Source organism: Vibrio sp. 1159 (genome assembly GCF_033340395.1).
Lineage (GTDB): Bacteria > Pseudomonadota > Gammaproteobacteria > Enterobacterales > Vibrionaceae > Vibrio > Vibrio alginolyticus.
The window spans coordinates 1-50,800 of the sequence record NZ_JAWOWL010000040.1; the positions used below are offsets into that span (position 1 = coordinate 1).

Annotated in this window: 47 protein-coding genes and 6 tRNA genes; 22 read left to right on the forward strand and 31 right to left on the reverse strand. The window is 44.9% G+C overall.

Annotated elements, in window-relative coordinates; all coding sequences use genetic code 11:
- Positions 1-507: 507 nt before the first annotated feature.
- From R7127_RS22295 to R7127_RS22360, 14 genes are all read right to left on the reverse strand, one after another.
- A complete protein-coding gene (locus R7127_RS22295) occupies positions 508-1,662 on the reverse strand; it encodes a flagellin (protein ID WP_005382038.1) in 1,155 nt (384 codons plus the stop codon).
- Between the two features lie 427 nt (positions 1,663-2,089).
- A complete protein-coding gene (gene flgL, locus R7127_RS22300) occupies positions 2,090-3,283 on the reverse strand; it encodes a flagellar hook-associated protein FlgL (protein WP_318142091.1) in 1,194 nt (397 codons plus the stop codon).
- A 13-nt stretch (positions 3,284-3,296) separates the two neighbouring features.
- Positions 3,297-5,237 (reverse strand): flagellar hook-associated protein FlgK, encoded by a 1,941-nt coding sequence (flgK, locus tag R7127_RS22305; RefSeq protein WP_033906929.1) that lies wholly within the window; start codon positions 5,235-5,237, stop codon positions 3,297-3,299.
- A gap of 160 nt (positions 5,238-5,397) precedes the next feature.
- The gene (flgJ, locus tag R7127_RS22310; RefSeq protein WP_031779079.1) at positions 5,398-6,324 is read right to left on the reverse strand and encodes a flagellar assembly peptidoglycan hydrolase FlgJ; all 927 of its coding nucleotides are present in this window, start codon (positions 6,322-6,324) and stop codon (positions 5,398-5,400) included.
- Positions 6,325-6,340: 16 nt separating this feature from the next.
- Positions 6,341-7,432 (reverse strand): flagellar basal body P-ring protein FlgI, encoded by a 1,092-nt coding sequence (locus R7127_RS22315; RefSeq protein WP_318148534.1) that lies wholly within the window; start codon positions 7,430-7,432, stop codon positions 6,341-6,343.
- A gap of 43 nt (positions 7,433-7,475) precedes the next feature.
- The gene (flgH, locus tag R7127_RS22320; RefSeq protein ID WP_017634834.1) at positions 7,476-8,255 is read right to left on the reverse strand and encodes a flagellar basal body L-ring protein FlgH; all 780 of its coding nucleotides are present in this window, start codon (positions 8,253-8,255) and stop codon (positions 7,476-7,478) included.
- Between the two features lie 30 nt (positions 8,256-8,285).
- Entirely contained in the window at positions 8,286-9,074 is a 789-nt protein-coding gene (flgG, locus tag R7127_RS22325; protein ID WP_005382032.1) for a flagellar basal-body rod protein FlgG, read from the reverse strand.
- A gap of 18 nt (positions 9,075-9,092) precedes the next feature.
- Positions 9,093-9,842: a flagellar basal-body rod protein FlgF gene (gene flgF / locus R7127_RS22330; RefSeq protein ID WP_318142090.1), complete on the reverse strand. Its 750-nt coding sequence runs from the start codon at positions 9,840-9,842 to the stop codon at positions 9,093-9,095.
- A gap of 330 nt (positions 9,843-10,172) precedes the next feature.
- On the reverse strand, positions 10,173-11,486 hold the full coding sequence (flgE, locus tag R7127_RS22335; protein WP_005382030.1) for a flagellar hook protein FlgE: 1,314 nt from the start codon (positions 11,484-11,486) through the stop codon (positions 10,173-10,175).
- Positions 11,487-11,516: 30 nt separating this feature from the next.
- Positions 11,517-12,227 (reverse strand): flagellar hook assembly protein FlgD, encoded by a 711-nt coding sequence (gene flgD / locus R7127_RS22340; protein ID WP_005382029.1) that lies wholly within the window; start codon positions 12,225-12,227, stop codon positions 11,517-11,519.
- Between the two features lie 17 nt (positions 12,228-12,244).
- Positions 12,245-12,658, reverse strand: a complete 414-nt coding sequence (gene flgC, locus R7127_RS22345) for a flagellar basal body rod protein FlgC (RefSeq protein ID WP_005393132.1) — start codon at positions 12,656-12,658, stop codon at positions 12,245-12,247.
- 5 nt (positions 12,659-12,663) lie between these two features.
- Positions 12,664-13,059, reverse strand: coding sequence for a flagellar basal body rod protein FlgB (flgB, locus tag R7127_RS22350; protein WP_064377061.1), 396 nt, complete (start codon positions 13,057-13,059; stop codon positions 12,664-12,666).
- A 307-nt stretch (positions 13,060-13,366) separates the two neighbouring features.
- Complete coding sequence (locus R7127_RS22355) at positions 13,367-14,194, reverse strand: CheR family methyltransferase (RefSeq protein WP_005382024.1); 828 nt, start codon at positions 14,192-14,194, stop codon at positions 13,367-13,369.
- An 11-nt stretch (positions 14,195-14,205) separates the two neighbouring features.
- Positions 14,206-15,132: a chemotaxis protein CheV gene (locus R7127_RS22360; protein WP_005382022.1), complete on the reverse strand. Its 927-nt coding sequence runs from the start codon at positions 15,130-15,132 to the stop codon at positions 14,206-14,208.
- Positions 15,133-15,208: 76 nt separating this feature from the next.
- On the opposite strand from R7127_RS22360, the gene flgA reads away from it, so the two are divergent.
- The 3 genes from flgA to R7127_RS22375 all read left to right on the forward strand — a co-directional run bounded on the left by flgA (position 15,209) and on the right by R7127_RS22375 (position 16,839).
- Positions 15,209-15,955, forward strand: a complete 747-nt coding sequence (flgA, locus tag R7127_RS22365; RefSeq protein WP_064377060.1) for a flagellar basal body P-ring formation chaperone FlgA — start codon at positions 15,209-15,211, stop codon at positions 15,953-15,955.
- A gap of 116 nt (positions 15,956-16,071) precedes the next feature.
- Positions 16,072-16,386: a flagellar biosynthesis anti-sigma factor FlgM gene (gene flgM / locus R7127_RS22370; protein WP_017819976.1), complete on the forward strand. Its 315-nt coding sequence runs from the start codon at positions 16,072-16,074 to the stop codon at positions 16,384-16,386.
- 27 nt (positions 16,387-16,413) lie between these two features.
- Positions 16,414-16,839: a flagella synthesis protein FlgN gene (locus R7127_RS22375; RefSeq protein ID WP_005382015.1), complete on the forward strand. Its 426-nt coding sequence runs from the start codon at positions 16,414-16,416 to the stop codon at positions 16,837-16,839.
- Positions 16,840-16,941: 102 nt separating this feature from the next.
- Here R7127_RS22375 and flgP read toward each other — a convergent pair whose 3' ends face one another.
- Positions 16,942-17,373 carry a flagellar assembly lipoprotein FlgP gene (gene flgP, locus R7127_RS22380; protein ID WP_005382014.1) on the reverse strand — a complete coding sequence of 144 codons (432 nt, stop codon included), beginning with the start codon at positions 17,371-17,373 and terminating at the stop codon, positions 16,942-16,944.
- A 9-nt stretch (positions 17,374-17,382) separates the two neighbouring features.
- On the reverse strand, positions 17,383-18,021 hold the full coding sequence (locus R7127_RS22385) for a FlgO family outer membrane protein (RefSeq protein WP_005382013.1): 639 nt from the start codon (positions 18,019-18,021) through the stop codon (positions 17,383-17,385).
- Positions 18,022-18,190: 169 nt separating this feature from the next.
- Here R7127_RS22385 and R7127_RS22390 point away from each other — a divergent pair, with 169 nt between their 5' ends.
- From R7127_RS22390 to R7127_RS22400, 3 genes are all read left to right on the forward strand, one after another.
- Complete coding sequence (locus R7127_RS22390; protein ID WP_064377057.1) at positions 18,191-19,324, forward strand: flagellar assembly protein FlgT; 1,134 nt, start codon at positions 18,191-18,193, stop codon at positions 19,322-19,324.
- 175 nt (positions 19,325-19,499) lie between these two features.
- Positions 19,500-19,576: transfer RNA gene (locus R7127_RS22395), tRNA-Arg, on the forward strand.
- Between the two features lie 279 nt (positions 19,577-19,855).
- Positions 19,856-20,362 carry a hypothetical protein gene (locus tag R7127_RS22400; protein ID WP_005382011.1) on the forward strand — a complete coding sequence of 169 codons (507 nt, stop codon included), beginning with the start codon at positions 19,856-19,858 and terminating at the stop codon, positions 20,360-20,362.
- A 114-nt stretch (positions 20,363-20,476) separates the two neighbouring features.
- On the opposite strand, the gene R7127_RS22405 is transcribed toward R7127_RS22400, so the two are convergent.
- The 4 genes from R7127_RS22405 to chiP all read right to left on the reverse strand — a co-directional run bounded on the left by R7127_RS22405 (position 20,477) and on the right by chiP (position 25,526).
- Entirely contained in the window at positions 20,477-21,439 is a 963-nt protein-coding gene (locus R7127_RS22405; protein ID WP_172563350.1) for an OmpA family protein, read from the reverse strand.
- 640 nt (positions 21,440-22,079) lie between these two features.
- The gene (gltX, locus tag R7127_RS22410; protein ID WP_005384075.1) at positions 22,080-23,507 is read right to left on the reverse strand and encodes a glutamate--tRNA ligase; all 1,428 of its coding nucleotides are present in this window, start codon (positions 23,505-23,507) and stop codon (positions 22,080-22,082) included.
- A gap of 177 nt (positions 23,508-23,684) precedes the next feature.
- The gene (locus tag R7127_RS22415; RefSeq protein WP_005382008.1) at positions 23,685-24,281 is read right to left on the reverse strand and encodes a DUF2057 domain-containing protein; all 597 of its coding nucleotides are present in this window, start codon (positions 24,279-24,281) and stop codon (positions 23,685-23,687) included.
- 123 nt (positions 24,282-24,404) lie between these two features.
- Positions 24,405-25,526 carry a chitoporin gene (gene chiP / locus R7127_RS22420; protein WP_033906930.1) on the reverse strand — a complete coding sequence of 374 codons (1,122 nt, stop codon included), beginning with the start codon at positions 25,524-25,526 and terminating at the stop codon, positions 24,405-24,407.
- Positions 25,527-26,004: 478 nt separating this feature from the next.
- Between chiP and R7127_RS22425 the strand changes: the two genes are divergently transcribed.
- On the forward strand, positions 26,005-28,701 hold the full coding sequence (locus tag R7127_RS22425; protein ID WP_033906931.1) for a heavy metal translocating P-type ATPase: 2,697 nt from the start codon (positions 26,005-26,007) through the stop codon (positions 28,699-28,701).
- A gap of 21 nt (positions 28,702-28,722) precedes the next feature.
- The gene (locus R7127_RS22430) at positions 28,723-29,172 is read left to right on the forward strand and encodes a DUF411 domain-containing protein (RefSeq protein WP_005382005.1); all 450 of its coding nucleotides are present in this window, start codon (positions 28,723-28,725) and stop codon (positions 29,170-29,172) included.
- Positions 29,173-29,237: 65 nt separating this feature from the next.
- Here the strand turns inward: R7127_RS22430 and R7127_RS22435 are convergent, their stop codons facing one another.
- Together R7127_RS22435 and R7127_RS22440 are read right to left on the reverse strand one after the other, a co-directional pair.
- Entirely contained in the window at positions 29,238-29,930 is a 693-nt protein-coding gene (locus tag R7127_RS22435; protein WP_005382004.1) for an oligogalacturonate-specific porin KdgM family protein, read from the reverse strand.
- Positions 29,931-30,368: 438 nt separating this feature from the next.
- The gene (locus R7127_RS22440; RefSeq protein ID WP_033906932.1) at positions 30,369-33,020 is read right to left on the reverse strand and encodes a beta-N-acetylhexosaminidase; all 2,652 of its coding nucleotides are present in this window, start codon (positions 33,018-33,020) and stop codon (positions 30,369-30,371) included.
- 494 nt (positions 33,021-33,514) lie between these two features.
- Between R7127_RS22440 and R7127_RS22445 the strand changes: the two genes are divergently transcribed.
- Positions 33,515-34,387 carry a TraB/GumN family protein gene (locus tag R7127_RS22445; protein WP_005382001.1) on the forward strand — a complete coding sequence of 291 codons (873 nt, stop codon included), beginning with the start codon at positions 33,515-33,517 and terminating at the stop codon, positions 34,385-34,387.
- Positions 34,388-34,538: 151 nt separating this feature from the next.
- Positions 34,539-34,922, forward strand: a complete 384-nt coding sequence (locus tag R7127_RS22450; RefSeq protein ID WP_411913365.1) for a hypothetical protein — start codon at positions 34,539-34,541, stop codon at positions 34,920-34,922.
- A 186-nt stretch (positions 34,923-35,108) separates the two neighbouring features.
- Here R7127_RS22450 and R7127_RS22455 read toward each other — a convergent pair.
- Positions 35,109-35,185: transfer RNA gene (locus R7127_RS22455), tRNA-Pro, on the reverse strand.
- Positions 35,186-35,444: 259 nt separating this feature from the next.
- Here R7127_RS22455 and R7127_RS22460 point away from each other — a divergent pair.
- From R7127_RS22460 to rluF, 3 genes are all read left to right on the forward strand, one after another.
- The gene (locus tag R7127_RS22460; protein ID WP_005382236.1) at positions 35,445-35,585 is read left to right on the forward strand and encodes a DUF3149 domain-containing protein; all 141 of its coding nucleotides are present in this window, start codon (positions 35,445-35,447) and stop codon (positions 35,583-35,585) included.
- Between the two features lie 132 nt (positions 35,586-35,717).
- Positions 35,718-36,299 (forward strand): DNA endonuclease SmrA, encoded by a 582-nt coding sequence (gene smrA, locus R7127_RS22465; protein ID WP_064377053.1) that lies wholly within the window; start codon positions 35,718-35,720, stop codon positions 36,297-36,299.
- Positions 36,300-36,393: 94 nt separating this feature from the next.
- Positions 36,394-37,551: a 23S rRNA pseudouridine(2604) synthase RluF gene (rluF, locus tag R7127_RS22470; protein ID WP_064377052.1), complete on the forward strand. Its 1,158-nt coding sequence runs from the start codon at positions 36,394-36,396 to the stop codon at positions 37,549-37,551.
- Between the two features lie 64 nt (positions 37,552-37,615).
- Here the strand turns inward: rluF and ybaK are convergent, their stop codons facing one another.
- The 8 genes from ybaK to hemA form a co-directional block, all read right to left on the reverse strand.
- The gene (gene ybaK, locus R7127_RS22475) at positions 37,616-38,089 is read right to left on the reverse strand and encodes a Cys-tRNA(Pro) deacylase (protein WP_064377051.1); all 474 of its coding nucleotides are present in this window, start codon (positions 38,087-38,089) and stop codon (positions 37,616-37,618) included.
- A gap of 102 nt (positions 38,090-38,191) precedes the next feature.
- Positions 38,192-39,874 (reverse strand): bifunctional UDP-sugar hydrolase/5'-nucleotidase UshA, encoded by a 1,683-nt coding sequence (ushA, locus tag R7127_RS22480; RefSeq protein ID WP_064377050.1) that lies wholly within the window; start codon positions 39,872-39,874, stop codon positions 38,192-38,194.
- A gap of 219 nt (positions 39,875-40,093) precedes the next feature.
- Positions 40,094-40,945: a 3-deoxy-8-phosphooctulonate synthase gene (kdsA, locus tag R7127_RS22485; protein WP_005384095.1), complete on the reverse strand. Its 852-nt coding sequence runs from the start codon at positions 40,943-40,945 to the stop codon at positions 40,094-40,096.
- Positions 40,946-40,998: 53 nt separating this feature from the next.
- Positions 40,999-41,808, reverse strand: coding sequence for a SirB1 family protein (locus tag R7127_RS22490; RefSeq protein ID WP_005384098.1), 810 nt, complete (start codon positions 41,806-41,808; stop codon positions 40,999-41,001).
- 5 nt (positions 41,809-41,813) lie between these two features.
- Positions 41,814-42,197, reverse strand: a complete 384-nt coding sequence (locus R7127_RS22495; RefSeq protein ID WP_005382225.1) for a SirB2 family protein — start codon at positions 42,195-42,197, stop codon at positions 41,814-41,816.
- A gap of 40 nt (positions 42,198-42,237) precedes the next feature.
- Positions 42,238-43,092: a peptide chain release factor N(5)-glutamine methyltransferase gene (prmC, locus tag R7127_RS22500; protein WP_017634841.1), complete on the reverse strand. Its 855-nt coding sequence runs from the start codon at positions 43,090-43,092 to the stop codon at positions 42,238-42,240.
- Positions 43,093-43,095: 3 nt separating this feature from the next.
- Positions 43,096-44,184 carry a peptide chain release factor 1 gene (gene prfA / locus R7127_RS22505; RefSeq protein WP_005382222.1) on the reverse strand — a complete coding sequence of 363 codons (1,089 nt, stop codon included), beginning with the start codon at positions 44,182-44,184 and terminating at the stop codon, positions 43,096-43,098.
- A gap of 29 nt (positions 44,185-44,213) precedes the next feature.
- A complete protein-coding gene (gene hemA / locus R7127_RS22510) occupies positions 44,214-45,470 on the reverse strand; it encodes a glutamyl-tRNA reductase (RefSeq protein WP_005384104.1) in 1,257 nt (418 codons plus the stop codon).
- A 134-nt stretch (positions 45,471-45,604) separates the two neighbouring features.
- Here hemA and lolB point away from each other — a divergent pair, with 134 nt between their 5' ends.
- The 9 genes from lolB (at position 45,605) to R7127_RS22555 (ending at position 50,675) form a co-directional block, all read left to right on the forward strand.
- The gene (lolB, locus tag R7127_RS22515) at positions 45,605-46,243 is read left to right on the forward strand and encodes a lipoprotein insertase outer membrane protein LolB (protein WP_017634843.1); all 639 of its coding nucleotides are present in this window, start codon (positions 45,605-45,607) and stop codon (positions 46,241-46,243) included.
- Positions 46,240-47,112, forward strand: coding sequence for a 4-(cytidine 5'-diphospho)-2-C-methyl-D-erythritol kinase (gene ispE, locus R7127_RS22520; RefSeq protein WP_005384108.1), 873 nt, complete (start codon positions 46,240-46,242; stop codon positions 47,110-47,112). The genes lolB and ispE overlap by 4 nt, the downstream gene beginning before the upstream one ends.
- 27 nt (positions 47,113-47,139) lie before the next feature.
- Positions 47,140-48,084 (forward strand): ribose-phosphate pyrophosphokinase, encoded by a 945-nt coding sequence (locus tag R7127_RS22525; RefSeq protein WP_005393176.1) that lies wholly within the window; start codon positions 47,140-47,142, stop codon positions 48,082-48,084.
- A 151-nt stretch (positions 48,085-48,235) separates the two neighbouring features.
- Positions 48,236-48,826 carry an aminoacyl-tRNA hydrolase gene (gene pth, locus R7127_RS22530; RefSeq protein WP_005384112.1) on the forward strand — a complete coding sequence of 197 codons (591 nt, stop codon included), beginning with the start codon at positions 48,236-48,238 and terminating at the stop codon, positions 48,824-48,826.
- 10 nt (positions 48,827-48,836) lie between these two features.
- Complete coding sequence (ychF, locus tag R7127_RS22535; protein ID WP_005393178.1) at positions 48,837-49,928, forward strand: redox-regulated ATPase YchF; 1,092 nt, start codon at positions 48,837-48,839, stop codon at positions 49,926-49,928.
- 284 nt (positions 49,929-50,212) lie between these two features.
- A tRNA-Met gene (locus R7127_RS22540) sits at positions 50,213-50,289 on the forward strand.
- Between the two features lie 40 nt (positions 50,290-50,329).
- Positions 50,330-50,414: transfer RNA gene (locus R7127_RS22545), tRNA-Leu, on the forward strand.
- Positions 50,415-50,446: 32 nt separating this feature from the next.
- Positions 50,447-50,521, forward strand: a tRNA-Gln gene (locus tag R7127_RS22550).
- 77 nt (positions 50,522-50,598) lie between these two features.
- Positions 50,599-50,675, forward strand: a tRNA-Met gene (locus tag R7127_RS22555).
- The last annotated feature ends 125 nt before the right edge of the window (positions 50,676-50,800 follow it).

Here is a 50,800-nt window from a genome sequence, read left to right on the forward strand (position 1 = left end):
TGGTGATTTCTCCAATTGATTTTCCGGTGTAGCGGTTTCCGACGTCTCGGAAAACCAAGTAGTTCTCTCAAAGTTACCTCTATTAACGACACCAAATTCAGAAGCTTTAGAAAAAAGTTTAAAAAAATAACATTGCGAGATTTAGCTAATAAAATTGAAGAAAAGTAAGAAAAAGTGCTCAAGTTTCCACAAATCGAGCCGAGAGGGCCAGATTGTATAGAAAACCAGCAAAAGGAAACAATTGAAGATAAGTTCGCAGACGATAGACGTAAGAATTAGAAAAGAAAAAGCCCCTTTTCCTTTGAGAGAACTGGGGCTAGGTTGGTCGCCAGAGCCTATGTGGAGATCAAGAGAAATGAACACATTTCCGGCATACCGAGTGCAACTTTACATTGAAAATGATTGGCAGGTGAGAGATGAGAGAGCCGCTCATTCTATTGTAAAGTTGCTTGCCAAAAGCCTGCATTCCCATCCACGTCTGAATGTATTGAGTACAGGCTAAGTAAACTACTGCAATAGTGACATTGCAGAGTTTGGCAACTGTTTCGCTTGAGCAAGAATCGATGTACCTGCTTGTTGCAAAATTTGTGCTTTGGTCATTTGCGTGGTTTCTTTCGCAAAATCTGTATCTTTAATTCGGCTGTTCGATGCGTCAACGTTTTCTTGGATATTCGCCAAGTTGTTGATGCTGTGACTCAAACGGTTTTGCTTCGCACCTAAGTCTGCACGTTGCGAGTCTACGTATTTCAGTGCCGAATCCAGCACAGAAATCGCGTTTTGAGAACCTTGTACCGTGGTCATATCAATATCTTGTACTGACGTTCTGATAGGTTCGTCACTCAGGCCAAGCTCAGATGCTAATCCACCAGAAATAGAAATCTCACCCTGAACGTTTGGATGCGCGACAAAAACTTGCAACTTGCCATCTTCACTTACAGACGCATTAATCATATCAGACTGACCATTAATGTAAGTGGCAAGCTCTTCGATGTCGTCGCCCGCTTTGGCATTAATGTTGATTTCTAGATCATCAACATTGCCGTCTTCGTCTTCACCCATACCTGGTAGCGTAATCTTCAAGTCAGATTTAGCTGGGTCAACGCTCCAGTTTTTATCTTTACCGTTCTCAGATAAGAAGGTCACACCGCCCATGCGCGTATCGTCCGCACGAATGCTGGTAAGTCCCATGATCATGGCTTCACCTGAGCTCGCACCAATCTGGAATGCTGCTTCACCGAATGAGCCGTTCAATAGACGACGACCACCAAATGAAGTGGTTTCTGCAATACGGTTTAGCTCGTCAATCAATGCCATTGACTCTTCGTTGATCGCCTGACGCTCAGCCGGAGAGTTAGTACCGTTCGATGATTGAATCGCAAGGTCACGCATTCGTTGCATGACAGAGGTTGCCTCATTCATCGCACCTTCAGCGGTTTGTGCAATCGAGATACCATCGTTCGCGTTACGCATTGCGACATCTAGGCCACGAGACTGTGCAGTTAAGCGGTTAGAGATCTGTAGACCTGCCGCATCATCTTTTGCACTGTTAATCTTATGTCCTGAAGATAAGCGCTCCATCGACGTGTTTAATTCATCAGTCGCTTTGTTTAGGTAACGCTGCGCGGTCATCGCGGAGACGTTAGTACTAACTGTTACAGCCATTTTGCTCTCCTGTTGAGTTCGCAAGCTTTTGCGAAGCGGCCAGCTTTACTCTCATTTGGATAAGCACTGACCGTAAAAGTTACTTGCTAAATCTGCCTTAAACGCAGGGTTTAGAATCTCTAAATCTGTTCTGATATTTTCAATACAATTTGTGTGCCAACTTGCGTAAATTATTTAACTAATTTTAAAAGAATCAGATAAACAATAAGTTAGCTTTATCATTAAGCTATTTCAGGTTTGTCAGACTCATCTTAGCCCAAGGGTATTGAACGCTGCCCTGTTGCCGCCCGACTTGCCTCCCGCATCATTGCCGCTTTGGGTAAAATCGTGCCGCATGACATCTCAGACTCTCAGGTTACGCCGACTTATCGCGCTTAAGGCTTTGCACATAAGGCATCAAAATCAGACAATGTGTATGAGTGTCATACTAGATGTAGTTAAACAACGTTAGATCTTTGGTCTTACCGAATGCTTGTTGCGATGCCTGTAACGCTCGCGAGTTTTCACTGAACTCGATCACGGCTTTAGAGTAATCCAAGTCCTCAAAGTTGCTCTTCGCTTTTGCCAGAGACAAATTAAAGTCTTCATGATTTTGCTCTTGGATATCCAGCGTACTCAATCGAGCACCGGCATCTGTACGCGCTTTATTCAAGTGGATAAAAGCAGCGTGGAATTCTTCTGTCATTTGGTGCAATTTAGCAGTCGCCGACGTATCCGAAACCGATTTGTCTGACCATGCCATTGCATCCTTGAAGGTATCGAAAATGCTGAACTCTGCCCGCTTTTCGATCTCAATGCTGTCACCAGGCGTAATTTGGCCTTTTACGTGCACTTTCAGGCCTTTGTATTCAATCCCTTTCTCTGGAGAAAACTCATCGGCATCCACTACTTTGCCGTTACGCTCTAATTGGTAACCAAATTTGCCGTTATTCATATCGACAAATGTCACGCGATACGCCGCATCATCCTTAGCGTCAACGTTAGTAGCTTTGTTTAGCAACAGCTCAGAGCCGTTTTGTAGATCGTAATTCGGCTGATAATCGCCAAATGGGTTTGGTATCTCCATAAACAGCTTGCTGCCAGGATCGTTCATTGGCATCTCAAGCATGCTGGAGACTTTCATTTTGCGCTGATAATCGTCCCCAGCGTATTGAACACTACCGTCTTTATCGCGATAGAATGGTTGGCTTTTTGGCTTAGTACCCGCAAACACGTAGTTACCAGATTCATCTTGCGAGTTCACTAAGTTAAGGAAATTGTTCGCAATCTCTTCTAACTCACGCTTCTTTGCTTGTCGGTCTTCAGCAGAAAAGGCACCGTTAATCATCTCCATCGTTAAGCGCTTCGACTCGTCGGCAAAATTCCCCGCATTGGCGATATTAACTTCGTGGTTTTCTAGACGATTACGCACCAACACTATAGAGCTAAGATATTGTTGTAGCTGCTCTTGTTGCTGACTAATGTTTTGGATGTAATGCGCAGCGAGGGGGTCGTCACTAGGTTTCAGTAACTTTTTCCCTGAAGCAAGTTGCTCTTGGTCGTGGTGAACCTTATTCTCTTGACGACGCAGATCATTTTGTACGGACTGATAGTTATGGAAACTAGAAATTCGGGTTAGCACTTATCTCTTCTCCTTACCTCAGTTGTAAAATGGTATTGAAGGTATCATTCGCCGCTTGCATCACACGTGATGAAGCCATGTACGCTTGTTGAAACTTCATCATGTTGGCCGCTTCTTCATCGAGGTTAACACCAGAAATAGAAGCAACGCGCTCTTGCGCCGCTTCATGCTCTAAACGAGCGACGGAGGCTAAACGGTTTGCTGTAGAAGACTTCAGTCCAACTTCGGTATTGAGGTTATGATAAACATCGATCAAGGTACTGGATTTTCCATCCATCATCTTGTCTGTTTGGATCTTCTGCATTTTTCTCAAGTTGCCGTTACCACCTTCAGAAGGCACCAAGTTTGCGGTGAATTTATCATTCATCAGTGCGCCTTCGCTCAACTCAAACACGGTTGCATCGCCGTTTTTATGCAGCGGATGACTTTTCGGCACTGATATTTCAATCTTCGGGTTATCTTTATCTAACGGGTATGAGTATTTGTCCGATAGTAAATTACCCTTGTTATCCGTGATCTTTAACCACGGCTTATCATGCTTCTCGTCGGCTGGTTGTACGGTAACCTCAAACTCTTTAACATCCCCCGCCTCACGAATTTTAAACTTGGCGTTACCTTGGGCAAAAGTGGTTGAGGCTTCATAACTTTGTGCGGCAATAGCTTTTGCGTCATTGGTTTCCATCTTTATGATGGCTGCACCACTTCTCGTTGGGCGTAGCAATACGCGCTCACCGGCGGCAAGGCCTTCACCAATTTGCACTTTCATACCATCCAGAACAAACGACGAATCCGAACGGTCGATGTTCAACGACATTTGCTCACCTTTCGGTGTTGTCACGCTGTATTGGTCGCCATCATAACGCAGCGAATATTCACCACCTTTGATCGCGGAAATATCCTCGATGTAAACCGCAACATCAGCTTGTGAGTCAGGTGCAGCAAAAACTCGAGATTTTGCCACCAGCTCAGAGTTCACGTCGGTAAATACGTCTTTACCTATCTTGCCGTTGAGATCCAGACCTTGAGATTGCAGCTGATTAATTTTGTAGGAGAAACCCGTCGCTAAACGGCCCATTTCATCTTGCAGTTGTGGGATGTGTTTGTCGCGCATTTCAAGTAAAGCGCCGATTTTGCCATCCATATCATCAGACTTGATCGCTTTAATGCCATTCCCTTCCACCATTGCTAATCGTCTTTGATGAACATCCGGATAGCCATCGATCATTTTGAGCTGGCTTGCTTCCGTGCCAGAAACAAGAGTGTGTCCATTGCCGATATGAACATTAAACCCTTCCGCATTTTTGCGTGGGGTTACGGTAACTTTGGTGTATTCTGACAGCTCAGTAACCAGCTTTTCATGCTGATCCATCAGGTCATTATGTGGACCGGGAGTACGCATCATCAGTCGATGAATATCGCGAATTTCCAACGCAAGTTGATTAACGCGCTCAATGCCCATATCCAATTTTTTATTGGTGACATCAGATTGCAGTCGCACGGTTTCGTGGAAATCATTTAATGTATCAGAGAAGATTTTTGCCTTTTCCAATACCACTTTTCGTGCCCCTAAATCGTTCGGGGTATCTGCCATGGTTTTTACCGCATCGAACCACTCATTCAGGTTCTCGGGAATTTTCTTCGATGCCACAGAGCTCAACATGCTAGAAAGCATATCAAGATTATCTTGGGTATCCGTTTTGTTGGCATTGTTGGTCGACGACAGGTTCAGTTCATTCACGGCAAACTGATCCCACGAGCGGCGAACATTTTCCACATGCACACCCATGCCGTAGGTAGAACCACCGAACATGCGCGGATCATTCGTGCCTTGGATAACAGACTGACGGCTATAACCCTCTGTATTAACATTAGAAATGTTATGACCAGTGGTGTTTAATTGTCTCTGAGCAGTAAGCACACTTTGAGTACCTACATTCAGAAGATCTGACGCCATACATGCCCCCAAAAACGAAATATAAATCGGCAAAACCGATCACCTAGACACATTAAAAGCAAAAGATGTGCCAAGTGATAGAAAGGCGTAGATATTCAGATAAAGTGAAGGCTTGCACTATGGCAAGCCTTCGAGAACGTCATAAATTGGCGCAGAGACATTACATACTTTCGATTTTATCCTTCACCTGCAGGACTTTATCTGCGTAGTTCGGATCGGTCGCGTAACCCGCACTGTGGATACCGCGAATAAACGACTCTGAGTTCCCGCGTTGCTGCAATGCTGTCTCGTAACGTGGGTTGTCATTCAAAAATCGTACAAAGTCATTAAAGCTGTCTTCGTAACTTGAGTAGGAGCGAAACGCTGCCGTCTCTTTCACTGGCGTGTTATCGTGGAACTCTAGAGTTTGAGTCGTCACTTTGTCACCCTGCCAGCTTCGATCTGCTTTGATGTTAAATAAGTTGTTGCTGCTGCCACGCGCGTTCTTCACGACCTTTTGTCCCCACCCCGTTTCCAAAGCGGCTTGCGCAAGTAGCAAAGATGGCTCGACACCTAGGGCTTTCGCAGCTTTCTCCGCGTATGGCTTCATCGAGTTAACAAAGGATTCTGGTGAATCGAATCGAGTGGGTTCATTGCTTGGTCGAGATAGCTGACCAGACTCAATCAAGCGCTGTTCAATCTCGCGCGCTTTTTTCGGGTCAACACGACGATATTCCGCAGCATTGTTTGCCGCATCACGCATAGCCGTTTCTTTTTTGTCGTTCCCTTGCCCAGCCGTTAATTGCTTAACAATCATATCGGCCAGTCCCATTGAACCAGACGAACTCAATTCACTCGCCATCTGTTCATCCAACATTTGTCGGTAGAACTTCTCGTTTTGGCTGTTCATCATGTTGGACTCAAAGCCCTCATTGGCTTCACGCATGGATTTCAACATCATCGAGGTGAAGATCGATTCGAACTGACGAGCAGCCGCATGCAATGCTTCTTGCTCGCCATCTTTTCCCTCTTTCACTGCTTTTTGACGCAGAGTATCCAGAGAACTGATGTCATGGATAAAACCAATGTCGTTAGGATTGTTCATTATACCTACCTCCTAACCATTAAATGATGATCAACTGGCCTTCAATGGCACCAGCTTGTTTCAATGCTTGTAGAATTGCCATCAAGTCCGAAGGCGCAGCTCCGACTTGGTTCACGGCACGGACCAAATCATCCAACGTTAAGCCTGGTTCGAACTTAAACATTTTGCCTTGTTCTTCGCTGACTTCGATATCCGAGTCTGGTACGACAACGGTTTGCCCACCAGAAAAGCCGTTAGGTTGGCTAACATTCAGGTTTTCTTTGATCGCAACCGTCATGCCGCCATGCGTTACTGCTGCAGGTTTAAGACGCACATGCTTACCAACTACGATGGTGCCCGTTCGTGAGTTAACGATGATTTTGGCTGCACCATCTGCTGGGTCGAACTCTAGGTTTTCGATTGCCGATAAGAACGCAACACGCTGGCTGACGTCACGAGGAGCACGCACGCGCACTGATGTCGCGTCAACAGCGCTCGCCATTTGTGGGCCAAGGAAGTTGTTTACAGCATCCGCCATACGTTGAGCCGTTGTGAAGTCTGACTCAAGCAAGTTGAACGTGATGTAATCACCACGACCAAATGGGTTTGGAATTTCTCGCTCTACTGTCGCACCACTAGAGATAAGACCAACGATTGGATTGTTACCTACGATTTTAGAACCGTCAGCGCCTTCAGCACTGAAGCCGCTCACTACTAAGTTACCTTGAGCAACCGCGTAAACTTGACCGTCGAGACCTTTGAGGAACGTTTGCAGCAAGGTGCCACCACGCAAACTTTTAGCACTTCCGATGGAAGAGACAGTCACGTCCACTTGCTGACCCGGTTTAGAGAAAGGCGGCAATTCTGCCGTAACCATGACTGCGGCAACGTTTTTAATTTTTGGCTTTGTACCCGGCGGCATCTGAATGCCGAAGTTTTGCAGCATGGCGGCGAAACTTTGCTCTGTAAACGGGTTCGCTTCACCCGTACCAGGTAAGCCTGAAACCAAACCATAACCCACGAGTTGGTTGCTTCGTACACCTGCCACTTGCGCGACGTCTTTGATACGTGCGGCTTGGGCTACGGTAGAAAACAGAGCAACGCTCATCAGTACTAAAAGGAGTTTTTTCATGCTTACTTATCTCTTGCAGTCAAATTGCCGTCAGCACGGCGTGTTATAGCGCTACATTAAAGAATCGTGCCAAGAAGCCTGGCTCTTGCATATCTTGTTGCAAACCAGTGCCAGAGTACTGAATTCTTGCGTTAGAAACGCGATTTGATGCAATGGTGTTGTCGAAATTAATATCATCCGGACGAATAGTGCCACTTAAACGTATGTACTCATCACCCGTATTTAGCGTCATCCACTTCTCACCGCGGATCACGAGGTTGCCGTTTGCCAGTACTTCGATCACCTCAACAGTGATGTAACCACTGATGCTGTTGCTCTGCTTTGCAGAAGAGTCACCTGCAAATGAGTTGGAGTTGTTTAAGTCATAAGAGAAATTATATTTTCCGCCAATTTTCAGCTCTTCTCCGCCCACTTGAAGCGGGTCCATTTGCGCTTCATTGGTTTTCGATAAATCGGCATTTGCGCTTTTCGTCGCACTGGTTGTCTCATCCAGTGTTACGGTAATAATGTCGCCAATACCACGTGGTTTAGAATCGTCGTAGAGATCGGTAATGTGCTCGGCGCTAAACAACGAACCTGTTGCAGCAGCGTAATGCTCAGGTTTGTTTTTCGGATGAATTGGAGCCCAAGCAGGGTCGCCAGCAACCGGATCGCTTCTACCACGTAAAGTATCTACAATACCGCTGCTCTCTTCTTTCGATTTATCACCTTCTACTGCGTCGACCACAGTGGTTGCTTGTGTCACTTCATCCGTTTCAATCGGTTCCAACATGGCACAGCCCGACATCGTAGCAATCAAAGCGAGTAGGCAAATACGTTTCATCGTGAGCTCCTCAAATCTTGCTCTTAATCGTTACAATTGCTGGTTAACGAAGCTCATCATCTTATCGACTGACGAGATCACTTTTGAGTTCATTTCGTAAACGCGCTGGGCTTCGATCATATTGACCAACTCTTCTGTTACATTCACGTTGGACGCTTCCAGCATGGATTGACGAATTTCCCCCAAACCGTCCAAACCAGGAACACCCTCTTGTGGATCGCCACTGGCCCCCGTTGGTAAGTAAAGGTTCTGACCAATTGGCTCTAGGCCACCCGGGTTAACAAAATCTGTAATGGTTAACTGACCAACGACTTGGTTATCTTGCTGCCCTCGGACGCGAACCGACACTTCACCATCCGTACCGACAGTAATAGAAATCGCATCTTCTGGAATCACAATTTCAGGCTCTACAGGGTAGCCAGAACCCGACGTGACTAACGTGCCTTCACCATTTAGCGTGAACTGACCGTTACGGGTATAACCGATGTTGCCGTCCGGCAATGTCACTTGAAAAAAGCCGTCGCCTTCCACCATCATGTCCAGTGCGTTGGTCGTTGTCTGTGCATTGCCGTGCGTGTGCACTTTTTGCGTCGCAACCACTTTAGAACCCGCACCTAGCATCAAGCCACTTGGCAGTTCCGTGTTCTGAGATGACTGGCCGCCAGGCTGGTTGATGTTCTGATAGAACAAATCTTCGAATACTGCACGGCTCTTTTTGTAGCCGACAGTAGAGGCGTTCGCCAAGTTGTTCGAAATCGTGGCAATGTTGGTTTGTTGGGCGTCTAGACCTGTTTTACTTACCCATAGTGCTGGATGCATAGTGAACCTCTAACTCTGTTAACTCATACGAAGCAGTGAATCTGAAGATTTATCCATTTCTTCAGCTGTGCTCATCATCTTGACTTGCATTTCAAACTGACGTTGTAAGTCAATCAATGCGGTCATTTCACCTACGGCATTCACGTTACTGCCTTCTATCGCTCCCGTCTGGAGACTAACAGTCGCGTCTGCTTCGTAAGGTTGGTTTGGAGTTTTATGGCGAAATAAGCCATTGGTGTCTTTAAACAAGCTTTGATCATTAGGCTTAACAAGCTTAATGCGATCGACCGCTTGGAATTCTTCTGCCGGGGCACCTTGAGGAAGCACAGAGATGGTGCCATCCCGACCGATTTCAATTTTGGAGAGAGGAATAGGCAAAGTAATTGGCGCGTCGTTTTCACCCAGCACCAAATGACCACTTGCGTTCGTAAGCATGCCATTTTGATCGACTTTTAGGTTGCCGTTACGGGTCAACCCTTCTTTCCCTGTGTGATCGAGTACCGATATCCAACCGCTGCCTTCAATCGTCACATCCAGATCACGCCCTGTTGTAATCACGCTACCTTGAGCAAAGTTATGCCCTGGACGCTCTGTCATGCTGAACACACGTGAAGGATTGCCTTCACCATAAGCCTGCATTGAGCGAGCCTGTGCTAAATCAGCCCGAAATCCGGTCGTGCTTACGTTAGCCAAGTTATTAGCGCGCAATTGTAGTGCCTGCATATTTTGCTTGGCGCCACTCATTGCGAGAAACAGTGCGCGATCCATAAATTACTCCAAAAAATCTCTCTGTACACGGAGTAAAAGCAATAGTTATGCCAAAACAAAAATAGGCTTATCAATCAATACTTTGAATTAACAATCAACAATTAAAAGAGGTCAATAGGGGCAGAAAACTGTAACGAGAGGCAAGGTTTTGATCCATACGGCGGCAACAGCGGCAAATCGTAGATCAAAGCATGCTTAGCCTGAGTGAGGTGTATTAAGGCTAAGCATCAGATGAATGTCATGATGAAAATGAACAAAGCGGTAATTACTAAGAAGCAATCACACGCCATTGCTTACTCAAGCAGAGTATCGAATGACCCAGCTAGTGCTCTAGCGGATCTGTAAGATATTCTGTTGTAGTTGGTTGTGTACTTCGAGCGAACGTGAGTTTGCTTGGAAGTTACGCTGAGCAGAGATCAGGTCCACCAACTCCTGCGTCATATCAATGTTTGACTGTTCCAGCATACCGTTATTGATGGTGCCGAAAGAGCCTTTATTTGATTCACCCCAGATCTTGTCACCAGAGAACTGCGTTGAATCCCATTGAGTGCCGCCTTTCTTATCCAGACCTTGCTCGTTTGGAACACGTACGAGAGCAACACGACCCAATGTAACGTTTTCACCGTTTGAGTAAGTTCCCAATACGCTGCCGTTTTCATCGAAGTCAACTTTGGTTAGGAAGCCCGTTGTTGCACCGTCTTCGTCAAACTTAGTCAGTTCGAACGGAGCCGCAAACTGTGTTGCTGAGCCTAAGCCGAAGTTAAGCGTCTGCGCAGGATCGGCACCATTCATATCGACTGGTGTCGTGTTCGTCGCCGGATCGCCCAGAGCCACAGAAGTGATTGGCTGACCATTGTTCAAGCTCGCCAACGTACCATCGTTGTTGAACTTCATGGTATGCCCCACATGACCTGTTGGCGTTTGCGCATCACCAGCCGCAACATTTAAAGGCTTTTCACCTTCTTTATCTGTCACGGTGTAGTAAGTGTTCCATGTATTTGGCTGAGTCTGATCTTTCAAGTAATACGTCGTTAGCTTGTAAGACTGACCCATCGAGTCATAAATTGTCGAAGAAGTTGAACGGTTGTATGTATCTGGGTCTGAAAAATCAAACTGCGTTGGATCTTTCAAATCGCCGTTCGCTGGCAAGTTCACACCCACTTCAATGTTTGCTGTTTGTTTTGGCTTACCAAATTCAGCAGGAATATTGATGGGTTGTGGCTCGTATGAAGAAACCTCACCAGAGCTTGGGTCCACTTGGTAACCTAATAAGAACTCGTCGTTCGCGGTCACCATGTAGTTTTCTTTATTTAAGTGAAATGCACCATTACGTGTAAGTTCATTCTGTTGTGGAGTTAGACGCTCTTTCGCTACAGCGAAAAAACCTGTCCCCGAAACACGCAAATCCATTGGGTTGTTGGTGTAAATGCTAGAGCCTTCATGGAACTGCTGTGCCACTTGGCTTGCTTGCGCACCACCACCCGGCGTGGTTTTTGCGTTAGTAAATAAAGAGTTAGAGTAGACATCAGCAAACTCAGCACGGGACTCTTTAAAGCCGTAAGTGTTGGCGTTCGCAATGTTGTTACTGGTGGTGTTCAAATCCAGTTGGGCGGCGGACAAACCGCTTAAAGATACATATGACATTCCAAAATCTCCTAATCTAGCGAGCTATGACTACGCTTTGCCGACTTCCAATACTTCAGCAAGTCGAACTGGCGATTCAAAACCAGCCAGATTGAGTAATACGTTTCCGTCACCTTTGCCAAGCAATACGCTGTTTACGTTGGCATACGTCGATACTGGGAACTCTTGCGACTCCCCTTCAACTAAGCCAGACGCTTTCACTTTGTATTTGCCAGCTGGCAGTGGATTTCCGCTTTCATCTTTACCGTCCCAAAGCACACGCGTGTCGCCGGCTGGTTTCGCCCCTACCTCAAAGGTACGAACCAGTTGGCCAGCTTCATCCTCTACACGAACAAACAGGTTATCGATAGATTGTGAAAGCTTAACCATTGCCGCCATTGGTGCGTCGTCCTGCTTCACACCTGCTGCTCCTGGGACCAATACGTCACGCCCTACCAAAGAGGAAGCTTGTAACGCTTGATTTGATGTCATTGACGAATTCAAACTCTCAAACTGAGTGTTCATCTTGCCAATGCCATCAACGGTCGCAAATGAAGCCATTTGCGCAATCATCTGGTCATTACTTACCGGCTTAAAAGGGTCTTGCTGAGACAGTTGCTTCGTGAGCAATGATAAGAAGTCTTCCTGTTTTAGATCCTGCTTACCCGTGCTCTCTTCCGCTTTCTTGTTACTCTCTTGTAGACTTTTAAGCTGGTCGATATAGGACAAGCCGCTTTGACCAACGTTGTTAATTCCGGCCATACGCTACCCCCTTATCCTTATTGACCCATCTGCAGCGTACGCAGCAGCATTTGTTTACTAGAATCAGCGACCTGTACATTAGTTTGGTATGCACGAGAAGCTGAAATCATGTTTGCCATTTCTTCCATTACATTGACGTTAGGCTTGTAAATGTAGCCTTCTTCGTTTGCAAGGGGATGATCTGGGTTGTACTCCGCACTCAGCGGTTTATCACTTTCTACAATACCCATCACTTTCACTGGCACCGTATCACCGCCACGCATGGCGTTACTTAACTCTGCACCAAACACTGCATGACGCGCTTTGTAAGTGTCTTTCGCAGAGCTGCTGACACTGTCGGCGTTCGCCAAGTTGCTTGAGGTAGTATTCAGACGAACGGATTCAGCGCTCATTGCGGAACCTGTCACATTGAAAACGTTAAATAAGCTCATCTAAATTATTCCCCTTTGATTGCTTTGGTTAAGTTCTTGAATTTGCTGCCTAGAAAGTCGAGTGATGCTTGGTGTCTGATTTGGTTTTGCATAAACAAGTTACGCTCTAAATCCAAGTCTACCGTGTTGCCATCTCCCGTATCTGGTTGCGTAGGAAGACGATATAACTTGTCCCCAACCAACGTCGTAGTGGCAGGAATATGCCGACCATCTGTGCGACTAAGACCAATGCTTGCCCCAGATGTTGCCGCTTGCAATTCCTTCGCAAAGTCTAAACCTCTTGCTTTGTAACCAGGCGTGTTGGCTTGTGCAATGTTGGTGGAAATCACCTCAGCATTGCGCTCACGTATGCCCACCGTGTGCTGGTGGATGCCTAGTGCATTGTCAAAAGATATAGCCATGTTTGCCTCTACAATTAAGAACTGACCGTGATTGATAACCAAAAAGCAATTAGCATGCCAAAAACATAAAGCGCTCTATCTACTTAATAGCTATCACCCATTGGAATAGCAATAAGTGAGCCAAAGTGACTGGAATGTCATGTCGTTTCACTTTGTTCACTTAATAAAGATACACCGTGATGAGGGAACAAAGCAAAATCGCGCTTCAATTTAGCAAGTGAAAACGTGGAAACACTCGAAGGCAGGAAAGCAGCAAACAAAAAAAGCCTGACACTAGGTCAGGCTTTTTATCAATGAAGAGATACCGCTATTTAAGCTTGTAAATGATGCCCGGATTACAGCGCACCATTTCAAATTTATCAGTCAGACCAGTTAGCGACTCTGATGCCCCTAACAGCAAGTAACCACCAGGGTTTAAACTGCTCGCCATTTGGTTAAGCACTTTAGATTTCATTTCTGGAGAAAAGTAAATCAATACGTTACGACAGAAAATGATGTCGAACTTACCCATCAGTGCGTAACTGTCCATCAAGTTTTGTGGACGAAAGTTCACCAAACGCTTGACGTTATCTTTGACTTTCATGCGACCACCGTCCGCATTTTCAAAGAAGGTGCGACGACGTTCTGGTGAAAGCCCGCGACCTAAAGCCAAGTTGTCGTACACCCCTGCACGACACATCTCGAGCATACTTGCCGAAATATCTGTGGCTGTAATGGACACGTTTGGTAACAAGCCCGGCTTGCGCTGTTGCGTTTCCAAGATCGTCATTGCAATAGAATACGGTTCTTGGCCCGATGAACTGGCAGCAGACCAGATCTTAATTGGGCGCTTGCTTGCCGCTACTTCTGGCAATAATTTGTCAGCTAAAACCGTGAACGGATAAGTATCTCGAAACCACAAGGTTTCGTTAGTCGTCATCGCATCCACAGCGGCGACTCGTAATTCTCGATTACGCCCTGTAACAACATCACGTAGCAAATCTGATAACGATGCGAGCTTAAACTTCGTCACTAAAGGACTCAGTCGGCTACGCACGAGGTATTGCTTGCTATCACCTAACACGATGCCACATTGCGATTCTAGAAAACGGCTAAAGTCACGATACTCTTGATCACTGATTGTAATAGCAGTCATTAATGTCTCTTTTATTGTGTTAATGCAGATTTAACCGCGTTACCCAACTCATCTGGGTTAAATTTCGCAATGAAGGTGTTGGCACCTACACGCTCAACCATAGCTTGGTTGAATACACCACTTAATGAAGAATGGAGGATAACATAAAGGTCTTTCAAATCGGCATGTCTGCGAATTTCAGCCGTTAAGGTATAGCCGTCCATTTCTGGCATTTCAATATCGGAAATAACCAACGAAATTTGATCGTAGATATTGCCTTCTTGAGCCATTTCAATCAACTTATTGTACGCTTCTTTGCCGTCTTTGACAGATACGACCTCAAAACCGATGGATGTAATCGCACGCTCTACCTGTTTACGCGCGACCGTCGAGTCATCAGCAATCAGTATGCGGCGTACAATAGGCTTTTCTTGTTCTGCTTGTGCGATTTCTTCGCCAATAGCGGAATCCATCGTTTCATCAACTGGCGCAATTTCTGCCAGGATTTTTTCAACGTCAAGGATTTCAACCAGCTCATTGTCAATGTTTGTCACGGCAGTCAAGTAGTGCGCTTTACCTGCGCCGTCTGGCGGTGGCAAAATCGCTTCCCAATGCATATTGATAATACGCTCAACCGATGATACCAAAAATGCTTGGATCGTACGGTTAAATTCTGCAATAACAACAAAACATTTATCTAAATCAGTGGTTGGGCGGCCACCAATTGCCAGGCTCAAATCAATAACGGACACGGTATGGCCGCGGATATGAGCGATACCTTTAACCAGAGGGTGTAGATTTGGCATTGAAGTCAGCTTAGGGCACTGTAGTACTTCTTTCACTTTGAATACGTTAATGCCGTAGCGCTGTCGGCCCATCAGTCGAAAGGTCAATAATTCCAATCGGTTCTGACCGACGAGTTGCGTACGCTGATTCACCGAGTCAAGAATCCCCGTCATATGCTCATCTCCATCTCAAACTTTTTGTTTTTAAATGATACTCTACCACTGGCAAGCACGATACCAGGGAGACAGTATGGCGTATTTCACTTTCACTTCGACACCATTGACTATGACAATATGTAGAGCGCTAATTACAAAGTACGCTAAGTCTATCGGCATTTTGCTCAGTATGTTTAGCTTTTTTGTTCATTCAGCTTCAGATAATCAGATCGAGCAAATAAAAACAGCAGCAGAACAACATATTCTTGCTACGGTTGATCAGCCTGATGGTGGCGAGCTATCTGTTAATGCGGCAGAGATCGACTCGAGAATAAAAGCAACGGATTGCCCTGTTCCGTTAGATACATCTGCCTCTTCCACCAGCAGCACGAGAAGTAACATCAATGTGTTAGTGGAATGCCAACCGGATGACTGGAAAGTCTATGTCCCTGTGAGGATCTCGGTATCAGTACCAATGATCGTCGCGACACGAACACTAGGGAGAGGAGAAATCGTCAGCGCATCGGATGTTACCACTTCCATGATCGAGCTACAGCGCTTTCGTAAAGATGGATTTTCTAGCTACGATCAAGTGGTTGGGGCAAAGCTAAAGCGTAATGTTCGCTTAGGCGATATCGTAGAGAGAAATGATGTTTGTGTGGTATGCCGAAATGAAAAGGTCATTATCAAAGCGGTGAATTCTGGCATGACGATCACAACGCAAGGCACAGCATTGCAGGATGGTTCAGCTGGCGATCAAGTAAGAGTGAAAAATGATAAGTCACAACGTATAATAGAAGGCATAGTGACTGACATTGCGGAAATCACTGTTAATTTTTAATACCCACTGGTAGCGTGTTTAAACTGATCAATAAAAATGCAAAAAATGACTAAAGTTATTTTTGCGCTGGTCGATAGTCTGGATACCAGTATTACGATACAAGGCAAAGGTTAAACATGGCAGGTATAGATAATATACGTTCAGGGCAAATGATGACGACAACAAGTCGTGCTCCTACACGTAACGATTCCAATGCTACCAGCACGACAGAATCAAAAAAGGCGCCAGCGCAACAAGACGCAGTATCACTCAGCCAGCAAAGTAAAGCCGTCAGTAAACTCCAGAAGGATATGGCAGCTTCTCCGGCATATGACAGCGCCAAAGTTGCAGCAATCAAAGAAGCTATCACAAACGGTTCATACAAAGTCGATCCTGAAAAATTGGCTGACAACATGATTAAGTTTGAAAACGAATTGCAAGGCAAAAGCTAACTGGCTTAGGCCGAAGGTAAGTGTTTTATGGCAGCATTAGTCGATCTCGTTAATTTCCAGCTAGAAAATGCTAAGGCACTTTCCGCTGTTTTACGCCAAGAAACACAAGCAATAACGGCGCGTGTCTCTACCGAGATTGAGAACATTGCCAAACAGAAGATGACGCTCATTGATCAGCTCAGAACAACTGATCAGCGAATCGCCTCTCACCCGCACGTCAATCAACTTACTGAAGATGAGCACCTAAGTCAGGTTGTTGCTCAAATCCAATCGATCGTCCTCGACTGTCAACAAGTTAACCAAGTAAATGGCGAATCGCTTAGTCGCGCACAGCTGAGCTTCAATAAACTCAACAACATGCTTCAGCGAACTCATGGCAAAGTTGGCATGACCTACAATGCGGGCGGAAAAACCCACACTATCTCGACGCTTGGCACCAATATAAAAGCTTAAACGTCACTCCTACCCTCAATTCCCGCGCTCACGTAGATATAAAAAAGCGACTCATTGTTACCAATAAGCCGCTCAAAAAGATTATCTGTCTAGTGAAATGGTTTAAAACAAGGTTTGCTGACGCTTCTCAGGCACCTGCTGAACTTCTCCATAATCACGTAGCTTATCCATCTTACGGATATCCAGACGCAGCTCAGTCACATAACTGTCTTCAACAAGATAACTACGCACAACTTCTGCACCACGAATTACACCATCGACGGCACCAGTGGTGCTTTCAATACCCAAACGCTGGTCTTGCAGCTCTGCACGTCCACTAACACGCATGCCATAAACTTGCTCTGCTAGCTCACGATAAGCATCAATTTTTGATGCGCGCATTGCTCGTACACGCTTTTCTTCTACTGTGCGGCCTGTTTGCTCACTGACGCTAGCGTAGCCCACCGCAACTAAGATTTCATCTTGACGCATCTGTTGTAATGGCTGACACCCAACCAATATCAGTGTGGCAACAATAAATAATAACTTCTTCATGCTTCTATCCTATGGACGGAGAATCACAGTGTACGGCTGACGAATGGTAGGGTCAGAACGAATCAACACACCATCTTGTGTGCGGATGCTATTTAACGTATCTAAGTCACGCCCAATACGGTCAGCCGGAAGGAAACCTTGCGCTGTCGCTACAACTACACGGCTTTGCATGCCAACCACGCGTGCATTGACAAGCACTCCGCCCTCTTGGCGCAACATTGTTCCGGTCAGTACATACTGAATTTGCTGCTCTTGAGCTAAATCTTGCCAATCACGACTTAAAGCAAAATCGCCCTGCTGCGTCACTTGAATAGAGCCCGTAGTTTTGAAATCAACCACTTTAAACCCTCGGCGCTGAAACTGATGGATAAAACCTTCAGAGACCGAGTTACCTAACCAGTTTGTTGCATCCATATTTTGTAGATCAACAAACGAGGTAATCGCAATCGGTGTCCGCGCTGATACTGCCACATTAGAAACCATCAGGTCTTCTGTCATGCTCTCAATGAAAAAGTCCATCGTATGACGCGGACTATCCATCAGCATGAACTGGCTTCCCGAGTACGGTTCTTTACCATTGTAAATCGGTGAGTACGCGCACGATGTCAGAAGCGTCATCATCGATGCGGCGACAAGCCACTTTTTCATGGTTTGATTCTCCAGATAATCTTAGGTGATACCGTTCTTTATTAATTCCTTTCCAAGAAAGTGAATATTGGAACAGTCTTTGCTTTTCTTTGTTTGCCTAACGAAGAAAAACCCACCAAACTTCACTGAATTTGTTAAAGCAATATTTATACCCGAACGGTTGTAACCAATGAAAAAAATATTAAACAGTCTGTTTTCAATCACTTTAGTGATGCTTGTGCCTTTTAAGGTAATGGCATCTTGGTATGAAGTCACAGGCGTTGCCACCATCGTTTCTTCAGAAGAGACGGCAAGGCTCCATGCGTTGGAAGACGCGCTGTTCAAAGCCGTCAATTTTTCGGGCGCAGATATTGGCAGTATTAGCAACTTGATGCCGCTATTAGAAGAAAGCCGCAACGAATACCAGTTTACCAATCATGAAGTCCGTTACATTTTGGTCGAGTCTGAACGCAAACGTCGCGGTAAAGTCGAGGTAAAAATCCGCGTTGATATTTATCCATCGGCAACGGGTTGCCACACCGATCAATACAAAAAGACAATGCTGGTCGGCAATATTGAGGTCGCATCACCACAACAAGCAGTGATGGGACAAATTTATCAAGTTGGTGACGATTTTAGCCACGTAGTGAACCGTCAACTTGATCAAACCTCACGCAGCTTTGTGTCTGTTGGTACAACGGACTACTCAATAAGCAGCAACTATCCTGCTCGCACTCAAATGATCGCACAAGACAATGGCGCACAATACATCATTGGAGGGGTCATAACCGATCTCACTGCAACGGTCGAATCTCAACTATTGCAAGATGACATCATCAATCGTCAGTTTGCGTTAGAAATGAAAGTATTTGATGGTAAAACTGGCCATAAAATCTTCAACAAAGCCTACCGTGAGGTCGCGCGTTGGCCATTTGCTAAGACGAGTCAAGTGGACACTCGTAGTGCACGTTTTTGGGCATCGACCTATGGCGAGATGATGCTTCGCGTTAGTCGCAATATTATGTTGGATCTGGAGTCGGAGCTGTCTTGCAAAATTACATTGCCAGAGGTTGTGGCAGTCTTCGGTAATACCGTAACGATGGATCTCGGCCGTATGCACGGCGTAAAAGAGGGAGACAAATTGCAGCTTTGGCACACCGCGTCGTTTATCGACCAAAATGGATTGCCAAGAAACAAAGTCTCGCAAAGCGAAATTACATTAACGGTATCACGCATATACGAACACGAAGCGGAACTGACGATTGATCAGCCAAATTTAGCATCTAGCGTTCAAATTGGCGACGTAATGAACAAGATCCTATAAAAGCAAACATTAAGTCTTGAGATATGCTCACTTTTGAATATCATAGGCAGCGCATCTTATTTGATTATACCAATGACCGTAGCGAATCGTTCAACGTGATGCTGATACAGATCTGGTAGATTGCTAGATTTGAACTCAGTAAAACAGTGCAATGAACTGCAACTATTGGTATTACGCCCCCATGGCACAGCTGGATAGCGCAGTCCCCTCCTAAGGGACAGGTCGTAGGTTCGAATCCTACTGGGGGCGCCATATCATAGCCTTAGCTCCCACTTGAGCTAAGGCTTTTTTGTATCTTCAATTTCAAGCCTCGCACTGCTCCCCCTAGTACACCGTGTTAGATAATCTTCCCAGTAATCAATATGATCGGATCGGGTGTTTCGGTTACGGGATAAACCCTTCTACTGATCTGACTTCTTCCCCTTGAAATCATTTCAACAAGCCCTATTTACAGTTTTGTATTTTATTACTTTAATTATCTATGAGTTTTGCTTACCCTTTTAGCTATTAGTAAAATTATTAGTTAGCACTATGTCTAAGAGCAATTTAATAACTAACACTGGACACCGCTTTATTTCTAAAGGCAAGACAGCCTTTAAGATACATATCCATACCCCCGAGGATACGGTACTACACCGCTCGGTAGGATTTGTTCGTATTGGAGAAAAGAAAGGCTTACAAAAAGCCATTAAGCTGAGAAACGAGTTAGGCCGGCAAATGTGGGGCAAATTCTGGCGACGTCTTTTGAAAGACCCTTACTTAATGACCAGGCTTCCACATAGCGTTGAGCCTAAAATCGTTCACAAGCCTAACCCTACTCTTGAAAACCCTGACAACCGAGATACGTGTTACATCGCCAAGTGGCGAGAGTTCAATGATGACGGTGAGTATAAATATAAAACGGTGGTTCGCTCTATTAGTAAGTACGGCAAACTTGCCGCCTACATGCAAACCAAAAAAGCGTTGTTAGAAGCACATAAAGATAACTTGGAGATCCTGACATTTATGGGGCGTTTAAACAGCATTGATCTTAAGTAATACCTAGCCACTTTGAACATTTCAGTCAGTTTTTAAAGAGAAATAAAAAGCCCCAAAGAGCGAACTCTTTGGGGCTTTCAGCTTCAGTCTTCTATACTACGGTCGAATAGGAGCTTATTGCTGAACTTGGTATTCAAATTCTGGAACAACGATTTCTACGCGACGGTTTTGTTGACGACCTTCACGAGTGTCGTTTGAAGCGATTGGGTTGTTTTCACCTTCGCCACGAGCTTGGATACGTGATGAATCAATACCTTTTTCAACGAGCGCGTTAGCAACAGACTCAGCACGTTTTTCAGAAACCTTTAGGTTGTAAGCTGCTGGACCAGACGTATCTGTGTAACCTACAACTTCAACGTTCGCTTGTGGGTGCTCGTTTAGGAAAGCAACTAGGTTATCAAGTTTTGCAGCGCTCTCTGGTTTTAGAGTTGTGCTGTTTAGATCGAAGCTACCTGTGCCAATTGTTTGAGTTTCGAATGTTTTCGTAACTACAACTGGCTCTTCTACCACTTCTTCTACAACCACTTCTTCAACAACAACTGGCTCTTCTACGATTACTGGCTCATCGTTGCCGCCGAATTTGAAAGAAACACCTAGTGTTGCAGTGTTACCTGTCGCACGAGTTACATCGTTGCTGATGTCAGTCAGTGTTTGGTATTCCGCACGAGCTGTTACGTTTTGGCTTAGGTTGAATTCAAGACCAGCCGCGCCTAGGTAAGAGTAATCATCTTTGCCATCAAACATTACGTAAGCGCCACCCACTTTACCGTAAAGTGCGATGTCTTCAGTGATTGGTAGGCTAAATTTAGGAGCAAGAGTGATTGCTTCTACGTGGCCACCGAAAGAAGTTTGGTTAAAATCACCGATGTTGTCGAAACCCGCTTCTACTGCGAAGTATTTATTCATTTCGTAACCAACAAAAGCGCCAAGAGTAGAATCGTCTTTGTCACAAGCCTGGCTCGCTACACACGCGTCTTCCATCCATGACTTACCCATCTTACCACCAACGTATACTTCTGCTTGTGCTGCTGAAGCCATAAGTAGAGACGCTGAAATTACCGCTGCTAATTTTTTCATTATTGATTCCTCTAAAGAAGTTCTTTTGTTAGATGCCGAAATGCGCCGTCTGACTGACGTTGTATTTCAATTCTTTTTATTCATTCCTTGAGTGAGATACTTAGTCAGCTTCTTTTTATGCACATGCATTTTTTTTATGGAAGCAACTTACGTACATTTCCTGTTCAGTGATACATATCGCCATCTCGGTATCGCTGACGGGATGAACTATAACGCTAAGAAATCGCGAGAAAAATCCCAATTCTGTCAATTTATTGTCATCAAAAATCTCGACAACATGTGATCTTAAGCAAAAAAATCCCCACGCAATCACGACGCAAACGTTTGCTTTATTTTTTGAAACAACATAGCTAAAGCAAAGGTTTTTCTTAAAAATGAGACAAACAAAATGGAACTTTAAGGAACATGGATAAAAATCAATCAGATACTTGATATATAATCGCTCGTTTTTTATTCATGCCAACGATATTTGGATTAAAAAATCTTATCCATATTGAGGTAAATTACAGGTGAAACCATCTCTTCATTCACCAATATGAGAGAAAGTTTCTCGTTATCTAAATTGAAGATACAAAAAAGCCGCGGTTGCTCACCGCGGCTTTGTGACTATTTATTCAAAAGAACGTTCAGTTCAAAGCAATTATGCGTTTGCTTCACGCTCAGCAATGAACTCAAGCGCCATCTTAATGCGAGCAATACAACGCTCTTTTCCAACCAGCTCCATTACTGCATCGACAGAAGGAGACTGACCGCCTCCTGTTACAGCAACACGTAATGGCATACCGATTTTGCCCATGCCGATTTCCAACTCTTCACATACTGCTGCGATAACGCCATCTTTGATGTTCGCTGTCGTCCACTCAGTTAGTGCTTCCACTTTCGCTAATGCAAGTTCTAGAGGCTCTTTAGCCACGCCACGTAGGTGTTTCTTCGCTGCGCCCGCTTCAAACTCAGAGAAATCTTCATAGAAGTAACGGATTTGCTCAGCTAGCTCAACTAGTGTGTTGCAACGCTCACCCACCAGCTTGATCACGTCAGTAATAGCAGGACCATTCGTTACGTCTAGTTTTTGTTGGTCTAGATGCCATTGTAGATGCTCAGCAACGTACGCAGGATCTGAGTTCTTGATGTAGTGGTTGTTCAACCATTGCAGTTTGTCAGTGTTAAAAGCAGACGCTGACTTAGATACTGCGTTTAGGCTAAATAGATTGATCATCTCTTCTTGAGAGAAGATTTCTTGGTCACCATGAGACCAACCAAGGCGCACTAGGTAGTTGTTTAGTGCCGCAGGCAGGTAGCCCATATCGCGGTATTGCATGACTGATACAGCGCCGTGACGTTTAGACAGTTTCGCGCCGTCATCACCCAGGATCATTGCACAGTGTGCAAATGTAGGTACTGGCGCACCTAGTGCTTCGTAGATGTTGATTTGACGAGGGGTGTTGTTGATGTGGTCTTCGCCACGAACAACGTGAGTGATACCCATGTCCCAGTCATCCACTACTACACAGAAGTTGTAAGTAGGTGAACCGTCAGTACGACGAATGATTAGGTCATCCATTTGATCGTTGCGGATTTCAATGCGACCACGGATTTGATCATCAAATACTACGCTGCCTTCTTTCGGGTTACGGAAACGGATAACACATGGATCACCATCTTTTGCCGCTTCGTTTGCTGCTTTGATTTTTGGATGGTTAGCATCGTAGCGAGGCATTTCTTTATTTGCTTCTTGCTCTGCACGGATTTCATCTAGCAGCTCTTTAGACGCGTAACATTTGTAAGCTTTGTCTTCAGCAAGAAGCTTATCAACCATTTCGTTGTAACGGTCAAAACGTTGAGTTTGGTAGTAAGGACCTTCATCCCACTCCAAGCCTAGCCATTCCATGCCTTCAAGAATTGCATCAACCGCTTCCTGAGAGTTACGCTCAAGGTCTGTATCTTCGATACGTAGAACGAATTCACCACCTTGGTTTTTAGCGTATAGCCAAGAGTAAAGTGCAGTACGCGCACCACCAACGTGTAGATAGCCAGTTGGGCTAGGAGCAAAACGAGTTTTAACCGTCATTTGAGTTCCTTAGGGGTAATGAGCAACGAGAGATCTCTCGTTGTAATGTCAAGGATAAAAGTGGCGACATTTTACCACCGTAAGTCAATTCTACAATCGGTTTGACAACAGAAATAAAAACAGGGCAGAACCAAAAAGGCACAGCCCTGCTATTTACTGTTAAAGCACGAGACGAAATTACTTCAGGTTACGCATTGCCCATTGCATAAATTCTTGCTGCTCTTCACGGCTCAATTCATTAAACGATGCTTTGATTGTTTTGGTTTCCGCTGGAGAAGACGCAATGCTTGCCTTAGTCGATTCTTTATTCATTGCGTTATTATAGTCGGCAACTTCTCGTTCATAATCACGAAAACCTTGCAAACCACCTTTACGAAGTTGAACCATAGAGAATGCCACTTCTTTTCCGTTTTTGTCTTTCAATACCACTTTAGGATCGAGTTCGAAGGCTCTCGCCTCTTCAATAGTACGGAATGTTTGATAAGTCAGAGAAAGCTCGGTGTCTTTTTCTGCATCAAACTCTAATACCAGCGGCTGCGAATCGAATTTACGGCGCTTTCCATCTTCAAATACGATTTGTCCAACCGTTACCGCCAATTGGTTTTCCCCATCCTTTAACTCGATGCTGTTGTTCTTGGATATCCACTCAGGGTAGACGAACTCGCCGTTGAGAACGCGAGGAACTAATTCAGATTGCAGAGTGAGTTGAGCAGCAAAAGCTGGCGCCGAAAGCATTGCGCAAAGTCCGAGAAGTGTCGTTGTTTTTTTCATCATGGTTTCTCACTTTATACCAATTTAGATAAGCCTCTAAAACTTACAGGCCAGTCATTTCAAAGGCTTATTTGAATAAGTATCAAGATAAAAAGGGCGTTTCCGCCCTTTTAGCTGCTTCTTTAATTAGAAGTAGTATTCAACACCTACAGAGAACTCGTCGTAGTCAGCAGACTTCCAACGTGCTTCTGTTGGTTTATCTAATTGAGACGCACCGTCGCCAAAGTCTAGAGTACGAGCACGTACGTACAGCACTGCCGATGGGTCTACGAAATACATAACTTGTGCTGATAACACATCGTCCGCTGTATCGTTAATTTTCTTACCATCACGCTCGAGATCAAAGTTAGCGGCGTAAGCCAGTTTGTATTGCCAATCACCCGTGGTGTACATGATAGCGGCAGACATTGCATCTTGCTTTTCACTCACACCATTGCTTGCGTCCGCTTCCATGTATTTGTATTGCGCAAAGAAAGAGATCCCGTTATCAAACCAGCCTTGTGCCCCTATCAAGTACGTGTTGTTTTCCCACGTTTGGCTTTCCATCTTGATATTACGGTTACCTTCATATGCCGCATCTAACTGGATAGGACCAATTTTGTAGTGTGCTGCGATACCACCCCAGTAGTCATCCCCTTCACCTAGACCTGCTTTATCACCTGCACCAGCTGCGATATCTAGGGAGAATTTGTCAGCAAACATTGGAGAGTCCCAGCGGATAGTGTTTGATTGACGGTCTTGGTACTTGGCGCCACCAATAGCACCACCCCAGTCGTATACATCGCCGAGACCAGGGTTAGATGCTGGCCAGTCAACCAATTCGTACATAGGTGTCAAAACGCGACCCAGACGAATTTGACCCCAAGATGCACTTTCAAAACCGACGAATGTGTCACGTTCACCAAGACCTGCGCCCTCGCCACCAAAGCTAGGGTCTACATAACCGCCTTCGATTTGCCAAATAAAAGTAGGGTCGAAGTTAGCAAATTGTTTTTTACCACGGAAACCAATACGAGATTCGTTGTTTAGCTGCATGCCACCCAAATCATCGTCCGTTGCTTTGCTACCAGAATCGTAATCGCGGTACGCGGCCTGCATCGCGATGATTCCGTAAACTTCATAAGAAAATGAATCTTTGGTTAGAAACTCTTTTGCTGCGTCACTGTTTGCACCATCAGCAAATGCAGCACCACTGAACATCATGCCGGTAATTGCCGTGGCAAGTAGGCTTTTCTTTAGGTAAGACATTATAAACCCCTATATTTTTAGTTTTTTCCATTTTCAAATTCACTAACTAGGACATGGCAGGAACTTGAAACAGTGTTTGGACGGGGCAAATATGACAAACTTTTTTCGCACTAAAAAACTTTCGCTACAGCAATCTGAGCGACTTCAAAATGAGAAGATCAAAAATAAAATAAATCAATAAAAAACAATTGGTTAACATCAAATATAAAAAATAAAAAACGTTAAAAGTACGTTTTGACACTGAACTGACATTGAGAGTATCTAAAAAACGTGAGCGACTTCATTCATCTTTTAGGTGTTTTAACGGAACTTTATATTCAAAGAGAAAAAACCTTGAGATCACTCGCAAGTAAAATGACCGTGCACTTGTGGGATTCGAGAGATTTTGACGAAATTGTTGTGAGTAGCAAATGGGTATTGACCTTACCCTTGCAGGAAGGTTTAAGCTCATAGCATCACTACTATTGAGGTGCAGATTATGTATCAGTTAGTTATACCTTTATCAGGGCTCAACTGCATGGGCTGTGCGAGAAAAGTTGAGAAGGCTTTACATGCAAATCACGATGTGGAGATCCTCAATTTGTCCCCGACGCAAGTAGAGGTCAAAACCGAGTCTTCTCTTAAAGAGCTCGTCTCGTCGATTGAATCTCTTGGTTACCAAGCAGGAAATCACTACGAACTAAACCTTTCAGGCTTAAGCTGTGGCGGCTGCGTCAAAAAACTTTCATCTTTATTAGAATCTAATCAAGACGTTATTTCTTTTGAGGCTTCAACAACGCACTTAGAGATTCGTACCCTCCTCTCCGAGCAACAAGTGATCGACTTAATAGCAACACTCGGCTATACCGCCAACCTTGATTCTGTCGAAGTAGAGAACGAAAGCTCACCAGAGACCGAACAGGTAGAAAAGCAAAGCAATATTAAAGATACGCAGGTGCCACCAGCGAGTATTCAATTGCAAATGCTGATTCAAGGCATGACGTGTGCGAGTTGCGTCTCTTCAGTAGAGAAAGCACTTACTAACGTAGAAGGCGTTGAGAAAGCACAGGTCAACCTCGCAGAACAAAGCGCACTAGTATTCGCAAGCCAAGACTCTGATGACCTCCTTAACGCAATTGTTGAATCGGTAAAACAAGCCGGTTACCAAGCAGAGATCCTACAAGACGCCGCAACCCAGCAAGAAAAGCAAGCACAGCAACAACGTCAGCAACAAAAATGCTTTAAGCTGGATGCTATTGCTGGCCTTGTCGTCGGTGCCCCTTTAATGATTTGGGGCGTTGCTGGCGGCAATATGATGATTCGCAACACCAACGACCAATTAGCTTGGGGCGCGATCGGTATCGTATGTTTACTCCTTCTTGCCACAGCAGGGAAACACTTCTTCAGTAACGCTTGGTTAGCAGCTACTCATAAGCGCGCCACCATGGACACGTTAGTCGCGCTCGGTACTGGCGCAGCGTGGTTCTATTCGATGCTTGTGGTGATTTTCCCAGACTGGTTCCCTCTTGCTTCACGCCACGTGTACTTTGAAGCGAGTGCAATGATCATCGGCTTAATTTCTCTTGGGCACTATATAGAAGCAAAAGCCAAAGCAAACACAACACGTTCCTTACAAGCTCTGATTAACCTGCAACCTCAGCAAGCTACGGTAATCACGGAACAAGGCGACCAACAAATCGCGGTTGAGCAAATCACGCTAGGCATGAAACTGCGTATCAAACCAGGCGAGAAAGTGCCTGTTGATGGTGTTGTGATTCAAGGTGAATCATACATTGATGAGTCGATGCTCACTGGTGAACCAGTACCAGTATTAAAAGCGCAAGAGGCTCAAGTGTCTGCTGGGACATTAAATACCGATGGTGGATTAGTCATTGAGGCAACGGGCATTGGCGCAAATACCATGCTGGCTCGTATCATCCGCATGGTGCGCACAGCGCAAAGCAGTAAGCCAGCCATCGCGAAACTGGCAGACCAGATTTCATCGGTGTTTGTCCCTGTCGTTGTTGGCATAGCAATACTGGCCGCGCTCGTTTGGTTTGCCGTTGGCCCAGAGCCAAAAGCGAGTTATATGCTGGTGGTCACCACAACCGTCCTGATCATCGCCTGCCCTTGCGCTCTAGGCTTAGCAACCCCGCTTTCTGTCACGGTGGGAGTGGGTAAAGCCGCAGAGCTCGGCATTCTGATCAAAGACGCCGACGCCCTGCAATTGGCAAGCAAAGTCGACACGGTTGTGTTCGACAAAACTGGCACGCTTACCCAAGGTAAACCTAGCGTTCAGAAAGTGTTTACTCACGCCACCAGCCAAGAAGATCTATTGGCTTTAGCGTATGCGGCAGAGCGTCAGTCTGAGCACCCACTGGCAAAAGCGGTATGTGATTACGCCAAACGACACGACGCAAAGGATGTCTCATTAGACAAGTTTGAGAACGTTCGCGGGCGCGGCATTTGGGCGACGTATCAAGATAAACCGCTGCTCATTGGTTCGCTTCAATTTATGCAAGCAGAGAACGTCGAGACCAGCGCACTAAAACCTGCCATCGATGAATGCGCAAAAAATGCGTGGACTCCGGTAGCTGTGGCATTGAACGGCGAACTGATCGGTCTGATCGCCATTGCCGACCCGATCAAATTAGATGCGAAGCAAGCGCTCTCTGCATTAAAATCGCAAGGCATCAAAACGGTAATGCTGACGGGCGATAACCAACACGTTGCCAATGCTATCGGCCAAGAACTTGGTATTGATGAAGTGATTGCCCAAGTAATGCCAGATGAGAAAGCTCAGCACATTGAGCAACTTCAATCTCAAGGACATGTCGTGGCAATGGTGGGGGATGGCATTAACGACGCCCCTGCTCTCGCGTTATCCAACCTAGGTATTGCCATGGGTAGCGGCAGTGATGTCGCCATTGAAAGTTCGCAAATGACCATCCTGAACACGTCACCAATGGCGGTAGTACATGCGATTGAACTCTCTCGCGCTACACTTAAAAACATGAAGCAAAACCTATTTGGTGCCTTTGTTTACAACTCGTTGGGTATTCCAGTTGCCGCTGGCGTGCTTTACCCAGCGTTTGGATTTTTGCTCAGTCCTGTTGTCGCAGGAGCGGCAATGGCACTGTCTTCAATTACTGTCGTTAGTAATGCAAATCGACTACGACTGTTTTCAGTAAAATAACCACTTCTTTTTGAGGGTATTATGAAGTTGAAACTATTGACCTTTGCAATGCTTGCGACCGTGTCCGCCAACGTATTGGCAGCCGATGTCATTAACCATAAATCACCATACTGTGGCTGTTGTGGAGAATGGACAAAACACATGGAAGAGAACGGCTTTACGGTCGAAGAAAAATTGCACGATGACATGAACGCCATCAAACGCGATCTAGGCATCAAGAATGAACAGCTTTACTCTTGCCACACGGCAGAGATCAACGGCTATCTGTTTGAAGGTCACATTCCAGCCGAAGACATTAAAGCGTTTTTGAAAAATCCACCACGTAACGCAAAAGGCCTATCAGTACCGGGCATGCCAATGGGCTCCCCTGGTATGGAATATGGCGACAAAAAAGACAGCTACACCGTTTACGCCTTTAACGAAAAAGGCCAAGTGTTCGAATATAGCCACCACGAAGGCAACGACCAATAAAAACAAAGCCCAGCGAGATAAACCGCTGGGCTTTTTCTTAATGGACAGTTAAGACAAATATAAAATTAGAAGCCGTAAGAGGCACCAAATACAAAAGCGTTATTCACTAGGCTGTCACCACTCGCGTTTTCTGCACCGTGTGCTTGACTACGGAACTCAAAGTAAGGTTGAACACCTTTACGAGTCCACGTTGCACGAAGCTCGTGGTCCATGGTTTCCGCTTCAATCATGTAGACGTTGTTGTAGCTTAGCGTCACATCCTCATTCATCACGTAACCGATGCGGTTGTCCATGCGGTAATCTGTATCCGCATCTGCGTCTGTCGCATCAATGTGCGCACGAGTACGGTTACTTAAGGAGATGCCGTTATCGAAGTTGTAACCGATCTTAACCAATGGACGGTACTGTACATTCTCGCCAGCAGAGAACAGGTGTTGGTAACCCGCGGCAACCCATAAATGATCGGTAATATTAAATGACTGCTCACCACCCACAGTGATTGCTGGTGTTGTGTTACCTGCGCCACCGTTTTCTGTTTCCAGTTTACCCAACTGAATACCATCAAATTCGGTGTAAACCGTAAAGCCGCCGAATTGGTTATCAAAAGTATGACCAGCTTCCAGTGTAGACGTAACGTCCGAACCATGAATTCGACCATCATCGTGGAATTGAACATTACCTGTTACGTAAGAAGAACCAGCAAAAGCGCTAGAAGCGAAAGCGAGAGAAAGAGCACTCAGTGCAAAAATGTTTTTCATAATTACTGCCTTTATTTATTCACGTTATGCGATAGTTTTAGAGGGCATCTCTTCCCTTTTATCGCAAACTTTGGAATGTGCCTCCTTGGCGTTCGCAATATTGTTTTAATTAATTCGCGATGGAAAATAAAACATTTTAAAAAGTGATCTTGTTCAAACCGAGCTCAACAACCCTGATAAAAACATGGGAAATACAGGCACTTATCGTATTTTTATAAAATTATTCAAAAAATAGAAGTGTGATCATAAACAGGTTGTTTATTGATATTTAGCAGATTAAGTCGATCCAGTTCACAATAACCTTGACCATTACAACCAAAAACTTATTTATCAATGAAAAATAATTAGACATCGATCACGCTTAATTTCCTCAAAAAATAAAGAAAGCCCCAACATGATGTTGAGGCTTTGCCAAAAAATTAACTTACAAGAATCGAGTTATTTCACGCTGGTCACTCGACTTGCTTTCTCACCGGTTGCTGACACAGAACGGATAAACACTTCACCTTTCACATTTGGACGAGCATTATCTGCGTAAGTTAGCCAGTTCTTGCCGTCTAGAGAGTATTGAAGCTTCACACCCGGGAACTGAACGTTCATTGCCAGTTTACCCTCTTCAACTTTCGCGCCTGGTACAGGTAGGCGGTAGTCGATACCCGCTTTTTCTAGCTTAGCCAGTTCGCGTTGGCCAAGTACGTTCGCAAAGCGGTTGTAGTCTTGGTTTAGCGCAACTTTGTTTACTAGGTTAGAGTTTTGCGAGTATTCAACACCCACTTTGTAGTCGTTTTCCCAATCAGCACGGTGCCATGCACGTTCAGCGGCTGCCAGTACGCGAGGGAATACCATGTACTCGTATTGCTCGTCGTTACGTACTGTCTCAGACCACAGCTGTGCTGATAGACCATAGAAAGGTTTCGCTTTGATTTCACCTTTACCAGTGAAGCCGTTACCATCGCGGTCTACAGAGGTTTCTGCGTTCTGAGGCATGTTCTCTGGTGCAAAACCAAACATCTTACGAGTATCTGTTGCACGCGTCGCCCAGTAATAACCACGCTCTTTCGGGTCAACTTCGTACGGCATGTCCATGTATACGTAGTCTGGGTTAGAAACGATAACGTCGTAACCTTTCTTAGACCATTCGTACACTGATGATGTGCCACCCCAGTAAAGAACGTCCCAGAAGTTAACACGCGTGTTTTCTGTTGCGAACGCTTTCTCACCTTCACTGTACTTAAGGCCATCTTGCCAAGCTTGGAAGTTTGGAATGCCTTTCTCTGCCACCATCTTCGACACTTCTTCTGCAAAGTGGCTTGGTAGATGAGCAAAATCGCTTACCGTACCGTCTGCAATTAGCGTCTGACATTGTGGTGATTGTGCAAATGGCTTGTCTTGCTTAGACAAATCAATGTTACCCTTCCAGCTTACTTTGTCTTCTGCGTTAATGTCTTGCAGACCAGCGCCTAACTTGATGTTCTTCGCTTCATCACCACCGAAGTGCCATGTTGTTAGCGGCGTACCCGCTTCTTGGTGCATTGCTGCTACTTCTGAAATCACTTTATCAACAAAGCGAGTTGAAGATTCCATACATGGGTTGATGAAGCTTTGCTTGTTGTAGAACTGAACCGTCGTTACGTTCGATGTATCTTGAGGATCCATCAGGCGGTACTCGTTCGCTTCTGCTTCTTTACCTTCTTCCATTAGACGGTCGTAACGTGCTTCCATTGATACCACTGCTGCACGAGCGTGTGCTGGCATATCGATTTCAGGAATCACTTCGATGTTACGCGCTTTCGCGTACTTCAAGATGTCCACGTAGTCTGCTTTGCTGAAGAAGCCAGAACCAAAGTTGTCTGTCGTTGCACCTGAGCCAAGCTGAGGCAGTAAACAGCTTTTCTCTTCCAAATCGAAACAACGGTTAGCGCCAACTTCAGTCAGCTCAGGCAGACCCGGGATTTCTAAACGCCAGCCTTCATCATCCGTTAGGTGAAGGTGTAGTTTGTTCATCTTGTACGCGGCCATTTGGTCAAGCGTTGCAAGAATCGCGTCTTTAGAGTGGAAGTTACGAGCCACGTCCACCATCACACCACGGTAATCAAAACGCGGCGCATCTTTAATAGACAGTTGTGGTAGAGAATCAGCATTTTGGCTATCTACCAGGCCAAAGATAGATTGTACTGCGTAGAAAGCACCTGCTTGGTCAAACGCTTTAATCGCAATACCGTCGCCTTTGATGCTCATTTCGTAAGCACCAGATTTTGCCAATTCACCGGTGAAGTCTGCAGGAACAACAGTGATGCTTACAGGAAGATCACCACGAACATCCACACCTACCACTTCTGCACGATCTTGGATTACCGCGTATTGAGTTGCATCGAAAGCGGCTTTAGGCAGCGCAATACCCGCCGCGATATCTACCGTACCGTTACCTGCTTCAACAGACAGTGGCGTTGGTAGTAACGTGGTTGATACGTCTTGTTTTACTAGGTCTTCGTTCTTCTCGAAACGAGACACAGCGCTCGCAAATACGTTGTTGTCATCTGGCGTACGTTTTAGGTTGTTACCCTCAAGGCCAGTCACGAAAGATGCAACGTCTTCTGTGTTAAGAGAAGCGATCATCTTAGGCTCTGCATTTGGTGCAGCAACGAAAGCGCCTGGCATGAAGTCGGTTTCAAAGAGCTGCCAGTATTCAGCAACAAGAGGAAGCACAACCTCTTCACCCGCAGCAAAACCATCAAACTTATCTGTTGGTTCTAGTTTGTGTAGATCACCCGTTACGCGAGAGATTTTAAACTGTTCGTTTTCAACATCCAGAATCAGACGAATGCTATGGAAGTAAATAGCCCAATCTTTTGAGTCAACCGCTTCACCTTGGTTAACCAGCGTCATGTTTACCTTGTTACAAGACGCCCACTCAGCCCCTAAGTCCTGACAAGCAAGACCTTCGTTTGCACCGTGGTTAGTCAACACTTGGTATTGAATATCAAGATTATTAGCCAACGAATTTACAACTTGTTGTTCAGAGCTTTGCAGCGCAGAGCAACCTGCTAATGTAGTGATAACAGAAACAGCAATCAGACTAGGTTTAAACATCTTACTTCCCCAAAAAAGTCAGTGGTTCAAAACGACAATGATAAAAATCTCGGCCCCTCAAATGCGAGGTACCTAACCGTTACATTCAACATACAACCTGTTATTTCTAAGCGTAAAATAAATAGAAATAGGAAGTGATCCAGCTCAAAAAATGACACTCAGCAAAAACAATAAAAACCTAATTTTCATGGAGTTACAATACACGTCAAAATCGAACAACTTGTTTTGACGAGTTTGCTGCGATCTAGGTCACTTATATTCATGAGTTACGACTGATTTTGTAAGATTTGGATCACGCCTAATTATTTTGTGAACCATTAGTAAGCGAATTACCTATTTACCTTTCGTGAAGTGACTCTCATTTATTCGTCGTCAAAACTCGTCAATATTTTTAGAAATGACGATTTTGTCGAATACCCCACTGGAGAAATTGCACTTAACCTCACGCTATTTTGCGTATAAAGTTTAAAGGTATCTTATCTGAGGACCATTCTATGTTTCGTCTCTTGACGCTAATATCATCTCTACTTGTTACTTTGACTCCTTTTTCCTCTTATGCAGAGCCACAGCATTGGTTAGCGAAAAAAGGGGAAACCGAACTTATGATTATTGGCTCGGTACATGTGGGGGATAAAACGATGTACCCACTCCCTAGAACGGTCATCCAGCATTTAAGCCAAAGCGCAGGGTTGATTATTGAAGCAGACGTCAGGAATTCTGAAGGCTTGGTTTACCCACAAACAACCATTCTTTCTAAAGATGTTTTAGACAGAGCTCAACGTCGCCACTTAATTGAAATTGCCCAAGATTTAGGTTTACCAGAAACTCAACTCCTAAATTCCCCACCTTGGATGGCGGCATTCACCATCCAACTCGCTTTAGTCAACAAACTGGGGTATGTCTCTGATAAAGGGGTCGACATGCACTTAATAGGACTCGCTGATAAAAAGCAAATCCCGGTCATTCCACTGGAGTCCGTGCAATTCCAAATCGATTTAATCGCAGGTCAATCAGAAGGCGGTAAAGAGATACTTCTCTCATCAATTGAAGAATATGATGGCGGAGAAGAGTTGGTTCAATGCTTGATAGAGAGTTGGAAGAGTGGTGATGGTAGCATGTTGGTCGAAGCCTCTTTGACCGATCATACAACAGAAGAGTTTAACCAAGCCTTTTTATACGAGCGTAATCGAGATTGGGCTAAAAAACTCGACACTGGCAGTGTTCTACCTCAGCAATCGGGTCGTTACACCGTTGTTGTTGGTGGCTTGCATTTAGTAGGTAAAGATAACCTGATTGAACTGCTTAAAAATCGGGGATTTAACATCAAACCACTGGGTAAGACGCGCCAAGCAAATTGTGATATCTAGTGATTGTTTGAAAAATGCCATTTAAATACAATTATTTAAATACAACCATTTAAAATTCATTCAAACTTTCTTATAAAACGCCGTTAAGCTAAGTGGATACAAAACAACTCATATGAAATTTAAATATTTATTCCTATACACGATTGGAATTATGCTCACTTCTTCGCTGTCTTATGCTAAACCGCCATGCAACGTAGAAGCTTTTCAAGCTATTGATATAACTCCGGAAGTAAAAGGCGGTGCTTTAGATAAAGAGAGTGGTCAATTTCTTATTACCGAAAAACCAATGATGCGTTGCGCGAACATCACGTTTTCAACAGCCCACACTCGAAATCGCGTTGCACATATGATGAACCAAGGCTTTGAAGCGGTTTACTATGATGGAAACACAAGCAAATCTCACTCATTAACGTTTGATGAAGACGATTTAAAAGCGGGTTACGTCAAGATTGGTCCAAATCACCCAAAGACCGCTTATGTCCGCTTCACTACTTCTGAAACTCCTATCAATACTATCTCGTGTGACATCAAGTAATAAATTTACTCACTCTAAAAAATGAAAAGGCCCTACATTTCTGTAGAGCCTTCCTCTCAATACGTGTCGGTGAAGTGCCATATTCGAACATCAGGCGAACCCCAATTTGATTCGATACTATTGAAGTCTAAAATTACTAGCGCTAAAAACGACGAAAGCCTGCTCATTGAGCAGGCTTTCTAAAAGTGGTCGGTGAAGAGGGATTCGAACCCCCGACCCTCTGGTCCCAAACCAGATGCGCTACCAAGCTGCGCTATTCACCGAGATGTTTAACTGAGGAATTGTCCCCGTCAACGAATGCGTATATTACGGATTCTGAACTGTGGCGCAAGTGCTTTTTACAAAAAAACCTTAGGTCTTAATTCGTTTGATGAATAACTGAACACTAGCACGTAAAATGTGACTGATAACTCACAACAAAATACAGTTTATTAACCTTAGCAACATAATTGATCCAGATCAGTGTGCAACAAGACACCGCCATTTAGTTTATTCCTGTCGGGAACATCTTGGAGGAAACGTATGGACTTTTGGCTTGATCTCCTATTTGGTAATGCAGTGGGTCTATCGTCAATGATAGTAATTTTTGGGGCAATTGGTCTGATGTTATTTTACGGCGGTTTCTTCATATACAAGATCATGAACGACAAATCTCCTCACTAGATCTCGCTTAGCTCTAGAAACGCTTTGCACCGGAGTCGGTTACTTGCCTACTCCGGTTTTTTATTTGATCTCAATGCACCACTCATTGATATAATCCTATTATTCTTCCCTGTTCTTAATGAGATTACTGCTATGTCTCACGACGACGATTTTGATCTATTTCAACAGATGATGGGCGATGTAAAGCCAATCACTCAAGACACCACCGAACACAAAAAAGTACACCAAGTAACAGAAGCACAGCTCGCAAAACGCGAAGCAGCAATCTGGTTAACGGAAGATGACCCAGAATACCTATCACTTGATCACGCTGAAATGCTCAAGCCAGAGGACTTTGTTGAGTTCAAACGTGATGGTGTACAGGACGGGGTTTACCGCAAACTTCGCCTTGGTAAGTATCCAATCCAAGCTCGCTTGGGTTTGCACCGTAAAACATTGAAAGAAGCACGTGATGAAGTCGTGACGTTTTTAAAGCAATGCCTATCAATGGACATTAGAACGGTCGTTATCGTCCATGGTCGAGGAGAACGCTCAAATCCACCTGCAATGATGAAAAGTTTTGTTAGCAGTTGGCTACGACAAATAAAGGAAGTCCAATGCTTCCATAGTGCGCAACGCTTTCACGGTGGAACTGGAGCCGTTTACGTCCTACTTAGAAAAAGTGCGGAAAAGAAATTAGAAACCCGCGAACGTCACCAAAAACGGTTAGGCTAAATTTCACCCTAATGCTAGAATGCCCGCCCTTATTCTTCCTTCCCCTTAAAGGAAGGGAGCTTCATTCGCCGTTGTGAAACGTTAGGAGACAAAAATGTCACAAGACAACGCTAAACGATTAAATAAATTCATCAGTGAAACGGGGTTTTGCTCACGCCGTGAAGCAGACAGACTGATTGAGCAAGGCCGTGTCACCATTAATGGCAACAAACCTGAAATGGGGACAAAAGTGCTACCTGGTGATGATGTTTGTGTGGATGGTAAGCCAGTGGCAGCAAAAGAGAAGCCGATTTATATCGCTCTCAATAAACCAACAGGCATCACCTGTACAACTGAGAGAGACGTCCCTGGAAACATCGTTGATTTCATCGGCCATCAAAAACGTATCTTTCCGATCGGCCGCTTAGACAAACCCTCTGATGGTCTGATCTTTTTGACCAACGATGGCGATATCGTCAACAAAATCCTCCGTGCTGGCAACAGCCACGAAAAAGAGTACGTTGTGCGCGTGGACAAACCGATTACAGGTGAGTTTCTCAAACAGATGTCGAGCGGCGTTAAGATTCTCGACACAGTCACCCTACCTTGTAAGGTAACGAAAGAAACTAAATTCTCTTTCCGTATTGTGCTCACTCAAGGACTTAACCGTCAGATCCGTCGCATGTGTGAAGCGCTGGGCTATGAAGTATTCAAGCTGCGTCGCGTACGCATCATGAATATCTCTCTTGATGGTATTCCGAATGGAAAATGGCGTTACCTAAGTGACGAAGAAGTGGCAGAGATCCTAGCAATGTGTGAAGGCTCGGTAGGTACAGAAGAAGCATCAAAAACAGACTCTAGAGGTCGCAACATTCGTAAAGCGACCGACGCGAAGCTGTTTGATAGCCGTGAAGAAAACCAAGATTCTACTGCTCGTCGTAACCAGAAGACACGAACTTTCCGCGGTAACAATGCTGATGAATTCCGTCATGCACCAAACTCGAAAAAAGGTCAACAAAAGCGTCGTCAGCGTGATGATGAAGGCGGACGTCCAGCTAAAGAACATTACAAAGCGAAACCACAAGGTGAACGCAGCAGACCGCAAGGCGAGCATGGTAAATCACACCGTAAACCAGATGCATCGAGCAATACGCATTCAGCAAACAAGCCTCAATCACCGAGTAAGCCTAAGCAGCATTACATGAACCCAAATGCCGCGAAACCAAGTAAACCAGCTAAACGCACTGGTGGTACATTGAGTCTGAAGAAGTAACGCTTCACTGACAGGCAAGATCAAAAAAGGACGCTCATGAGCGTCCTTTTTATTTGTCATGAGTTTACAAACAAAGAGGTGCAAACTGACCGCGAGTTAAGTTCAGCAAATCTCTCGGGGCTAACTCAATTTCTAAACCACGTTTACCAGCACTCACACAGATTGTGTCTTGCTCTACTGCGCTTTCGTGCAAAAAAGTAGGTAAGGCTTTCTTCTGCCCTAGTGGGCTAATTCCACCAACGACATAACCTGTGGTCTTTTGCGCGATTTCCGGATCAGCCATATCGGCCTTTTTGCCCTTCGCTGCTTTCGCCGCCAGTTTTAGGTTCAGCTTTTGATCAACAGGGATAATCGCAACCGCAAGGTTCTTTGGCTCCCCGTTCAAGCAGAACAACAAGGTTTTAAATACTGTTTTCGGATCCTGCCCCAGTACTTCAGCAGCCTCCAAGCCATAACTATCGGCTCTAGGGTCATGCTCATACTGATGAATCGTGTGTGGAATTTTTTTCTTTTTCGCAAGATTAATGGCCGGAGTCATCAAGATTCTCCTCATAAAAACAAAAAGCGCAGACTGAATTGGATCTGCGCTTTTAGTTAATGATATCAGCGAGTTTGAGTCAATCGCTTTTTCTCTGTTGGGTTACTGATCAATCGCCGTATCAACTAAATACGTGATTTCACCTGAAGGGGCATACTCATTAACATCAATAGGGCTGTGTGTTTCTAAATAATCCTTCAGAACCTCAGCATCGGTAAAACCTGTATTTACATACCCTGGATGATCGTCGATTTTAGGGTAACCATCTCCACCAGCAGCATTATAGCTTGGTACGGTAAAGCGGTAATTACCATCTAAGCGAAGTTGCTTATTACCAATGAACACATTGGTTACCTCACCATTATTGATACTCATCGCAATGCCGGCAAACTGTGCATAAGCCCCAGAGTCAACAGGCTTAGTTGCAACGACATTTAGATAATCTAATACCTCTTTACCCGTCATATCAACGTAAGAAACCATATTGCCAAATGGCTGAACAGTGAGCACGTCTTTATAAGTAATATCACCCGCAGCAATCGAATCTCGAACACCACCAGAATTCATTACAGCGAAATCTGCTTTCGCACGTTCCATGTGAGCCGTTGCAATTAATCGACCTAAGTTTGTTTGCTGGTAACGAACCACATTGCGGTCACCCTCAAGCTTACCGTTAGATTCTGCAATCTTCACGTTTAGCTTACCCTGACCTTTTTCTTGATAAGGACGAAGAAACTCAAGCATCATTTCGTCTTGTTTAATCTCTTCTTGGATAAAGACTCGTTGCGACTGCCCATCAACTTTAACTTTCTTTTTCAAGTTTACAGGGATCAGATCGTAGCTCACCATCGAGAGTTCGCCATTACGAAACTCGTAATCGGCGCGTCCCACATATTTCCCCCACTCATGTGCCTGAACAATAAAGGTACCATTTTGTTTATCGGGCTGACATTCATCACCTGGTTTAAAGTTCTTTTTGATAACGTTTGGACCTTCCATGCACACAGGTTCTTGTGAGTGTCCTCCAACGATCATGTCGAGATCGCCGTCATTCAAATAACGAGCTAACGCCACATCGCCAGGAGCATTGATGCCTCTATTACCATTTTCATAGTGTCCCATATGCGTGACAGCAAAAATCAGATCTGGATACTCTGTCTCTTTCAGTTCTGCAATCAACTTCTTGGCTTCTTCTTTTGGGTCACGGAAGTCAATTTGTTCAATGAACTCAGGGTTGCCAAGTTTCGCTGTGTCTTCGGTTGTAAGACCAATGACCGCAATTTTAATGCCCTGCTTGTTAAACATCGCGTATGGTTGGAATAAACGCTTGCCAGTATTTTTATCGTAAATATTGGCAGACAACATCGGAAAGTTTGCCCACTCTTGCTGCTTGAATAGCACATCCAATGGATTATCAAACTCATGATTACCTAGAGCCATCGCATCGTAACCAATTTTGCTCATGCCTTTGAAATCCGGCTCGGCATCTTGTAAATCAGACTCAGGTACTCCTGTGTTGATGTCACCACCAGAAAGCAATAACACGCTCCCCCCCTCAGCCTGTATTTCTTCGCGCAAATCATCGATTAACGTTTTACGCGCCGCCATGCCATATTCACCGTATCGATTTTGCCAAAAGCGACCATGATGATCGTTAGTGTGCAATACGGTCAATTTATAGGTTGTATCGGCATTCCAATCTGGTACAGGTTGCGTAGCACACCCAGCTAACGAGGCCAAGATAGCGGCACTCAAAACAGTTTTGATCATCAGACGCTGATTCATTTATTTACCTTTTTCTTATTGGGATTACTGACGCACATTTTAAGCATTGGATCTATTTGAAAACCACGTGCACCCTAACACATTGATTTAATAATTATGATGCATTGTTTAGCAATAACAAATTCATCAGTAACAAGTTTGAGAATTCACGGCTTTTCAGATAAAAAAATAGCCAACATCGGTTGGCTATAGTATTTGTTACCACCAGTCATCTGGCGTTTACTTGATATCTATATCTGCAAAGCTCTTGATCAGATCATCAAGCGATTTCATTTGTGCTAAGAATGGCTCTAACTTGTCTAGAGGCAGTGCAGATGGGCCATCACAACGCGCTTGGTCTGGGTTTGGGTGCGCTTCGATAAATAGACCTGCGATGCCTGTCGCTAGACCCGCTTTAGCAAGCTCAACTGTCTGCTCACGACGGCCGCCAGATGCTGCGCCTGATGGGTCACGCATTTGTAGTGAGTGCGTTACGTCAAAGATGATTGGGCTACCTTTCGAAGCATTTTTCATCACACCAAAACCAAGCATGTCTACAACTAGGTTATCGTAACCGTGGCAAGAACCGCGCTCACATAGGATGATCTTGTCGTTACCGCATTCTGCGAACTTCTCAACGATGTTACCCACTTGACCAGGGCTCATAAATTGAGGTTTCTTCACGTTGATAACCGCACCTGTTTTAGCCATAGCTTCAACAAGGTCAGTTTGACGAGCTAGGAATGCAGGAAGCTGAATAACGTCTACCACGTCAGCGACAGGTTGAGCTTGTGCTTCAGTGTGAACGTCCGTGATGATCTTTACACCAAAAGTGTCTTTCAGCTCCTGAAAGATTTTCATACCTTCTTCCAGACCTGGACCACGGTATGAATGAACAGAACTGCGGTTTGCTTTGTCAAACGACGCCTTAAATACGTAAGGAATACCAAGTTTTTCCGTTACTTTTACGTAGTGCTCACAGATCTGCATCGCAAGATCACGAGACTCAAGAACGTTCATACCTGCAAATAGGGTGAATGGCTTGTCGTTAGCAACCTGAATGTCGCCGATATTAACGATTTTCTGTTCCATTTTGATTCTCTTTTTCTGTCCACGATACGCCACAGTTCGGCACATCGATAAAATTAGTGAAGTGTGACGTGCGTTTCACTCATCACATTAACTTGTGATTTTAGTAGCTCGGAAGCCGGATCGTCAGGGCATTGGTCAATAAAGTACTGAAAATCTGATACCGCTACTTGAGGGCACTCTAGCTGTTGGAAAATAAAACCACGGTCACGAATTTCGTATGGGTCATCTGGCACAAATGTTAGAGCAAGATTTGTACAACGTAATGCCAGCGTATAATGCTCTTCACGCAACATCGCACTTTTAATCAACGCCAACCAGCGACCAATAATTGTTGGGTTGTCAGCTTCCTCAAAATGTTCAGGCTTTAGCTGAGCTAGCGGTCCTTCTTGGCCAATAAGCCAAGCTTGAAGAATCCTTTCACCTACATACTCACCATTAAATGGGTTGATGTAGTCTGGCTTCTTATGCATCCAGTCGACTTTTAACAGGAACTGAGTAGGGAAAGTAACTCCCTTCAACGGGAACCCCAGCTTTTTGCCTAGGTATAACAAAATCGAACCTAAGCTCACAGGAATACCTTTTCTGCGCTCCAACACTTTATCGATGAAGCTGTTGTCCGAAATAAAGTATTCCTGCTCGTCGCCTTTGAACCCCCACTCGTGGAAAAACAGTCGTAGGAATGCATCAAATCGTTGCTCTTCATCGGTTTCATGAACAAGCGTGGCTTCTGCATCTTTGTAAAGACGCTCTAACTCTTGTTTCGCCCAATGTACTTTGGTTTCTGGGTTAATCGCTTTGTTTAGCTCAAGCGCACCTTCCACCAACGGTATATTGTCAAAATCTTCGTCAAAAAACTCTAACATGACGTCTATCCAAATAACGTAGGGCTCTTAGACACAGCAATGTTTGCAGCCATGACCAACCAACCTAATGCGCCGAAAAAGCCAAATATCTTCAGTAGGTTGTTTTTCGCAAGTTTCAATGAGAAGAATCCAAGCGCAATGTACGCCAGTACGCAGGTGATTTTGTTTGTTAACCACGGTGCGGCATCGGTAAACGGGATGAAACCCGTAATGAAAATAAGCGCGATACCTGACACTAGCAATGCAGTATCAACGATGTGGGGAAACACTTTCAAAAAGCGATTATTTCGCTTCGGTGAGTTCATCATCATTAACACGAATCGGATCGATAGTAGCGTCGCGCTGAGAGCGATCGTCACTAAGTGTATGTGTTTTAGAGCTACGTACATTTTTCTTCTCTTTTTAGTTAGTGTTTGCTGACTTCCATGATTAACTGGCCAGACAACCAAGTGTTACTCGATCGTTACCGCCATAATCTTTTTCCGTAGCGACCTGTTGGTAACCAAAGCCACGCATTATCTCACGCACCGCCTCACCTTGATCATAACCATGTTCAAATGCCAGCCAACCGCCCACTTCAAGATACTGACGAGCAAGATCCGAGATATGACGAATATCAGCTAAGCCATTCTCTTTAGCAACTAATGCAGATTTTGGCTCAAAGCGCACATCGCCTTGGGATAAATGTGGATCTTTTTCATCAATATATGGCGGGTTGGAGACAATTAAAGCAAACTTCGTACCTTCTGTAATAGGCTCAAACCAACTGCCTTGAGCAAAGGTCACATTTTTGATGTTTAGCTGCTCAGCATTGTACTCTGCAAGTGCTTTCGCTTCTTGCTTAAGGTCTACGCCCATCACTTGACGCTTTGGCATTTCAGATGCAAGCGCGATGGCGATAGCTCCCGTCCCCGTTCCAAGATCTAAAATAGGCCCAGTCTGCTCGTAGGTCTTATCGAGTGCAACTTCGACCAAACGTTCTGTATCCGGTCTTGGGATCAAGGTAGAGGGAGAAACTTTGAATGGTAAAGACCAAAACTCTCGCTCACCAATAATATAAGCGACGGGTTCACCAGTTAAACGTCGTTCAAGTAGAGCGTCAAACTGAGATTTTTGCTCTGCTTCTAATGCTTTTTCTGGCCAGGTCAGCAGGTAAGTTCGTGGTTTGCCAAGGACATGGCAAAGGAGTACAGCTGCATCGAGAGAAGGCGACTCTTTGCCGCCTTCTGCCAGTTTCGCCGTCGCACTTTTCAGTGCTTGCTCAATCGATTGAACTTGGCTCATCGATTAGCCGTTCTCTGCGAGCGCCGCAAGTTGGTCTGCTTGGTGCTCTTGAATCACAGGATCAATCAAGCTCTGCAGGTCACCTTCCATCACTTCGTTCAAACGATAGATGGTCAGGTTGATACGGTGATCAGACACACGACCTTGTGGGTAGTTGTATGTACGAATACGGTCACTACGGTCACCAGAACCTAGAAGGTTACGACGTGTATCAGACACTTCTGCGGCACGACGCTCTTCTTCCGCTTGAACGATACGAGCAGCAAGAACCGCCATTGCTTTCGCTTTGTTCTTGTGCTGTGAACGCTCATCCTGACACTCTACTACCGTACCCGTTGGTAAGTGGGTAATACGAATTGCAGAATCCGTGGTGTTAACGTGCTGACCACCCGCGCCAGATGCACGGAACGTATCGATTTTCAGGTCTGCTGCTTTGATTTCAGGCAGATCCGCTTCAGGGATTTCCGCCATTACTGCTACTGTACAAGCAGAAGTATGCACACGGCCTTGAGATTCAGTTGCAGGAACACGCTGTACACGGTGACCGCCTGACTCAAATTTCAACACGCCGTATGCACCGTCGCCGCTTACTTTCGCGATCATCTCTTTGTAACCACCGTGCTCTGCCTCGTTTGAAGACATGACTTCGATGCGCCAGCCACGCTTTTCTGCGTACTTGCTGTACATACGGAATAGATCACCCGCGAAGATACCCGCTTCGTCGCCACCCGCACCTGCACGAATTTCTAGGAAACAGTTACGATCATCGTTCGGATCTTTTGGCAGAAGAAGAATCTGTAACTCATCAGTAAGACGCTCAATCGTCGCTTTCGCTTCTTTGATTTCTTCTTGCGCCATTTCACGCATTTCTTCGTCGTCTTCGTTTGCCATCTCTTCAGCGGCGACAAGATCTTCTTGTGCTTGTTGATAAGCTTGGAAGCACTTGGTTACTTCTTCTAGCTGAGAGTACTCTCTTGATAGAGCACGGAATTTGTCCTGATTTCCAATTACATCAGGATCACCAAGAAGATGTTGAACTTCTTCGTAACGTTCTACTAGCGTTTCTAGCTTAGTCAGAATAGAGGCTTTCATAGTGTCGTTTTCTTAATAAAAAGCGTGAGTTATAGATCATCCAAGCCAAGTGTTTGGCGGATAATCGTTAATTTTGCTGGTTCGCCTTGCTCTGCTGCACTTTGCAATGCGCGAGTTGGAGCGTGAATCAGTTTGTTGGTGAGTTTATTACTCAGCTCGCGCAGCACTTTCTCCGGATCTGCGCCTGCCGCTAAAGATTGCAAACTTTTGCTCAGTAACTCTTCACGAATTTCGTTGGCTGATTTGCGATAGTCGCGAATACTATCGACGGCTTGCAGTGAACGCAACCATGTCATAAATGCAGCGCTTTCTTCACTAACAATCGCTTCAGCTTGAATCGCTTCGACTTTACGCTGCTCAATGTTGCTGTCGATGATAGATTGCAAGTCATCAACAGAATACAGATATGCGTCGTTCAGTTCACCGACTTCCGACTCCACATCTCGCGGCACCGCAATATCGACTAACAAGATAGGTTGATGTCGGCGCTGCTTTAGAGCCGTTTCGACCATACCTTTGCCAATAATAGGCAATGGGCTCGCCGTTGAGCTAATCACAATATCCGCTTTCGCCAAATGTTCAGGAATTTCGTTCAAACTGATCACTTCTGCGCCAAATTGGTCCGCTAAGCCTTGCGCGCGCTCTTTAGTGCGGTTCGCGACAATCATTTTTGTGCAACCGTTGGACGCTAAATGCTTCGCGACCAATTCAATCGTCTCGCCCGCACCAACTAAAAGCACGGTTGAATCTGATAACGACTCAAAAATATGTTTTGCCAGTGTACATGCCGCATAAGCCACGGACACGGCATTACCACCAATATCTGTCTCTGTTCTTACCCGTTTGGCGACTGAGAACGTCTTTTGAAACAGTTTATCAATCGAGGCATCGACAGCTTGATGATCTCGCGAGTCAGAAAATGCTTGCTTTACCTGCCCCAAAATTTGAGGCTCACCCAACACCAGAGAGTCAAGACCGCACGATACGCGCATCAAATGCTTTATTGCAGCTTGTTCTTCATGAACATACAAACTCGGCATTAAATCTTCGCGGCTCACTTGATGAAATTGAGCAAGCCAATCGATCAACTTGTTTCGCGCTCCTTGCTTAACATCGCAGTACAACTCAGTTCGGTTACAGGTTGAAACAATCACACTGCCGTTAACCGCTTCGTGCTCTCTAAGTTGCTCGAGTGCAGGGCCGAGTTTATCCGGACCAAACGCCACCTTCTCTCGCAAGTCGACAGACGCTGTATTGTGATTAATTCCAATAGCAAGCAAGGACATCTAACGTGGTATCTCTGGGATAGGTTATAAAATAGGTCCAGAATTTTACTGTAAGCACGCATTTATTGAAAGGGTAAGCCGGATTTGTTTTCCTAAGTGCGACTTTTCAATGCTATAGTTGTGAGCGATTCCCGATGAAACTGATTAATAAGCCATCAAACATGACGTTACGCTCCTTTATTCTTTTTTTCTTGTCGAGCTTACTGCTCGCTGGTTGTTCGTCCGTTCCTGAAAGTGTTACCAGCGTTGAATGGCAAGCTCATGAGCAGCGACTCGAAACCATCCAAGATTTTCAAGCAACGGGGAAACTTGGTTATATTGGCCCAGACCAAAGACAAAATTTAAACTTCTACTGGAAACATTCTTCAGCACTAAGCCAGTTGCGTTTAACAACGATTCTCGGACAAACGGCATTAAAGCTCACCATCACCCCACAAGGCGCCACAGTAGAAACTTACGATGATCAGGTCCTTTCTTCTCGCAGTGCTAATCAGCTGATTTACCGTCTTACAGGGTTGATGATGCCCGTCGATCACATGCCTGACTGGCTATTAGGTCTACCGACCGATGCCGACAAATTCCAACTGTCTCCAACCAATACACTGCAAGCGTTAAACAAACAAATTGGTTTAAATGATTGGAGTATCGCTTATCAACGATATGGCGACGTTCAATGGCATGAACAGTCTCTCCCTCTGCCAAATAAGCTGAAACTCACCACAGCTGATGTCAAAATAAATCTAGTGATCACAAAATGGAACATCACCCAATGATTGAACTTTCAACACGCTGGCCATCACCAGCGAAATTGAATCTCTTTCTATATATCAACGGCCGTACAGAGAATGGCTACCACGAGTTACAAACCTTATTCCAATTCGTCGATCACGGCGATGAGCTCACCATTCAAGCGAACCATTCTGGTGATATTACGATTTCTCCAGAGATAGAAGGTGTGCCTCTTCAAGACAATTTAATTTGGAAAGCAGCAACCGCGCTTCAAGCTTACTCAAACTGCCCTTTTGGCGCGCATATTGAGCTACAGAAAGTGCTGCCTATGGGTGGAGGCATTGGTGGGGGCTCATCGAATGCAGCTACAGCATTAGTGGCACTGAATTACTTATGGCAACTGAATCTAACTGACGACGAACTGGCTGAAATAGGTTTAAAACTAGGCGCAGACGTGCCCGTATTTGTGCGCGGATTTGCAGCTTTTGCTGAAGGTGTTGGTGAAAAACTCTCTCCTGCTTATCCCGAAGAAAAGTGGTATTTAGTCGTCAGACCGAATGTATCTATCGCAACCGTCGACGTTTTTTGTCATCCAGATCTAACGCGAAACACCCCAAAACGAGATCTAGAAACACTTTTAAATACGCCAAGCGTAAACGATTGCGAAAAAATTGTACGAATGCTCTACCCAGAGGTTGATAAGCAACTTTCTTGGCTGCTACAATACGCGCCGTCAAGATTGACGGGGACAGGATCTTGCGTTTTTGCTGAATTTTCGAGCAAATCTGAAGCAGAAACTATCCTTGCACAACTCTCTGATAAAGTCTCGGCATTTGTCGCTCAAGGGCGCAATATTTCGCCATTAAAAGAGACTTTGGCTGAATACCAATCAGCCTCACACCGACCTATTTAAACTGGACGCAAACCCGAGGTTTCCACCGTGCCTGATATGAAGCTATTTGCTGGTAACGCAACACCTGAACTAGCCCAACGTATTGCTGATCGTCTTTACATCTCTCTTGGTGATGCATCTGTTTCTCGCTTTTCTGATGGCGAAGTTGCAGTTCAAATCAATGAGAATGTTCGTGGTAGCGATGTTTTCATCATTCAATCCACTTGTGCACCGACTAACGACAACCTAATGGAATTGGTTGTTATGATTGATGCAATGCGCCGTGCTTCAGCAGGCCGTATCACTGCAGTTATCCCTTACTTCGGCTACGCTCGCCAAGACCGTCGTGTACGTTCTGCGCGTGTGCCAATTACTGCAAAAGTTGTTGCTGATTTCCTATCTAACGTTGGTGTTGACCGCGTTCTAACTATCGACCTACATGCAGAGCAAATTCAAGGCTTCTTCGATGTACCTGTAGACAACATCTTCGGCACGCCAGTGCTACTTGAAGATATGCAGGCTCGCGGTCTAGATAACCCTGTAGTGGTATCTCCTGACCTAGGTGGCGTTGTTCGTGCTCGTGCAACAGCAAAAGCACTAGGCGACATCGACATCGCAATCGTAGATAAGCGTCGTCCACGTGCAAACGTTTCTGAAGTAATGAACCTAATCGGTGATGTTGAAGGTCGTGACTGTGTGATCGTTGATGACATGATCGACACAGGTGGCACACTATGTAAAGCAGCTGAAGCACTAAAAGAGCGCGGTGCTAAGCGTGTATTCGCTTACGCTACTCACGCAGTATTCTCAGGCAACGCTGCGGATAACATCAAGAACTCAGTTCTTGACCAAGTTATCGTAACTGACTCTATCTCTCTGTCTAAAGAGATGGCTGCAACAGGTAAAGTGACAACACTAAGCCTATCTCGCATGCTAGCTGAAGCGATTCGTCGTATCAGCAACGAAGAGTCAATCTCTGCAATGTTCAACTAATACGAACATTTCAGTTACACTGATTTCAAAAGCACCCCTCTTTGGGGTGTTTTTTTATTTGTACTGATAACTAGAAAATCCCTTGGTCGCCCACCGCGAGTTTTCTGTGCTATCATACTGCGCTTTTTGAGATTCCAGAGAGATCCTAACCTTGAGTCAACAAATCAAACTTCTTGTTGGTCTTGCTAATCCAGGACCAGAATACGCCAGAACTCGTCACAATGCGGGCGCTTGGGTTGTAGAAGAATTAGCACGCGTTCACAACGTTACACTGAAGAACGAACCAAAGTTTTTTGGTCTAACAGGACGCATTATGGTCAATGGCCAGGATCTCCGTTTGCTTATCCCAACCACCTTCATGAATCTATCAGGTAAATCGATCGCAGCGCTTGCGAAATTTTATCAAATTAAACCTGAAGAGATCATGGTTGCTCATGACGAGCTAGACTTACCGCCAGGTGTCGCTAAGTTTAAAAAAGGTGGGGGGCACGGTGGACACAACGGTCTGCGTGACACCATTAGCAAACTGGGCAATAACAAAGATTTTTATCGTCTTCGTATTGGCATTGGTCATCCGGGACACAAAGATAAAGTGGCGGGTTTTGTATTAGGTAAAGCGCCAGCTAAAGAGCAAGAGCTTTTAGATGCAGCAGCTGATGAGGCTGTTCGTTGTCTAGATATCCTGATTAAGGATGGCCTATCTAAAGCACAAAATCGCCTCCACACGTTCAAAGCTGAATAAGGTTACTATCATGGGTTTTAAATGTGGCATCGTTGGTCTACCTAACGTAGGTAAATCAACTCTGTTCAACGCACTAACTAAAGCGGGTATCGAAGCAGCAAACTTCCCGTTCTGTACCATTGAACCAAACACTGGTGTGGTTCCTGTGCCAGATCTACGTCTAGACGCACTAGCTAAGATCGTTAACCCACAGAGAGTTCTTCCAACGACGATGGAGTTCGTGGACATCGCTGGTCTTGTTGCTGGTGCATCACGTGGTGAAGGTTTAGGTAACAAATTCCTAGCTAACATCCGTGAAACAGACGCGATTGGCCACGTTGTACGTTGTTTTGAAAACGAAAACATTGTTCATGTTTCAGGTAAAGTTTCACCTATCGAAGATATCGAAGTGATCAACCTCGAACTTGCAATGGCTGATCTAGATTCTTGTGAGCGAGCGATTCAACGTAACGCGAAGAAGGCAAAAGGCGGCGATAAAGACGCAAAATTTGAACTAACCGTACTAGAAAAACTGTTACCAGTACTAACTGAAGGCGGCATGGCACGCACAGTTGAGCTATCTAAAGAAGAGTTAGCAGCAATCGGCTATCTAAACTTCCTAACACTGAAGCCAACTATGTACATTGCAAACGTAAACGAAGATGGCTTCGAAAATAACCCATATCTAGATGCGGTTCGTGAGTTCGCAGAAAAAGAAAACAATGTCGTTGTACCTGTATGTGCAGCTATCGAATCTGAACTATCTGAACTAGAAGATGAAGATCGCGAAGAATTCCTAGCAGATATGGGGATCGAAGAGCCGGGCCTGAACCGTGTAATTCGCTCTGGTTACGAACTACTGACTCTACACACCTACTTCACAGCAGGTGTTAAAGAAGTACGTGCTTGGACAATCCCTGTTGGTGCAACTGCGCCTCAGGCGGCAGGTAAGATCCACACTGACTTCGAGAAAGGCTTTATTCGTGCAGAAGTAGTTGGTTACGACGATTTCATCCAATTCAATGGTGAAAATGGCGCAAAAGACGCAGGTAAATGGCGTCTAGAAGGTAAAGACTACATCGTAAAAGATGGCGATGTTGTACACTTCCGCTTCAATGTTTAATTAAATGAATGAATTCTAAACACTTCATTTACACTAAAAGCCAGCTGTTAAGCTGGCTTTTTTAATACCTTAAGTAAATGAACAAAAATAAATTACGCAACTGCAAGCTAATTTATTTCCAGTTTTAGATCATAAACACGCCTCTTTGTTTAAAAAGGAAGCGAACGAGGTTTTTTCCGAAATTTATTAAAAAAAACTGTTGACGGATCTCACTCAACTTCGCATAATGCGCGCCGTTCCCAACGACAAGGCAACAAAGCGTTGAGAACAAAAAATATGGTTTTGGCTACGTAGCTCAGCTGGTTAGAGCACATCACTCATAATGATGGGGTCACAGGTTCGAATCCCGTCGTAGCCACCATTCCTAAATGTTCTTTTTATCAGAGCAGTTAGGAATAGATGCGGAAGTGGCGGAATTGGTAGACGCACCAGATTTAGGTTCTGGCGCCGCAAGGTGTGAGAGTTCAAGTCTCTCCTTCCGCACCATATTTTAAATAGTCATTGTGACTATTGCCTGCAGGTCTATCGCCAAGCGGTAAGGCAGCGGCTTTTGATGCCGCCATTCCCTGGTTCGAATCCAGGTAGACCTGCCATTATTCAAGTGAGATTCCTTTATAAAAGGGGTTGTCACTGAGAGCGTGAAGGTTTATATTGTCTCGCTCCAAAAGATGGCTACGTAGCTCAGCTGGTTAGAGCACATCACTCATAATGATGGGGTCACAGGTTCGAATCCCGTCGTAGCCACCATAAACAACGTTATTTAGGTTTTTACCAATTACCTTGATAACTACAGAATAAGTTGCGGAAGTGGCGGAATTGGTAGACGCACCAGATTTAGGTTCTGGCGCCGCAAGGTGTGAGAGTTCAAGTCT

Coding starts and splice junctions, on each gene's coding strand:
- R7127_RS22295 (WP_005382038.1), bottom strand. CDS start 1,662: ATGGCTGTAACAGTTAGTACTAACGTCTCCGCGATGACCGCGCAGCGT.
- flgK (WP_033906929.1), bottom strand. CDS start 5,237: ATGGCGTCAGATCTTCTGAATGTAGGTACTCAAAGTGTGCTTACTGCT.
- R7127_RS22315 (WP_318148534.1), bottom strand. CDS start 7,432: ATGAAAAAACTCCTTTTAGTACTGATGAGCGTTGCTCTGTTTTCTACC.
- flgH (WP_017634834.1), bottom strand. CDS start 8,255: ATGAAACGTATTTGCCTACTCGCTTTGATTGCTACGATGTCGGGCTGT.
- flgG (WP_005382032.1), bottom strand. CDS start 9,074: ATGCATCCAGCACTATGGGTAAGTAAAACAGGTCTAGACGCCCAACAA.
- flgF (WP_318142090.1), bottom strand. CDS start 9,842: ATGGATCGCGCACTGTTTCTCGCAATGAGTGGCGCCAAGCAAAATATG.
- flgE (WP_005382030.1), bottom strand. CDS start 11,486: ATGTCATATGTATCTTTAAGCGGTTTGTCCGCCGCCCAACTGGATTTG.
- flgD (WP_005382029.1), bottom strand. CDS start 12,227: ATGGCCGGAATTAACAACGTTGGTCAAAGCGGCTTGTCCTATATCGAC.
- flgC (WP_005393132.1), bottom strand. CDS start 12,658: ATGAGCTTATTTAACGTTTTCAATGTGACAGGTTCCGCAATGAGCGCT.
- flgB (WP_064377061.1), bottom strand. CDS start 13,059: ATGGCTATATCTTTTGACAATGCACTAGGCATCCACCAGCACACGGTG.
- R7127_RS22355 (WP_005382024.1), bottom strand. CDS start 14,194: ATGACTGCTATTACAATCAGTGATCAAGAGTATCGTGACTTTAGCCGT.
- R7127_RS22360 (WP_005382022.1), bottom strand. CDS start 15,132: ATGACGGGGATTCTTGACTCGGTGAATCAGCGTACGCAACTCGTCGGT.
- flgA (WP_064377060.1), top strand. CDS start 15,209: ATGGCGTATTTCACTTTCACTTCGACACCATTGACTATGACAATATGT.
- flgM (WP_017819976.1), top strand. CDS start 16,072: ATGGCAGGTATAGATAATATACGTTCAGGGCAAATGATGACGACAACA.
- R7127_RS22375 (WP_005382015.1), top strand. CDS start 16,414: ATGGCAGCATTAGTCGATCTCGTTAATTTCCAGCTAGAAAATGCTAAG.
- flgP (WP_005382014.1), bottom strand. CDS start 17,373: ATGAAGAAGTTATTATTTATTGTTGCCACACTGATATTGGTTGGGTGT.
- R7127_RS22385 (WP_005382013.1), bottom strand. CDS start 18,021: ATGAAAAAGTGGCTTGTCGCCGCATCGATGATGACGCTTCTGACATCG.
- R7127_RS22390 (WP_064377057.1), top strand. CDS start 18,191: ATGAAAAAAATATTAAACAGTCTGTTTTCAATCACTTTAGTGATGCTT.
- R7127_RS22400 (WP_005382011.1), top strand. CDS start 19,856: ATGTCTAAGAGCAATTTAATAACTAACACTGGACACCGCTTTATTTCT.
- R7127_RS22405 (WP_172563350.1), bottom strand. CDS start 21,439: ATGAAAAAATTAGCAGCGGTAATTTCAGCGTCTCTACTTATGGCTTCA.
- gltX (WP_005384075.1), bottom strand. CDS start 23,507: ATGACGGTTAAAACTCGTTTTGCTCCTAGCCCAACTGGCTATCTACAC.
- R7127_RS22415 (WP_005382008.1), bottom strand. CDS start 24,281: ATGATGAAAAAAACAACGACACTTCTCGGACTTTGCGCAATGCTTTCG.
- chiP (WP_033906930.1), bottom strand. CDS start 25,526: ATGTCTTACCTAAAGAAAAGCCTACTTGCCACGGCAATTACCGGCATG.
- R7127_RS22425 (WP_033906931.1), top strand. CDS start 26,005: ATGTATCAGTTAGTTATACCTTTATCAGGGCTCAACTGCATGGGCTGT.
- R7127_RS22430 (WP_005382005.1), top strand. CDS start 28,723: ATGAAGTTGAAACTATTGACCTTTGCAATGCTTGCGACCGTGTCCGCC.
- R7127_RS22435 (WP_005382004.1), bottom strand. CDS start 29,930: ATGAAAAACATTTTTGCACTGAGTGCTCTTTCTCTCGCTTTCGCTTCT.
- R7127_RS22440 (WP_033906932.1), bottom strand. CDS start 33,020: ATGTTTAAACCTAGTCTGATTGCTGTTTCTGTTATCACTACATTAGCA.
- R7127_RS22445 (WP_005382001.1), top strand. CDS start 33,515: ATGTTTCGTCTCTTGACGCTAATATCATCTCTACTTGTTACTTTGACT.
- R7127_RS22450 (WP_411913365.1), top strand. CDS start 34,539: ATGCTCACTTCTTCGCTGTCTTATGCTAAACCGCCATGCAACGTAGAA.
- R7127_RS22460 (WP_005382236.1), top strand. CDS start 35,445: ATGGACTTTTGGCTTGATCTCCTATTTGGTAATGCAGTGGGTCTATCG.
- smrA (WP_064377053.1), top strand. CDS start 35,718: ATGTCTCACGACGACGATTTTGATCTATTTCAACAGATGATGGGCGAT.
- rluF (WP_064377052.1), top strand. CDS start 36,394: ATGTCACAAGACAACGCTAAACGATTAAATAAATTCATCAGTGAAACG.
- ybaK (WP_064377051.1), bottom strand. CDS start 38,089: ATGACTCCGGCCATTAATCTTGCGAAAAAGAAAAAAATTCCACACACG.
- ushA (WP_064377050.1), bottom strand. CDS start 39,874: ATGAATCAGCGTCTGATGATCAAAACTGTTTTGAGTGCCGCTATCTTG.
- kdsA (WP_005384095.1), bottom strand. CDS start 40,945: ATGGAACAGAAAATCGTTAATATCGGCGACATTCAGGTTGCTAACGAC.
- R7127_RS22490 (WP_005384098.1), bottom strand. CDS start 41,808: ATGTTAGAGTTTTTTGACGAAGATTTTGACAATATACCGTTGGTGGAA.
- R7127_RS22495 (WP_005382225.1), bottom strand. CDS start 42,197: ATGTACGTAGCTCTAAAACACATACACTTAGTGACGATCGCTCTCAGC.
- prmC (WP_017634841.1), bottom strand. CDS start 43,092: ATGAGCCAAGTTCAATCGATTGAGCAAGCACTGAAAAGTGCGACGGCG.
- prfA (WP_005382222.1), bottom strand. CDS start 44,184: ATGAAAGCCTCTATTCTGACTAAGCTAGAAACGCTAGTAGAACGTTAC.
- hemA (WP_005384104.1), bottom strand. CDS start 45,470: ATGTCCTTGCTTGCTATTGGAATTAATCACAATACAGCGTCTGTCGAC.
- lolB (WP_017634843.1), top strand. CDS start 45,605: ATGAAACTGATTAATAAGCCATCAAACATGACGTTACGCTCCTTTATT.
- ispE (WP_005384108.1), top strand. CDS start 46,240: ATGATTGAACTTTCAACACGCTGGCCATCACCAGCGAAATTGAATCTC.
- ychF (WP_005393178.1), top strand. CDS start 48,837: ATGGGTTTTAAATGTGGCATCGTTGGTCTACCTAACGTAGGTAAATCA.